This is a genomic window from Carboxylicivirga marina (genome assembly GCF_016612505.1).
In the GTDB taxonomy this organism is placed as follows: domain Bacteria; phylum Bacteroidota; class Bacteroidia; order Bacteroidales; family Marinilabiliaceae; genus Carboxylicivirga; species Carboxylicivirga marina.
This window is the reverse complement of sequence record NZ_JAENRR010000008.1, coordinates 1-55,763: the sequence shown is the minus strand read 5'-3', so window position 1 is coordinate 55,763 and position 55,763 is coordinate 1. Positions and strand designations below refer to the sequence as shown.

Sequence of the window (55,763 nt, the reverse complement as noted above, 5' to 3'; positions counted from 1 at the left end):
AATACAAAGTTGACGAGTTAGATACCGTCATTGGAATTGCAGCATCAGGTACAACACCGTATGTTATAGGAGGTATTGAACATGCTCGTAAAAATGGCTTATTGACAGGTTGCATCACATGCAACCCCGATAGTAAAGTAGCTGCCGTATCCGAATTTCCGATTGAAGCCATAGTTGGACCTGAATTTGTGACAGGAAGTACGAGGCTTAAGGCTGGTACTGCGCAAAAGATGATTCTGAATATGCTAACCACTACCATAATGATTAAACTTGGCAGAGTAAAAGGTAATCGAATGGTGAACATGCAGCTGACGAACAAAAAGCTGGTCGACAGGGGCGCGAGAATGATAATGGATGAACTTAAAATACCCTATGAGCAGTCAAGGGACCTGCTTCTTAAGTACGGTTCGGTCAAAAAAGCGATTGATGCTTATAATGGCTAGTCAGATAATAAAAAGGGGGTTGTTGTTTGTTCAGCAACTTTCTTTTAGTGTCATTAATAATCTTACTCTTCTTTGAAGTATTTATCGTAAACCTCCATGTTTCGCTCAAGTAATTCTACTGTATATCGGTAAGATGAATCGCTATTTTTTACTGATACCGCTTTGTAAATTTCCTTTTGTAGTCGTAATGTATATTCTTTTTCTCCTTCGATATTAGCGTATATCATATTGCGCATACGTGGCAGGAGTGAATAGACTGGCTCCATTGATATAATAACGATAGGGTTGCCGGTTGCCTTAGCTAAGTTCATGTGGAAACGATTAGTTAAATCCACTTCCAGTTGTGTGTTGTCGGGGTTGCATTGTTCCAGTTCGTTTAAATTGGTTTGTAGCAACTTTAAGTCCTCATTTGTTCGGTTTAATGCCGCTAAACGACCTATTTCAGGCTCAAATATCCGACGAACTTCAATAATCTGACGAATTAAACTTGAGTCAAATTTCAAGTCGTAATAAAGATTCAAAGATTTAATTGCGTCTTCAATCTTTATCTCTGAAACAAACATTCCACTGCCTTTTTTTATCTCAACCAAACCTCTAGCACTCAACCTTCGTAGGGCTTCACGCAAAGCAGTACGGCTAACAGCAAAGCTCTCGCACAATTCTTTTTCTGAAGGAAGTTTTGTTCCAGGTATCAAACGTTTTGTTCGTATCGCCTCTTCAATTTTTCGTTCAATTTTTTGACTCAGCGTTTGACTTGTGCCTATTTTTCCAAAAAGTTCGTCCATCAACAAAGTTTCTTAATACATCATACAAATCTATTACAATTTCCTTAAAACGCACTATCTAAAAAGTATCACTGCTATGTTTAAAGTGTCATATCTTTCAAAACTTAATGCTTTTATTCATAAAAAAAGGGACGGCCCAGGCCATCCCTTCTTATATCAATTAGGATATCAATTACTCTTGCTCAGCCAAGAAACGTTCGGCATCAATCGCTGCCATACAACCAGATCCAGCTGCTGTTACAGCTTGGCGATACTGGTCATCTTGTACGTCGCCACAAGCAAACACACCTGGTACATTTGTTTTTGAAGTACCCGGAACAGTTTGGATGTAACCTACATCATTAGTGTCAATGTAATCTGCAAAAATGTCAGAGTTCGGTTTATGACCAATTCCTAAGAAGAAACCATCGATAGCGATTTTTACTTCTTCCTCTTCAGGCGTACCCATGTTTTTAACTAAAGTGGCACCTTCAACAACACCGTCGCCAAATAGGCCTTTAGTTTGATGTTTCCAAAGAATCTCAATATTTGGTGTGTTAATTGCTCTTTCCTGCATTACTTTTGAAGCACGGAATACGTCGCGACGCACAATTAAGTATACTTTTTTACACAAACCAGCTAAATACATAGCCTCCTCTAAGGCCGTGTCGCCACCACCAACAACAGCTACATCTTTACCTCGGTAAAAGAAACCATCACATGTTGCACATGCCGAAACGCCTGAACCGGCATACTTAGTTTCATCAGGTAAACCTAAGTATTTGGCAGTTGCACCAGTGGCAATAATTAAGGTTTCTGTTTCAATTACCTTATTGCCATCTACTGTTACTTTAAATGGACGCTGACTTAAATCGGCAGAAGTAGCCATGCCAAAACGAACATCGGTACCAAAACGAACAGCTTGCGCCTTTAATTCTTCCATCATTTCAGGACCAGTTGTTCCTTTTGGGTAACCAGGGAAATTTTCAACCTCAGTAGTGGTTGTTAATTGTCCACCCGGCTGTAATCCTTCATACATTACCGGACTAAGGTTTGCACGAGATGCATAAATAGCTGCTGTGTATCCAGCAGGTCCAGAACCGATGATCAGTACTTTTACTTTTTCTACTTCACCCATATCTTTATTTTCATTTTGTGGAGTCTCCAGATTCTCCATTTTTTCAAAAAGAGCCATATTATCTAAGTATTAACATTTCTAAATAAGTTGTAAAACTACAAATTTTCATGCTTCTCTTCAAAAGATGTGCCGCACTTAATATCATGACATTTTACACACCCTCTACTCTGATTATGACAATATTGTCAGAAATGCATGACAATTGATTATTTGACGAATACCAGGGAGTCGCTATCGAAATTCATGCCAGAAAGAACCCCCAGTCCATTTTTAATGTTTGTATGAATTTTTACGGGTTCAAATACAGGTAATTCTTCATAAAACCCTTCGTAGCCAGCAGCTAGAATAATCGATCTGAAATAAGAATAGTAATCATCGGTGTGGTGATAGAGGTATACCGTAATCTTAATTTTATCTTCGTAATAATCGAAGAATAAATTGTCTTTTGGGATGTTAAAGCCTAATTCGTACTCTAGGCCATTAATAATTTCATCGGTAAATAAACCTTGAAAATTGATGCCCGGTAATAAACTACCACTTTGCTCGCCTTGTGTGAATACAAGATCATCTTTCTCGTAGGTAATAGTATTGCGTGTGTAGTATTCGGTACTATTAATATCACCCCAACCTTCACGTACGACTAATAATTGGTAATAATTGGTTTCGTGTGCCGGATCCAGAAAGGTGATTTTTGTTCGTAGCATGTCGACATTTCCTAGCTCAGAAATATTCTGATTAATTGACAGCGTATCCATGTTCAGAATGTTGATCTTATGCGGTATCTTCGATTCAGCTGTTGCAGTGTCGCCTTCAAACTCGTATGCGGTAATTTTAATTTTGTCTCTTTCATTAAATGAAAACTCTTTCCAATTGCTCCAAACGGTATCGGAGGGTAGGATATAGGTACCTTGGAAACTATCATTAATAAATATTTGAAAGCGCCCTTTTTCTATTTGTTTGTAATCATCGACCGATAATATGCTTTGACTTTTACTAAAATGGAGGTTTAAGGCACTGTCGGGATAAATAAAGGCATACATTACCAATTTATCGCTTTGCTTATTTAATTCTATTTCAATGTCTTTCTCGCAAGCTACAAGCGCTAAAAACAATAGGAACAGGTATGTAAATCTACTTTTCAATGCCTTAAAATTTAACGGTATACCTCACATAAGGTATTGGTATTGGAAATAAACTAAATTGCTTTAAAGAGCGTTCAATATCACCGGTTTGTTCATTTTCTACATCGCTAAAATACAAAAAGAAAGGGTTTTGACGGCCATAAGTATTCATAAGGCCAACACTCCACAAGCGACTTCCCCATGGTTTATCCTTACTAAAGTTGAATCCTATATCTAAGCGATGAAAGTTAGGCATCCGGTAGCTGTTGCGTTGATTGATAAATTGATTGTACGATGATTTGTTGGGTACCTCGGTAGTTGGTAATTGAGGTGCGTAATATTTCGTTTCAGATAAAGTGATAGGGTTCCCCGTTCCAAATGCCCAGGTCACGCCCATATCCATTTTTTTTGAGAATTTATAAGATGCATAAATTGACACATCGTGGGTGCGATCGAAGTTAGCAGGAAATTCTAAGCCATTGTTTAGTTCGTCAAACTGATTGGTTGACTTAGAGTAGGTATAGCCAAACCACCCTGAAAGATTCCCCATTTTTCGATGTAATAGCAGTTCAAAACCATATGATTGCCCACTACCTGCCGTCAATTTGCTTTGCCAGTCTGAAGCAAAATCAAAATATCCTGCCGTTTCTTTATAGGCTAATATGTCGGATAATTCTTTGTAATAAAACTCAAGGGATAAATTAAACCCTTTGCTAATTTCATATTCTAATCCGAGAGCTGATTGGGAGGCTCGCATAGGTGCAATACCGTCAGATACCGGCAGCCACAAATCGGTTGGCATGGCTACTACCGATGTGCGTAACAAATGCATATATTGTGTCATCTGACTATAGGCTAGCTTTACCGATAGGTTATCTTTTATTAAGTATCGTGCCGATAGGCGAGGTTCTGCTGACCAGTAAAATTTATTGCTCTCGGTTTGAAATAGCGAAAAATGTCCACCTATATTCATTTTTAATCGTGGAAACAGATGGAAATCATCCTCTACATAAAAACGATATTCCTGTCGATACATTTGAGTGCCTCCGAAAGTTGTGTCAATTGGTGTGCTACTTGTTATTTCTCTCAATTGCACATCAATGCCCGGATAAAAGGTGTGATTAATCATGCTTCCTCCAAAGCGAATATAATGCTTAGGAGAAGGGAGGTAATCGACATCGATTTTAGCGCTCAAATCTCTAATGCCACTATAATAATTCTGGCTACCCTTGCTCCACGAGCCATCAGATACATAATTTGATGATTGATCGATAAAGAAGCGATAGTCGCTATAGGTCAATGTAGTATTGGCAAACATTTTTTCACCAAAAATATGATTCCACCTGACTGAGCCAACATAGTTTCGCCATCCCACATCGCTTTCATCATATTCTTTCCGACTAACTTTAGAGCCATCAGGCTGTTCAATTTCTATGGTTTGCTCGTTGTAGGAGATACCATACCTATCTTTACCCAGGTAGGTACTAAAATGAAGGCGATCGCGCTTAGATAGTTTATAATTAAGCTTAGTATTAAAATCATAAAAATAGTAGCGACTTTTATCGGCTTCTTTTAGTTGCCAAACGCTTGTCAGGATATCGAAATAAGTTCGACGAAATGATACTGAGAAGGACGATTTATCTTTAATCAATGGGCCCTCTACTGCCAAGCGGCTGGATAGTAGTCCTATACTTGCAGTTCCTTTGAATTCTTCACTATTGCCATCGTACATCCGTATATCAACAACCGATGATAATCGGCCACCATATCTGGCGGGGAATCCTCCTTTAATTACTCTGACGCTATTTACAGCATCGGCGTTGAATATGGAGAAGAAACCAAGTAAATGGCTGGAGTTATAGATGGGTACATCATCCATTAATACCAAATTCTGGTCGGGTCCGCCACCGCGAACATAAAGCTCGCTAAAGCCTTCGCCACCACTTTGAATTCCTGGTAGTAATTGAATACTTTTAACAATGTCAACTTCACCCAGAAAAACAGGAACTTTCTTAATCTGCTCTATTGGTACATCGATAATTCCCGCTCTTGAGCTTTTTACTTTGCCCGGAACGCGTTCTCCGAGCACCGCTATTTCATCAAGTTCCTCCTTGGGCTCCATCCAAAAATAAATGGTGGTATCTTTAGTTAAGTTTAAATAATGATGTTGATTTTGATACCCAACATATGAGCTGGCTAAATGTGCGAATCCTTCGGGAAGAGTTATGCTAAAAAACCCAAAGTTGTTACTAACGGTACCTAAAAGAATTTCAGGTTCATAAACATTAGCCTGGATAAGTATTTCTTTTGTATGCTTATCGATTACATAGCCTTTTACGACATACTTTTTTTTGTCTCCAGTAATTGGGTGGATGATTATTTTTTCTCCGCGCACAGTATAGTTAGATGGGCAAGATACAAATATTGCATCCAGCACCTCGCGCACCATGCCGCTTTGGATAGGTAAATTGAGCGAATCTTTAAAGCATAAATTATTACTGTAACTGAAAACGATGTCAGTTTGGCTTTCTATTTCAGACAAGAATGACTCTGTGGAACCATTTTTTGATGACAATTCAATATAGTCATATAAAACATTTTGCCCATTCAAGCTGGTGCTTACCAGAAGAATGAGCAAAACAAATAGTATGCTTTTATATGTATGGTTTAAGATTGTTGGCATAAAAATTAATCAACTCCGAAATTAGTCAGAGATGATCAATTTGTTATCATTAATCTCAAATTTTTTCGCGAAATGAATTCTTAATTCAACTAAAACATCTTCTAAACTCGGATTATTGAATCGAGTAGTGATTTGTAAATTTGATGCTTTTGCTGAATTCTCAACGCCAACAATCTCACTGAAGTGATCCACTATTGTTTCAATAACTTCATCTATCGATGCTTTTTCAAATACAATCTGGCCGGTTTTCCATGCAATGCAGTTAGATGATTCCAATGGCATTTTTGTAATTTGTCCTGCTTTACTTACTGCTCTTTCACCAGCAGTCACTTCCATGCTATTCGTTCCTGAAGAAAACAAAACACGACCTTCGGTAACTGCTAGGCTAACCTTCCCATTTAGTTCTTCTAAATTAAACTCAGTACCTAATACTTTTACTTCGGCATTGCCTACTTGAACAATGAACGGTTTATTGGGGTTTTTGGCAACTTTGAAATAGCCTTCACCTTCTAATCTTAATTGGCGAGTATCACCGGTTAAGCCTTTTTTGTATACTAACTTACTGTTTTTGTTTAACGACACTTCGGAAGCATCAGCTAAAATAACTTCATTAATACTATTCTCGGTAGAAAAAGCTTCCCACTTACCAAAGCCTGGGACTGTTTCGTATAGGCTGTATGCAGTAACCAGCATGATGGCAGGAATCATTATCGCGGCAATTCTCAAAAACGATCGACGCATTGACATTCGAACAACCTTTGGCTTTATGCCAACTTTTGATTTGAATTGCTCAAAATCATTCATGACATCCACAGATCGAAATGCTTCTAAAGCCTTTGAACGGCTCCAGACTTTTTGCATTTGTTCTATGTAATTTGCATTGTCAGGTGATTGTTGAATCCATGTATCAAGCCCTGCTTTCTCTTCTAACGAAATATCATTCGTTAAAGATTTAACAATCAACTCATCCATATGCTTATTTAGTTCATTCATCTTTTCAATCTTTCAGTTCAACCAATAAAACAGAAATATTCTGGTTTATTAATGAAAATCCATGATGCCAAAGATATTTGGTTCTTCACCTTTTGTTTCAACCGCTTTCTCTTTTGCGATTTCCACTTTCTCTATCTCAGCATTCTTCTTGTCTTCTGCTTTCACTTGTTTCTCATCAACAGGCGATAACAGGTCGGCTAATATTTGAAATACGAATTCCATTTTTAATATCCGTTTAAGGTTAATAGTTCTTCGTGTCGTTAGTTAAGACAAACAACTTTGTATGTACACGTATTTATCATGTCACTTTTTTAATAATTAAATAATAGCCACATGATCATCATCCATGCATCAAGGTATCCGGCTAGGTTTTTTCGTAAAACTTTTAAAGCTTTACTAATCTGAGTTTCTACAGTTCGTTTTGATAAATTCAATTTGTCGGCTATTTCTTGGTTACTCACCCCTTCAAAGCGACTCATTTCAAAAATTTTTTTGCATTGATTAGGAAGTGTTTGTATGATTGAGAATATTTTTTGTTCCAATTCGGTCTCCTCAAGCTTATCATCAACGTATGCTTCCGTATTTTTTTGTGTCAAATAAATATTTGCATGATGATCGCGCCTTATTTGACTGTGTTTAATTTGATTTAAACATCTGTTGCGAACCGATTGATACAAGTGAGCTCTCAGGGAAGTATGAATTTTAAGCTCTTTTCTTTTCTCATAGAAGTTGACGATAACATCTTGCACTAATTCTCTAGCCAAATCATCATCAACAACAACTTTACGTGCAAAAACAACTAGTTGAGTATAGTATCTGATGAATACTTCTTGAAAAGCATTCTCGTCTCCTCTTTCAATTCCTTTTATTATATCAATTTCGTTTACTTCTTCTTGTATCAAGGTATGGTAGATATGTGTGTTTCAACAAAAATATAAATTCATTGGTAAGGTGCTATATAATAAGGCGAAGAAATAATTCAAAAACTTCTTTTTAACTTTTTTTATTGCTTCAATTGTACAAGAGTCGTTTTTGACTAAATTTGTTGCACAATTATTCGGGATGTGGCGCAGCTCGGTTAGCGCACTGGTCTGGGGGACCAGGGGTCGCAGGTTCAAATCCTGTCATCCCGACGAAGTTAAAACCCTTATTACAAAGCGATTACATAAAGTAGTCGCTTTTTTTATTTCTCAAATCCAATGGGTTTTTGTACCTTTTTACCCCATGAAAACGGATTGAATTTAGTTTTTTTTTAGTTTTTTTTCTGATATGGCTACAGCTCGATTAATTTTAAAACGAAAACCAAACAAGGATAATCTTTATCAAATCATGATTTTGATATCCCATAAAGGCACAAATACCGAACTTGCCACCAAAATTGCCATCGATAAAAAGTACTGGGGCAATGAACAGATAAAACGAAATTGCCCCCAGGTTGATAATGTTCGTTCAACTAATCGAAGCTTATCTGTTAAGGTCAATGAAGCATGGGATTACATTGAAGAGCTGGAGGAGCGGAGAAAGATTGACCACATGACCGCCAAACAAATCGGCGAATACATTAAAAAAGGCGGCAGTGCATTTAATAATAATGCCGATTTCCTTGAGTATTTCAAAAATTACTTGCCTAAGATAGAGAACCAGGGAACACGCGAACGTTACAACGCCACCTTAACCATTTTGGAAGATTACAGCAAAGGCTCCTTGTTATTCTCCGATATTAATAAGCCCTGGTTAAACCGGTTCAAAGAGCATCGCATTGAGCAAACATCGCCAGGAACCGCCAACATCGACTTACGAAACATCCGTGCGCTTTTTAATCGGGCCATCGATGTGGATGAACTCATTGATCAGAACCTTTATCCCTTCCGGAAGTTTGAATTTGCCAAAGCAACGCCTCGTAACTTACGATTGCCAGTTGAAGCCATCCGGCTTATTCGCGATTTCGAAACAAAGGATCAATACACATCTCTTGCTCGTGACTTCTTTATGCTCTCATTCTACCTTATTGGCATGAACAACATCGATATCTATGAGATAGCAGGCATTAACGATGGGCGCATTGAATACCAAAGGCGCAAAACATCAAAAGCCTATAACATCAAAGTTGAGCTCGAAGCTCAAGCGATTATTGACAAACGAAAAGGAGTAAATACCTTTCTCATCTACCAGGAGCGATACGCCAATCATAAGAACCTAACCAAGCAGATGAATAAGCACCTGAAGACCTTGGCAAAAAACATCAATGAGCAGCTGGAGAAAGATGGGATAAAAAACATCACCATTCCTGAAGAACTAGTGATGTACCATGCTCGACACACCTGGGCCGGCATTGCAGCCAAAAAACCCATTGGCGCCAGCAAGCCACTCATTGCCCAATCGCTTGGCCATGGTAAAACAACAGTAACCGATACATATTTTGACTATGATTGGGAACTTGTTGACGACTTAAACCGTAAAGTACTCGATATATTAAAACAATAATCCCCACACACATGAATAGATTGATAATTATTGGCAATGGTTTTGACTTAGCTCATGGAATGAAAACAAGCTTTAAGGATTTTATTGCTGATTATCTAAACAATGCAATTGATATCTTCTATAATAAACAGCATTACAAAGATAAAATCCTAGAGATAAGTTGTCGTTATCACAGAAGCTACATTCCTGAACATCACATAAGCAATGGGGATATCTTTGAAACATTCGAAAGCATAAGAAAAGATCCAGATATTAGAGTAAGCACTCAACAAATTCTTTACAATTCTATTGAGAAAATTAAAAGTTTTAATTGGGTTGATCTAGAAATGGAATTTTTCACCCTGTTGGCTGATAACAAAATGAAAAATAGCTCCTCTTTTTATGACGATGGTATTATAGATATAAACGAAGATTTCTCGTTTTTACGCCAAAAGCTGTTAGATTATTTATCTAAAGAACATGTTAATAATAGCGGAAAGCATTTTAGTGAAAATTTAGAAACATACTTTGCAAGTAATCTCAAAACAAGAGGTGGTGGGCATTACGATCCGCGTGTTAGTAAAAATACAAAATATGCACCAAATATTCTTTTTCTTAACTTCAACTATACTAATACTTTAGATGGCTATCTTCGTAGGTGTCAAACAATAACTCATACTGATATTAATTACATTCATGGATGCTTATGGAATTTTGATGAGCAACCAATTTTTGGGTTTGGTGACGAGTTTGATAAAAAGTTTTTAGAGTTTGAAGATGCAAATAATAATGACCTTTTCAAGCATATCAAATCCTTTCAATATCTTGAGACTGATAATTACAATAAACTAATTAGTTTCTTGGATTCTGAAGACTTCGAGGTACACATTTATGGTCATTCATGTGGATTAACTGATAGAACACTGCTTCATAGGATTTTTGAAAATGATAGATGTAAGGAAATACAAATCTTTTATCACAAACAGAATGATACATCAGATGATTTCACAGAAAAAACATATGAGATATCAAGACACTTTAAAGACAAAGGCAAATTTCGTGAACGAGTTGTGCCTAAAAGTCTATCTTTCCCCATGCCCCAGCCAATCCAAGAAGCCAAACAAAAAGAAGAGGCCACTAATCCAAACTAAAAAAGGGGTGACTTTTCACCCCATTAAGTTTGTTGAATTCCGACAAAAATTTTAATCTGTAACTAAAGTACTAAATAAAATTAAACAAAAAAAGGCTAACAGAATCCTGCTAGCCTTTAACTAATTTAATCCTAAATTTTATGAACGGTGAATCGGGTTTACACCGTCATCACATACAAGTATAACACTTTATTTACTATTTCCGCTTTTCATATGCTTAATTTTTGCAGCATAATACTCCATTTCCATTTTATGCTGTTGTCGCTTCATAATAAACGACATCACCCCAAGTGCCACACCAATTAGTGCAGCAGCTATTGAAATAATCGGAGCCCACTCAACCAACAAAGCAAAAATACCAACTCCACCGCCTGTTGTTGGTGCAATTATCTCCATACGTGTAGCCAATAAAAAACTTTTCATGCGTGTGAGTTTAAAACGTTAAAACAGTTTCCACCGTTTCTTTTCTTTCTTTTGCTCCTGGTCACTCTCCACTTCAATCTTCACCTCTGAGCCATCTTTAATTTTACCTTCAACATTAACATTGACCTGGTTACCGGCATTGCTGTTTGAATCCATCCAGCCATACACCAGCGCGCCACCTATGAACATCCCCAGGAACAGGAATGTCGTGCACATAAATATCTTTCCTTTTATCGTCATATCACACCTCCTTAATATATCTACTAATGGCAAAGACCTTACCCGGAGGCCGCTTTTTCATATACACGCCATCACCCTCACGGCTGCCGCCTCCATTGGTATTGCCCTCTATGGTTATAAAATAGCCGCTCTTACTTTCTTTGATAAAAAAGCCAACATGGCCAACTCGCTTGAGCCTGGCATAATAGAAGGTCACCACATCGCTACACTTTGGCTGTATGCCTCTTGTCTTGTTTCGCCATATCACATCCTTATCACGTGCAAAACTTGGCGACCAAGCACTATTCGGATTATCAACATCCAACTGGTTCAGGTTCCAACTAACGAAAGCAGCACACCAGGGCACCGGGTAATCAAAGCCAACACTTTGCAGGTAGGTATCAATCATTGGCGAACTATTGGCCGTCACCTCTCGCACATCCAATTGCTCGGTTAGGTTCTTTAGTAGCTCGTGCCTGGTATTGTCTTGCGCCTTTGCTGTAATAGCCGATGCCAATACAAACACAAGAAATATAGCTGTTGCCAGTTTGTATTTAAATTGAGTTTCAAGTTTTGGAAAGTTGGGGTAAAACTCGTTTTTCAAGAACTTGAATACATTCGGAAATATCACCCTAACGCCAACCCATGCCAATGCCAGCACCACAATAAAGCGAACCACACTGTAAGCAATGTTTTCCATCTCCGAAAAGAAATCGAAAAAAGCATTGTTTGGAAATAGGTAACTCAATCCCATATTCAAGGCAAAAAAGCCAATGATGAGCAACGGTATCACCGTCAGCTCTTCTTTAAAGGTTTTAAAAAAGTCTTTCATTTAATCAGTTATTATAAGGTTATTAATTTTCCTCAAGCATCATACAAGCCTGACCATACACAATAGGTGTATATACCTCAAGCTTCTTTTTGATAAGGGCAATATCTTCGGCAGTTACTTCAACCGGCTTATCGGTGCCAACTATTTTTACGGCCAATTGATAGGCTTGTAATTTCTCTGGTCCATCACCCTCTTGAGATGTTGCCAGTGCCGATGAACAAACCTCCTTCAGGTTAATTTCTTTAGTACCACCGTTGGCTGTTGGCTCTTTTAATGTTTCGCCAGTTAAGGCTTTTAAGGGTCTGTTAAATTGTACTTTCATGCTTATTGTTTTTCTACATTGTTTCTACTTTCGCCACCGCCACCGTGCGACGATGTTTTATAACTCTCTTTCTTTCGTCCGCGCATGGTTCTTACCACCACTATGCCTATAACTATTAGGCAGCCTATTACAAAGGCAATTGTTAATGCTGTTTTCATATCTCAGTTTTAAGAAGTTGTAAAATCATACACACCACCACCGGCACCACCGCCATTGTAGCGCACATTAATACTCACGGCTTCATTCATACCCGGAGTAACCGCCTTAACACCTGACGAATCACGATTTAATACATTCACATTGTATAGCACAATTGTTTTGCTGGCTCCTGGTGCGAGACTAAAACTAGCCAATGCATTGCCCGATGAATCATACATGCTTCCAGTACATTCTAAAGTGTATGAGTAGCCGAAATAGGTTGTGATAAAGTCAGCCTCAAACTTATAATCGCGAATTGTATAAGTTTCTGTTGAATCATTGGTGACGGTCATTTTTATACCCACCGAGCCAAGCGATGAAATAGGTAATGGTTGGTCTTTTCCTCCCGGGTCGAAATAGCCAGTTTTTGAATTACCAGCTCCTACTACTGAGAAGTCAATAGCTGACTGGTTAATTAAATTAATAGCCACCTCATTATAACTGCCATTACTGTTAGGTATGCAATAGCACTCATCCCAAAAGCCCACCGGAAAACTACCATTGATTGTTTTGGTATAGCGTGAAACAAAATATCTAGCTGTTATGGCGCCGAGCCAGCCGCTAATAAGTGCATTATTCCAGTCAACTTCAACCTCACCACTATTCCCAAGTTTAGCCGTGGCTGTTAGTACAACTTTGCTGCCTACGCTATTCTCCAGCTCTACACCCAAATAATAATCAGGCAATGCCAGGTTATTAATCATTATGCCATCATCGTAGCCTATCTGACTTTCACCACTACGTGTAAGTAGTAAGCCCAAGTATGAAATATTACCATACCACTTATTAATCTCACGTGTTTGCTGACTGTTAGCAATTGGGGGTATGGCATTGTGTTCATACAATCTGAAATGCCCCATTTTAAACGCACTCATTGGCTTTGTGTAACTCCAATCAGCCGAAGTACCACCCTCAACATACTGAGGCACACTCAGGCCAAAGTCATTATTCAAACCCTTCCACCACTCGGCAGCATTTGAATTCTCAGTTATCGGCTTGCGTTTTGAGTACATGTTTACATTAGCATGCTTGCACAACTCACTAAGCTTATTACTACTAGCCGCAAGTATATTTCTTATCAATGTGGTATTTATGCCTGTTTCGGGTAATGCCATTACGCTCTCAATTTTTCAAGTTCTCTTTTCAATTGCTTATTCTCTTGCTCCAACCTTTCAATGCGCTCTCTGTTATTCTTCGTCTTTCTATCCACCGCCTTAATACCCTCAACCATTAAGCCAGTCAAAGCACTATCAACAATCGATAGGTAGGTGTCTTTTGTTGCAGCTCCGCGCACCGCTTCAGGTAAAACTCGTTGCACATGCTGAGCTATTAACCCAGCCGAGCGGCGGTCATCTTTATCATAGGTACAACCCTTTAGCTGCCGAAGGCGAGCCAATGGATTACGTATAATTTTAAAGTTGCTTTTTAGGCGAATATCTGAGTAGGATTCAACTTCGCCGGAGGCGAGGATATCGCCAGTGACGGTGAGGGCTTGGGTAGGCGCAGCTGCTGAGCCACTTCCATTAATAGAGACTCCATTACTAGCTACACGCATTTTAATTACAGAAGCATGTCTAAAAGCCAAATAACCACTTGCATTTGCTTGGTCTATATAACTTGCGCTATTTCTATTAAAACTAAGACTATTAGAGGCTAAAGTAGAAGTATATGTTGAAACAACTTTCACAGCGGAAGATGCAAGAATATTACCATTAACATCAAGTGCTTCAGTTGGAGCTGTAGTCTTATTAACACCTAAATAAGATGTTAAATAACTTGTAGCACCTAAATAAAAAGCTTTATCAACTTCATCATTATAAAACTTAAATAATCCTGTATCACCGTGCCATTGAATATAAGCTTTACGAGAAGTACTTTCATAAAAAGCAAAATAAGGGTTAGTGTAAGTATTGTTATACCCTAACATTAAATTCTCCCCAGAGCTAGAAAGTATCAACTTACCGCTAAACTTACCATTACCATTAACATCGAGTGCTTCTGTGGCATTACCATTATCACCAATTCTTACACCTGTACCATTAACACGCATTTTCCATCCACCACCTGCAAGTACATCAAGGGTACTTGGGTACATATAAATACCTTGTCGCGTACTTCCCGCTGCGTTTTGACGACTAATAAAAAAAGCTGATGCACTATCTGTTTTAGCATAAATACCTGCACCTGCACTTATTTTCGTACTGCTATTAAACGTCCATCCGCTTGTAATTACAGCTGCTTCACTCTTCATCGGAAATGCACTACTATGATACCCATCCAACAAGTCAGCATTCAAATTAATCACCCGGCCATTCTTCGCCGCTGGCACCAAAAAAGGAACCGTGCCCACTTGCACATCAAACGACCATAAGCCGGAAATGTATTCGTGTGCATCTTTCAGCGCATACTCACTGGCAACAGAACCACCAAGCTTATCACTATCAACCGCTGTGGCTGAAGAACCAAGATAAGGGTGCGAGTGTGCCAGTGCATACCCAGCACTGCTATGGTTACCCCATCCATAAGCTGTCTGTCCGTTGTTAATCCGACTATCATTACCCTGCGCTACCGTGCTGCTGGTTGTGCCAAAATTCTTATTAAAAGCAGTGTTTTTGCCAAACACCGGTTCGTATGGGTGAGCGTGAGAACTTGGTGTAAACGTGCTTGGTTTACTTGTTATCTGACTCCAGGCATGACCATGCCCAGCCTCGAATAATGCTTTGGTTCCATAGTTGAGCCATGTGGGTTTGTCGCTTAAGTCGTTCCAACTACTAACACCGCCACCCAGTTCGCCATCAATTGATAGCAGGCCGTTAGCATCAATTTTTAAGCCTGTGCCCACTTTAACGCCGCCGAGTACGGTGGTGGTTGCTTTTGGTAGGCTATCCCATATACTGGCAGGCAGTTGTCCACTATCCGCAAAGGCCATTATTTCGCCATCGCTGGTAAAGTTGTATTTGGCACGTATGTAGGGGGCGCCTTCGTTGTCAACTAGTTCAAACATGCTTTCAAAAGTGGCTTTGGGTAATCCGTCTACAAAAGGCGTGCGCTCCGGACTTTCACTTCCTTCCTTATCTATTACCCAGAACTTCCCTGCTAACTCTGTCGCCAATGGTAAGCCAGATATATTAATACCACCACCAAATGCACCGCCACCTCCATTAGTGGCACCTGAGCCAACACCCGAAATAATCCGCTTATTACGGCCAAGTTCTCTGCTTACACTTAGTTTACTTTTCTTAACTGCCATCAGATTATTTCTTTAATGGTTATCTTACTCAGGCCACGCTCGAAATCCTTTTCCACCTTCTCCAGTTTAAAGGTTTTAGTGGGGTAACCATCCTCTTTAATAATATTATCAGGGTACACGTCCAGTGTATTAATCAGTATGTTCGATAAGCGGATGCGTGCTTCACTGTCCTGATTGTAATTACTCTCAAGCAGGTAATCTTCTATTGTATCATACAACTGGTTATCTGTGGTATATTTCACCTTACTCACAGGCATATATTTGGCCGGATAAAGTGGAGCATTAGCATCTGCTTCTTTTATTAAAAACTGCCCAAGCTCTAGGCCACCTTGATGAGTCCCACAATAAATCGTTGTACTTTTCTTGTCACGATATTTCAAGGCGTCATCAAACATCTTGTACTCGGTAACCTTGTTATCACCTTCCTCACTGGTCACCTCCAGAGCCAGGTTCTTTATCAGCACACCTTCTGCGGCGTTTCCTCCAGTTTCACCACCAAACAAGTCAATACTGTCAAGTATCTCAAAGGTCATTTTTCCATTACCATTGCGCGACAATGGGAAGTTATTACGCACACACACTGTAAACCAACCTTCGTTCTCCAGCTCATCATATTCAGGTGTGCCTTTTATCTCGGTATTGGTACCATCTTCTGTTTGACACAGCAAATCAATATGATTCTCATTAACACGCCAGGCAATATTGGCCGATGCTGAGTTACTCATATAGTACTCACTTTCGCCATTTTGCTCAAACTTAAGCCGTGCCCTCACAATACCTCGCCAATAACTAATAGTGCTGGCATGGTATGGACGTATTTGCATGGTAACTTTCACCACCGCTTTATCAGCGCAACAATAACATGGGTAGTCACTCACATACCTAAAGGCTGGCACATGGTTACCGGCGTCTTTAGCATTATTCTTCACATACAAAAAGCCATCACCATCAACACTCACATTGCTATCCTCATCCTTGCTTATAAAACGGCCAAAAAAATGACCACTGGCACTCTCTAAAGTCCAGCCCTTAGCTGTGGTATATTTAGCCATACCATCATTGGCACCGTTGTCTGTTTGGGTCGACTCATCAAAGCTGGCACCATCACTCAAAGTATCTTTCACCAGGTGACTCACACGGTAATTATCGTACTTCACTACTTGTTCATTTATAGCAGGCACTATACTCATCGATTGCCCTTTGCCTTTATTCTCCCAGTCAACACCCTGCACCAGTGGCGCATTATTCTTTATATCATTCTCATTGTAATACTTCAGACCATCACCCGCACGATACATTTTCAACTTAAGTGGCTTCATAAAACTCTCCAGTGCCTCGTCGCAAAACAAGTACTCACCATCCTCATCAATATAGCTGCTGGGGTTGATCAACACTGTTGTCAAAAACGATTCAAAAGTCAAGTTCAAAGGGTTCTCAACCTGCACCGAACTACTACCACTCACTGCTGTATTTAAGTTGGTATAAAAGGCAGTAATCTTTTGCAGCACTTCATTAGGATGCACCAGGTTCTCAAAATCTAATCCTATCTCATCTACTCGCACACGGTTGAGCAGGCCAAGGCCATCGTTGCACTGAAAAGTCACGAAGTAATTGAAGGTATCTCCATAGTCCTCTTCATAACTTTCTGTATCAATATAGCCCTCCCAAATTAAAGTCGCCGCTCTTTCTACTTTAATAACCCAGCGGAAACGGTCACGATCAATCATCCATTCAAATTGACGGTCCACTTCACTCAATATCGATAAGGTAGCATTTGAGGTAATAATATTCTTGTCACAATTGTAAGTGACAGAAAAAGGATTTACATCTCCTTTGATGGATGTTATTTCACCTTGCACCGTTTCATTTGCATCGTATATAGAAATGATGACCTCCTTTCCTTGGAAGTCATCATACTTCAACTCATAAACTTTAACCATTTCGTTTGCGGTTTTTGCTTGTGTATTCAATCGCGTAGATAATATCTCCTCCTCTTACTCTGGCTTCACCAATCTGGAATGAACCCTCCAGGCCGCTATTCATTTGATTGTATAATGAGGCTTGTTGCTGCCTATTAAGTATCAGCTCTTTTGAATTAACCCGGGCTAGTATTTTATCTCCATAGTAGGAGTTGCCACCAACAACACCACCATCCTCAAATTTTGGTAGACTGGCAAACACGCTTGTTACTGTTGCAAGCACGGCGGCTATTGCTGCTATATTAGCAGGAAATGGAAGCTTTGCGCCTGATGCAGCACCACCCGACATAGCCTTAGCCTGATTTTGTGCTACCTCTTGAATAGCTTGTTGCTTTTGTACTAGTCCCAGTTTCTGAAGGTTCTCAATCAGCTTTGGTGTTGAGCTAAGTGCTTTGCCAATAAATGAGCCTAAACTATCCGAAGCTCCACCAAAAACAGTACTAAACGAATTGCCAAGCGACTGAAGCTCTTCGTTCATATTGATGATTTTACTATCAACAATATCAAGCCCCTCATTCAACTCTTCAAACTCAAAGTCTTCACCAAAGCTTTCAATAGCTGGTTTCGCCTGACCCACATTACCATTTACCTCTTTACCTTTTGAGCCTGTTGTTGTAGTAAGGTTCAGTTTTACATGAGCAATCTCTTTACCGTCATAGGCATCTTTTATTTTTTTTACCGCCGTTTGAAATTGATTGTTCAGAATATCACTGGCTTTTTTTCCGGCTTCTTTAATCTCATTAAATGCCTCTTTAAATTCTGTAGTGATCCCATCAATAAAGGAGTAATCATCATCGGTAAATAATGATTTCACTTTGAGCCATATTCCTTCAAATATCCGATAGATAAACTCACCAGCTGTTTGGATATAGTCAATTGCTAAGCCAAAGTAAGTTTTAACACTCACCCAAAAGAATTTAATGTTCTCGCTCACTGCGATAAAAACAGTTCTCAAAGTGTCTGACTGATTAATGAAATCAATCACCGCATTAATTCCGTTCTCTATAGCCCTAATGATATCATTCCAGTAGGCAACAATACCAACAGCTCCAACAGCAATAGCGGTAGTTATTGCACTTAATCCGCCTGTCATTGCTGCATAAAGTGCTGTTATTGCAGTAGCTGCACCATAAATAACAGGAATGGCATTTTCAAAGCTTCCTGTCATATTACTTAGAACACCCACGAAATAAGTAATATTGGATACCAGTTGAGTTACAAATCCTAACAAACCACCTTCGCCCAATCGTATCATTAACCCCTCAATAGCGGAGTTGAGCTGATTCATGCCTTTTTGCCACACTCCAACACCATCTTTCGCCATACTTTCAGCAGCACCCTGACTGTTGCCTATCGCTTTTGTCAATCGGGTTAACTCACTTTCAGAGGTATTGATAATAGTACCAATACTTTTCCAGTGGTCACCAAATATCTGCGCCATCTGAGTGTTATTGATACCGGCATCTCTTAAACGCTCAAGCGTGCCAATAAAACCATCGTTTTTAATGGAGGTTTCGTTAATGGTAACACCTAACTCATCAAGTGCCTGGGCAACCATTTTTGGCTGTTTTAATAATCGGGATAATGATCCGGCCATTGCGGTTCCTGCATCGGCTCCTTTAATACCATTGTTGGCAAGTATGGCAGCCGAAAGTGCCAATTCCTCAACTTCTAAATTCAAACCACCAAACACCGGAGCCGCTTTCTTCGCTGCTTCGCCCATTTCAGTCACATTGGTATTCGCTGTTCGCGAGGTATGCGCCAATACATCAATCACTCGTTCTGTCTCTGAAATGTCATAACCCATTCCGGCCACAACATTGGAAGCAATATCAGCTGCCTGTCCTAATTCAATAGCTCCAGCAGCTGCCAGGTTTAAAGTAGAGGGCAAAGCTGCAATTGATTGCTCGGTATTATAACCGGCCATACCTAAATACTGTAAACCTTCAGCTGCCTGACTGGCACTAAATTGAGTTGTTGAACCCAGTTGTTTAGCAGTATTTGAAAGCTTTTTAAAATCTTCATCAGTTGCCTGAGTAATGGCCTTAACCCGGGCCATTGAGTTTTGAAAATCGCCCGACACATCTAGTATTTTCTTCAAGCCCATCCCAACACCCAAGCCTGCAAGTACCCCACCAAGCTGACCAACAACTCTATTCGTGTTTGAAAATGATTTATTAACCTTTTTGTTAACACCATACACTTTACGTTGGTATGTGCTCATTTTCTTCATTACATCACTGATATCACCACGCAGGGCAATTCTACTCTCAATAGTTCCGGCCATCGTATTCGTTTTAAAGTTTAGCAACCTTGTTGGTTGGCTTAGCTTTTTCCAGTCGTTTTAATATTGCTGTTTTATCCTCGCTCAATTCCGTCGGATCTTTTTTAACTTCCTTCCAGGGTAATGGGAAAACATCTTGTGGAGTTACTTCTTTTCGTGCCTCTTCAGTAAAATGAGGCTGCATCAAATGGAATGTTTGAAGTTGCACCAGTTCCCATTTATCACGCATCTTTTTGCCAATTGATTCTTGTATAGCATACAGTTCCTCAATGGTCATCTCGTACCAGAAATAAGAAGGCGATACAGATGTATTACAAACTATATCGCCAAAAATCTCTTTTATCGAAACCGGTTTACCTTCTATTTTTTTTTAACTGCTTGTTTTTCTTCCTGGTTGGTCAGTGAGGTAAACAGTTCCATGTCTTCATCAAGTGCATCCAAAAAAGCTTCATATCCGATTGTGAATTTGTCAAACTCATCGGTCTTTTTACGATTAGCATTCTTCAGCACATAAAACAGCATCTTTATTTGGTCGCTTAAGCTATCTACTGTTTGTTTTTTTTGGTTATTCTCGTAATCAAGAATAGCCCTTAAAGTTTCCTTTATACGGTAGGTTTTACCGTTAATCTTTATAGTCTTTTCCATTTTATTGAGTATTAAAAAGGGGCCGAAGCCCCAATCATGATTAAGCTACTACTTCTGCTTCTACCAAAGCATCAGTTCCTTCAACTGAACATGAGAGTGTTGAATCCTCACCAGTATTAGTAAGGTTGTGAGTTAAGTTGCTGATAATGGCCTGACCTGTATAAGTCAAAGTATCAGCTCCGGCACTTCCATCTTTATACTCAAGCACAACTTCAATCTCATAATCGGTTGCATGTGTCATTTTTGCAAACAAATCTCTAAAGCTCACAATGTCTACATCAGCTTTAACCGGCACCCAATAACCACTTTGAGAAATATTCCAGCTAATCATACCAGCTGTTTTCTGTGCCCAAATAGAAGCGCTCCTATCGGTTTTCTTGTACTTTACCTCTTTTGTCTCGCGTTCGATGTTTAATGATCCATCAGTTTGCAAGCCAAAGACTTTGCCATCAACTTTCAAAAGGATGTTGACGCCATCAATAACCTCTTTTTTAAATGCCATAATGTTTCAATTTTTGAATTATCTAACTTCGTATTGAGCAGCCCTTACATTGGAGCCGTCAACATCTTCTTCAGGTGGGAAAATGCGAACCAATTGAATGTTGTTAATAACAAAGCCTGTCTCTTCGTTTTTTCCTTGCAGCCCTTCCAGCTCCTTGTCAACCTCATTAAGCAAGGTCAAACAATCATTGTCTGAGTTGGCATAAGCCTTCACCACTAAATCGGCTTTATCTTCACGCCCTCCTTTAAATCTTGACTTTGGAGCAATGGACGAACCAAATTGCAAAACTGGATTCGGTGTATTTTCAGGTATAACACCTCTGAAAATTCTATCTGCAACGATAGTAGTTACTCCGCTCGCATTATTTAAGATTTCATTAATCTCATTATCTATGAATATCATACCTTACTAACTATCCGTTTTAAGTAATTTTCTTTGAGGTAGATGTTGAACTTTTGCTCAAGGTCACCACCTTTAGCTTTCATTGCCTCCAGGTAGAAGTTTAACCCAAGAACACGCCCACGGTTAGCACCATTCTTTTTAGTCGTTCGCTCATCAGTTCCCTGATCAAGTATATGGACCAGCTGCCCATTATATCGGCTTGTTATTCGCGCACCAGCCAAAACAATAGGTGTCTTTTTTCCCGATTTCACACCAAGGCTTCGGGCTGTTTCTCCTGTGGAGTGCTCCGAAAAAGATAGGTATCGTTTTAAGTCGCGCCTGGCTTCCTTAACAATGGTTTGAACGGTGGCCCGGCTTAGCGAGCGATTAAAAACCGAAAGCAACTCCCGAAAGCTTAGTATAGCGTATCGCTCCGCATCCATTACAAAATCCTGAGCATCTATACTCACACCAAATCCTTTTTTACTTTTGGATCCAGCACGTTCGGCCATCGTTCCCATTACGTATTAATCTTTTTAATTGTAATATCCAGCCATCGTCGGTCATATGATGGCCTCATGTGTTCAATTTGATATTCTTCACCATCGTATTTAAAGCGGTCTTTTTTCGATATCGTAAACTGATTTCGAATAGTAAATGTGAGATGATTAAAGCTGAAAACCTCATTATTATCCGTGCTTTTGCTTCCGATATTTTTATGAATAAAGCACCTGATTGTTTTAGGTGTGGTATTGGTTATTATTTCACCATGCACCTTTTCAGTTGTTACCGAAAGCAGTTCAATTCTGTGTCTCAATGCGCCTGCTCTCATACCCAATAGCTCCTTACAAATTGATTAATTAATCCTGGTATCAAATGCGTTTGACTAACAATGGTACCAATCACCACACTTGAGCGCTCCGGGTCAAACAAATCAGCCGCTTTAATAATAATGGCTTGCTTAAGTGCAGGTGGTAAGTTATTGTAACCGCTTACCCACTCAATTTTGTAATTACCCACTTCAGGAAAAGTGATAGTAAATGCTGAGTAAGTGGCATGAACCTTGCAATCGTTCGTTACATCCTCATTATCCGAATTAGTAACCTTTGTGAGCTGAAGAAATGGTGCATTGTTGATAATCTTCACCTCAGTATCTTCCACCTCAAGCACACAATTCGTTTTCGCCACATCAGCGCAGATGTAGCCGCTTATATAATTGGTGGCTGCCTCAATCAGAGTTTTGATATAACCATCATCCTCCACATGCTCAACCTCAATATTCAATTGCTTTTTTACTTCAGCTTCCGTCACACGGTAAGCCGTAACAGTTTTTTCAATCATAGCTTGTCAGTTTTGACTTGTGAGTATAGGCTCACCAAAGAGCCTACACCCGATAAAAAATGGAAAAGAAATATTATGCGTTCGGATCTAAATCCGCAGACTTAACCACAACAGTAGGATTCGCAAGAGCTGCATCCATAATCTTGTTGACAGTGATATTGATGATACCACTTTTAGCACCGGTAATTTTATCAACAATCACCTCGGTTTTGTTCCAGTCAGCAGTTGCTAAAGCAGCTGACAAGTCACCCATCACCACATGCTCTTCATTGGCCGCCTCGGCAAAGTTGGTAGAGAAGAAATAATCAATACCATCATGCGTTTCACCTTTGTTTGCACCTGATTTAGTAACAAGGAACTTACCAGAACCAGCATCCAGCTTAGCACCTTTCGATTTGAAGAATGCTTTCTTTGTTGATAGTGCGATAGTTTCACCATCTGAATCAACAGCTTCCTGAAGTGCATTAAATGATGCATCATCATACGCATTTGCCTCGGCTACTTCTGAAGCACCAGCTAATAGCTTTTCATAGATGTACTTATCAAATGCACGGTCAGCAGCTTTCATACCGTCAACAATCAACTTTTGGAAATAGGCATCTCCAGCAGCTGCCAAAGTTTCAACGGTAATTTGGAACGTATGACCGAAACGCTTTCCGGTAAGTAAGTTTCCTAATGGAGAAACTGTATCCTTAGTATATGCTGCCAATTCAGCTACTCTCTCACCAACCTTTGGCGAACGGTATGGCAAATTAATGGTGCCTACTGCATTCGGAAAGTGGTTAGTATTTAACTGCTCCCAAATTGGTTGCTTACCTTTAATTGATAATTCAGCAACGGCCTTTGGGATCATCTGAGCTTCGGTAGCGGTTGAACCATCACCAGCGGCTCTTTCCAAAAGAACAGAACCACCTTCATCAGCGGCCTTACGCACCAACTTCAGATAATCACCACTTACAGCTTCAGCGGCTTTGCGCTTTAACTCTTCAGCGGCTTTCTCTTCATCCTGCTTACGTTTTAACTCAGCATTGGCCTTGGCAGCTTCGGTTTCTGCCTTTTTCTTAGCTTCCTGCTCAGTTGCTAATTTGCGTTCAAGCTCCAGCTTGTCAGCTTTTGCCTTTTCAGCTGCTTCCTGGCTACGCTTTAATTCTTCAGCTTGTTCTTTAGCTTTTTTTTCTGCTTCTGTCATTGTTTCAGAATTTTCGTTATTACTTCTTTTTAATATGATAGCGCCCTTGTAGGCAGCATCGGTTACAATGGCTACATCCTTAAGTTTATCAATCACCATAATCTCACGCACTGGCGTTTCGCCCTGGTGTAAATCGCGGTAACTGGTGCAGGTTCCTAAAAATGAGCCCTCAAATAAATCACCTCTCGATACTTGCTCAAGAGTATCCTGGTGGAGCTGGGTTTTACCCATGTTCACAGTGGCCAATAAACCGTATTCATCAACAGCAAGTGTTAAGGTTCCTGCACTGGTGCGCCCCAGTATTTTGGTATTGTCATGGTGAACCACCGCTTTGGTGTTGCTCATGTCGCATGTTGCCAGGGCATTTTCATGAATGCGCTCATAGGCACTCACACCATCGGCGTAATTGATTGGATTATGCGATAACTGACCAAATACAATCGGGTACCAGCTCAGCAAGTTGTTGCCGTCCGAATCTTGCCGGACCAGCACTAATTTGTTATTCTTCATCGCTTTTAAGTTTGTTGTCCTTTTTAGCTTTGCTCACATTCGGAGAATCCTTCAGCAGCTGGTTGTATTTCTCATACTGCTCAAGCGGTATGTACTGAGCCTGCATAAAGTGCATTTCGCCCCAGGCTTCCTTAATTGGAGTGCCGCCAAATTTCTTAATGACTTGGTTAGGGCTCATCAGTCCGGTAGTTGTTGCTTTGGAGTATGCATTTACCTTCGATTCAAAATCAACCTCAAGCAAATTATCAAAGTCAAACTCCACTGTATAACCCTGCTCAATCTCAGAATCACTCAACATCTTAAAAGCAATCTCCTGAGCATAGATATTGGCAATAGGCGCCAGTGTGGTTTGTTTGAGCAACAGCATTACATCCTCAATCTTCTGCTTGCTGTCCATCTCATTCACCAAAAAGTTAGGAATGGAGAACATGGTGCAAATCTCATCGCGGCTAAACTTCATCGTGCCAATTAATTCAGCATCGGCAAAGTGAACAGCTAAAGGTGTAAGCTTTGAGTTAACCGGAAGTACAGCCGTTTTCCCACTTTTTAAAGCACCTTGGTACTTAGTGTCAAATTGCTTTCGCTCATCCTCTACAAGTGCATACTGCTTCGGGTCAGCAACTGTGCTTTCTAGCGCTAAAGGTATAATGGCACGGTTCCGATAAAATGAATTAACCGTATCGCTCGCATTTTGCAATAGCTTCAGGTCAGCAGCTGCGGCAGAAATAGGAGAGAGGCCCATTATAAAACCGGTATGCTTAAAGTGTAGCATCTTACTGCTTTTAATCCATCGGCTTTTAATAAAATGGTCCGATTTCAAACGAGGATCAGCAGCTGTCATAATTTCATACTTCAGCTCACCATTCTTATCAACCTCGTAATTGATAATTCGTCCGGCATCAATAGGCATCAGCTTACCATTGTCCAGTATTTCAATAAATGAGTTGCCAAAAGTATTGCGCTCCCATTCGGCCAGTGCCAATATTTGTTGGCGGTTCATAAAGCTGTTAGGCTTGCCGTTAAAAAGCTTACTAATCTTATGGCCCTTTTGTACTTCGCCATCTTTTTTAACCACAACCGGCAATCGACTGAAGTTATCCGATAGGATTTTGCAACAAGTGTACACCGTTGCTCCGTTTTCCGGCTCTTCTCTCACGCTGTGGATGGCGTCCGGGTTAAAAACCCCCTGCCTCACAATCGTCGGAATGCCAACAAAACCGTTTACTATGTCTAAAAAATTCATTCTTTATCGCCTAATAAGTGGTTAATTTCATCGTATTCAGTCTCCATGTAAGCACCCAAAGCCATTACTAGGGCAATCATGCTGTCAATTGGGTTCAGCTGCTCGTCTTTGGTAATCCTAATCAGATTCGATGATATGGAGAACTGCACTCGAGCATTAGAGTTACAGTAACGCAAAACAGGATTTTGCCCCAGGTTAATTTCACCGCCAAGCACTAATCGTTCAAGATATTTAGCCGGAGCTGACATCATAAGCCAGCTTTGAGCATAGGCCACAATATCAAATTTCTTAATGAGCTCCAGGTCACCTTTTAAATGAGCAACTATGTTGTGAGCCGAGTGAGGATCATAAACAATCAGCTGAACTTTAAAGAAGTTTATCTGTCTGTACAGCTCTGATATTATCCTATCCTCATCAATCCTATCCTCGTGCGGTTCAATAAAGCCCTCTTCAATCCATGGTCGTAAGTCAACACCATTCGCTCGCACTGCTTTTTTCTCCAAAAATCGCATCGGGAAAAAGTGAAACGGTATGGTGTGCAGTTTTTTAGTTTCCGGATGTTCGGCAATCACCACAAAGGCCGTTAAATCCACCGCCTGAGATAAGTCAATGCCTATCCATGCTCTTGCACCTTCCAGCTCATCAAGCAATACAGGATCTGCACATTGCAAGTAATCCTCATCGCTGATAAAAGGATCTTCCGCAGTCGTTTGGAAGATGTTCGCATTCTTAACCAGAAAGTGTTTCCAGCTACTTGGTAGCAGCTTGGCTTTTTTGCGCATCTCTTCCAAACGCTCCGGATTTATCGAGTAACCCAATCCCGGGTTAGCTTTTTCCAATTGCTCAACTTCACAGCTGGCTGCTTCCTCCTCGCTCTCCATCTCATAAATGAGGTAAAGCGTTGAATCATCCTCAACCTCACCATCCAGTACCTTACGCCCCAAAGCCACATTCTCAAAGTAGGGGTAACCAACGGTTAAGAATCCGGCGGTCGATATCTCCATAAAAAGAGGATTGGCCCTGGCACCCATTCCTGTAATGATAACCTCTTTCAAATCATCATCCGGGAAAGCATGGCTCTCATCGTACACGCATGCACTCGGGTTTTTTCCATCCAACAGCTCCGGTGTGTTGGCAATTGGTTTCAGTATATGACTGGAACCACCATCGTCATACGTCAGCGAATCCCTAAAAGTCTTAATGGCTTTCTTCAGGCTCTTATGACTATTCCGAACAATCGTTTTACAATAGTTCAAAAGTTGCTTAGCCTGGTCAAAGGTGGTTCCACATCCGTAAACCTCGGAGCTCATGCCACCCAGCTTTGTGAAAAAGATGATAGCAAGTGCGGCAGCAAACATCGTTTTACCACTCTTCCGGCTCACATGAATAAGCGCAAACATAAACACGCGCTTGTCACCTTTCCACAAACCAAACAAGCCCTCAAGTACAAAACATTGCCAAGGTGCCGGCATAAATTGAGTTGGCCGGTCATTAATGGGAATAGCCATAAAGCAAAATATCTTCGCTATTCGCCTCACCTCATCCTCACGGTACTCGTACTTTTCCTTAAATGCCTGGTGGCGTTTTACTGCTTTCTCAATTGTCTCGGGTGCAACTTGCTCACCGCTCAAAACTCGCTCCTGGTACTCCGCTGACCTTCTTAAAACCTCATCGGCAAATGCTTCTCTATCTTTTTCATTTGATGGATCATATTTGCCGTACATTAGATTTTCTTAAAAGTATCGTCCTCATCATCATGCTTCCTCGTTTTATCCAATGCACTGGGAGTAAGCAAGAGGTCATTCATTAGCTTTTGTTTTACCGCTTGCAGCTTTGTTATTTCCGTCAAAAGAGGGTGGGCAGTTATCCTTGTGTGTCCTTCTCGCGATGTATGTTCCAGGCTCACGCCATCTTTTTTGATAGCTTTTTGCATCAAGTCTAAAGTGGAATCTACATCAACCAGCTGGCTAACCGAGAGTGTCATTGCAGGCTTCCAAACGCCCAACTCCTCTAGCTTTGCTTTAATCGTCGCTGTCTGTAATGCCATAGTTTTCTTGTTAAATCATCACCCCCCACCCGCACGAAAACGGATATTTTATGAGAAAGGTAGGGCCGTATGGTTTCAATTTTCTTAAGAACCAAACTTTATTTAGCCCCCCTGGGCTTATTGTTTTACTCTTTGATTGGAGTAACACGCATGCTCTCCTTACTCACTCCGTTCTCTCTTAGCTTTCTCTCTGCATCCTTCTTTCTCTTGGATGAACCAGCTAAGACTTGAGGCTGTCCACCTTTACCGATGTAAGCAGCTGCATAGCCTATTGTCTTGCTTGACTTCTTCTTTGGCTTTTCCTGTTCTGCTGGCTTATCGGCTCCTGGTTGTTCAGGTGCCTCTTCTGTTTGCTCCTTTGTTTCTTCCACTGTGGTATCGGTGGTTGTTTCCTGAGTCGTTTCTTCAGTTACCTGGTCAGTGTTCTGCTCTACTTGTTCAGTAGCTTTCTTTTCTTCTTGTTCTGCCATGACTATTTATTGAAATCGTTAAACTTATTCATTAGTGCTCGGCCTTTCTTCATATTCTCTGGTGAGTATTTGCCTTTGGACCGGTTTGTCTTTCTCCTGTGGCATGTATTGCATAAGCTTTGGAGGTTATCCCATTGTAAGCCCAGTGTCCACATGTTATCAAGTGTAAGCGGTTCGATGTGGTCAACTACAGTAGCGGCTATATAGAGGCCTTTGAGTTTGCAGTGTTCGCATAATGAGTTTTGCCGGATAAATGAAGCTCTTAAATGTTGCCATTCTTTCTTATTGTAGAATCCGGCTCTTGATACCTCAGTTTGTCCTTTCTCTATTCGCTTATCCTGATTGACGAACTTAAATCGCTTTCTTTCGTTCGCGCTCATGGTCTTTTGCTCGTTCTAAGCCTCGTTTGTACCATTGACGAAAGTTGTACGCCCACCTTTTAACTTGGCCCGATGCCAACCAGTGGAGATAAATGAACATGATAAGCTGGGCTAATAGCAACCATTTATATTGCTGGAATAGCGCCGGCTTAATGTATGGCAATGCAATTGGAGCAATGGCAGTAATTGACAAAAAGAAAAAGAACCATTTGGCAACAGTACGCCTCTTCATGGTCTTTTCTATCACTTTTACCTTTGGTGCCCTTGCCTCATATATCTCAATCTTTAACTCAAGCTCCTTTTCTCTGAGTTTTAAGTTCTCTTCTCGCAGTTCAAGCTCTTTCTTTTCCATAAGCTTTTACTATTAAAGACAGAAAAAGGGAAAACGTACGTACGTTTTTGAGAAAAAATTTACCTTTGAGATAACCTAGACAAAATGATGCATATGATAGACGAAGCACTTAAATCTATTAGAGCAATTCTTTATGAACGCACAGTAAGTCCACTATTTGGAACCTTTTTCTTCAGTTGGTCTTTATGGAACTGGAAGATCTACTTTGTTATCTTTCTCACGGAGACTAAGGAACTAAATGGCTTAACAAAGTTTGATTATATAGATACGCATTTACTTAATTGGTGTTGTGGATTGTTTTGGCCAGCAGTATCATCATTGATAATCCTAACTGGTTATGCTTGGCTCTCAGAACAAGCATATAAACTATGGTTGACGTTTGATGTCAGAAAGAATAAGATTAAGAATGAAAAAGAAGAAAAAAAGCTTCTTACGAAGGAACAATCTATAAACTTACGCCTTGAAATTGATACTCTTGAACAAAAGTATAATGATATGCTTGAAAAAAAGAATGATATCATTAATGCCTTGAGGAAAGAAAATAGTTTATTAAAGAAAGAATCAGATAACGAAAATAATCAAAACAATACGACTAGTCTTCAATCTAACGAAGATTACCAGCTTCCTTTGTCTAAACTAAACGAATTTAGAAAATTAATTGAACTGAAACCTATCAAGATTTTCGCAGATAGGGCACATCGATATATTTCTGAAAGTTCATTTTTGATTAATGATATCCCTAGTTTTGAGAAACTGATTGCTTATGATTTAGTTATAAAATCCGGTTCGTACTTTAAGCTTTCTTCAAAAGGGCAAGAATTCCTTAAGTGGGTAGTTAGAAGTAAAAACTAGATAACTAATGCAACACCTCCTCCAAAAAACAATTGACCAAGAATTTGCAGCCAATTCAATGGAGGTGACTTGCAGAGTTGATCCATACATACACCATTACAATACCGTTACTGATTATCGAATAAAGTTATTATTTCGAGGCGGCCAGGTGTTTATGGAAATAATGTGTAAAGCACAACGGCCTTTTACTCCAAAAATAAAGCCGGTTAGTCCTATTGAACCGCACAAACTAATTAAGCTGTGTGAGGTTATACAAGAGGCGTTTAAAGAGTTGGAAAGAAAAACTGAAGAAGGAGAAGGGCAGTTTAGGTAAATCTTTTTAACTAAGAGGCATCATATCGTGGCACGATTTTAGATATAATCCGCGCAAAATCGATAATAGTTTTAATAACATGAAACAAAGGTACTTAGTGTTTTTATCTGCTCTTAAGTTTTGTAATAATTTAAGAGCACAAGAGAAAAACATAAGTTAAAAAGGTATTTAAAAATGAGAAGAACAATTGCATTAAAAACGGCTTCAATAATTTTAGCAGGGACAGTTTTACTTTCTAGTTGTGCTAGTACAACAATGATACAATCATCCACAGATGGAGCGAAAGTTTATTTAAATGGAGAGCATGTTGGTGAAACACCATATTCTCATACAGACACTAAAATTGTGGGAAGTACAACGACAGTTAGATTAGAAAAGGAAGGATATGAAACTTTTCATACTTCATTATCAAGAAATGAACAGGCTGATGTTGGGGCAATTATTGGTGGTGTTTTTGTTTTAGTGCCTTTCTTGTGGACAATGAAGTATAAACCAACTCACACTTATGAACTATCCCCACTACTTGACAATCAACCAAACATTTCGTCAGAAAAAAAGAAAAATACTAAATCAAAAGCAGATAAACTTCGTGAATTAAAGCAACTTCTTGACGAAAAAGTTATTACTCAGGAAGAATATGAGAAGGAAAAGAATAAAGTTTTAGAGGAATAAAAGAGCATAGCAAAAGCTATAAAAATTAGTCGATTTATTAGTATCACAAATAAAGGGTATCACACGATACCCTTTATTGTATCACTTTCCCACCAGCTTCACCCATATAACAGCTCCTTTCGGGTGCTCGTATGGAATTGGTTCTTTATATTTTTTCGCATTTTCCAAGTACCAGGCGTATTTCCATTTATCCAACAAATCCAAGTTCTCGACCTTATGGTACTTGATTAAATCTTTATCTTTTGGCACTGGTTCCAGTGAGCATCCGCTTAAGGTGGCTTCACCAACTATTAAGCCGGAGCCTGATTCTATCAAACCAATCCGACCGGTTATATTGGTTTTGGAGGTTCGCATTTCCCATACTTTGCCTTCGTCAAAGATTTTATCAAGCCATTCCTTTTTGATTATGAGTGCTCTGTCCATGGATATAGTTTTTTCCGATTTCTGTTGAAGTACTCAACTGATAATGCGCCATTTATAAATGAACCCATTAACCGTCCATCTTTATCATAGGCATCAAACTGTATGTGGATGCCATTTTCATATTCAAGACTTGCATCTTTAATTTCGGTAACACCACCATAGCCAACCGTAAAGCTTTTAGTTCCTTGTTGATTTATACTTATTACACTCTTTATTTTACACATCTCAATTCGTTTTAACTTTAAAAATCATACTCAATTCATCTTCGTGCTTTTGGATGTATGAAAGCACGCTAAAGTCAGATTGCTCTTCGCTGGTATCAAGTCCATACAAATACTCCTCATGCTTTTCGCTTTCGCGTATGGCCTGTGTTTTCATGGTTCTTTCGGTGGCCCAGGCTTGCTTCTTTTCGGTCAGCACTATTTCGTGCAAGATATCCATTGGGCAAAAGCCTCTTGCATCAATCACCTCGGCTTTGCTTTTATAGAAAGGTAAGAGCTCTTCGTATCGAGCCAACATGTTTTCGCGCTCCTGGTCGGTGAGCTCCTTGTATGGAATGTATTTCTCATCATTAATATAGTTTGGATCAATTTTTCTCATTAGCTACTGATTTTACAAGGTCGTAGGCGTTGTTGATTAGCCCTCGTATTACTTTTGATTTATCGGTTTTGGCTCTTTTAACCAGGTAATCAATTTTCTTTCGGTCAGCTTTACTTAGCTTGATATTTAATCGTTCGGTTTTCATTCGGATGTGTAGTTTTAAATTCTTCTTCGGTCGCCTCCTTTTAACTCCAGGTAATTGCACATTTCAAACATGCGGCTTACAACCCGGTCGGTGTATCTATCACGGAAGTGAGGACTATCAAACTTTACATTTGACGAAAACAGTGTGATCAAATCCTGACGGTCGCCACGGCTCTCAATGATGGATTGCATTATCTTCAGCCGGTTCCCCATGTACATGCTTTCTTCAGGTTCGCTCAGTGAGCACAAATCCTGAAAGCAGACAATTGGCATTTGGTTGTACTTCTCAATGGATTGACCTTGGGCAAACTCATTGCACACCTGGTTCGTTCTTACAGATGGAAATTCAAGCTTTGTCATTTTGCCGGCACAGAACAAGCGCACATCATCAATCTGAGATAGCAAACTCATTATTTCAAGCGCCCAGCTTTTGCCGGTTCCTGTTGGTCCTGCTAAATATATTCCTGCTGATAAGTTACCTGGCTTTCTTTGTCGTGTTTCAATATCGATGCACTCAAAGCTTCTATCACCTTGCACCCATTTGATAAGTTGAGTATATACCCAGCGATTATCATCATCGATTACAAACTTTTTGTTTTTAGCTTTTCCAATCTGCTCTACCACATCCAACGCCTTGTTGATATTATCAACCACATATTCATTTCGAAGAATTTTACCTGATTGCTCCGAATCTTTAATTTTCTTGATGATATCCTTTAGTCTTTCCATTGGTCATTTACGTTTTTAGGGTTAAAATCTTTCTTTGGCTCATCTTTAATCCAACTGGCATTGAATCCGCTCCAACTGTTTTCAACTGCAATCTTCACGCACTCATTTGGTGGTTTACCCGATTTGTTGAACTGTTTCTTTAGAGCCTCGAAAGCTGTTTGAGTGTTGCTGGCTCGTTTCAGTTTCCTAACTTTTATCCACTCATCTGCCAGTTTTGGATCAATCCCCAATTTGACCAGCTCTTTTTTGAAGAAGAAAATGGGAGCTTTAGCGACTGTATCTTTAGATACTTTAGAATTACCTTTAGGTAATACACTTTCATTTACACTAACACTTACACTATCATTATCACTATCGGCTTTTTTGGGTTCGCTTGGGTTTTCTTGGGTTTCCAAATTACCCACTGGGTTTTTTGGGTTCTCATTTAACCCAGTGGGTTTATTTGGGTTTTCTTGGGTTTCTTTTTTCGGTCGACCGCCTCTCTTCCCATTCGCCTTGTTTCGCTCAATGATTTTTAGATATTTTTCAAGGTCACGCTTTAAGCCCTGCTTAATAGGCTCAAAAGCAATCTTTACAATAATATCATTGGTTTCAGGCTCCTTGTCATTCACATATTCAAGAATGTGTTTGAACAAAGCTCCGGCTTTATCATCGGGCAACTGGCTCACCGTGTGGATAAGGTCAGTGTATAAGAGAAATGATTTTTTGTCTTTTGCCATAATTCAATAATTACACCGCCATCACATTGGCAATTTGTTCCATATTATTTCGCACCAGGCTTAAAATTCTATCATGATGCTCACTCGCTCGATTGTGCTTGCCGCGGCTTTGTACAACCTTAAATTCCTTCAGGCTCACTTCAATGGTTTCAACTGGTTCACCTTTTATCTGTGCTGACATAATGAGTGATTCTTTTTTAGTAAAATACTCGTTGGTAAAAACACAATGGTGCAGTACATCGGCTTCTCTTTTAAATTCATCAATGCTTTTGAGGGGCATGATTGAAAGCTCGTTGTCCTTGAATTTGATTGAGAAAAAAGGTGCTTTCTCTTTCTTGTATTCCTCCTGGTGCTTCAAGTTTTTGAGATACTCTCTGTACTTCTGCTTTTCATCTTCAACCCTTCGCCTTTCCTCTAAAATCCTATTCTTTTTATTCATCAGGATATCATGCTCCCTTCTCAAGTTCGGAGGGCAAATGAATTTAGGATTTCGCACATCTTTACCGAAGTATGTGAGTAAATCGAGGTAATCAAACCACATGCTTGCATCTTTGACGATGTAGTTATTTCGATTGCAAATGTTGATGCTCTTCCAATAGTAACCAACATCGCGCCCTCGGCTATTGATGTGGGCCAGTATGCTTATCTGATTGGTTTTTAATAACGTCTCGGCTCTGTTGCTGGTTAGTAATTCTGTAAACAACCACTGCGGAGAAAAGCCATAAAAGTGCCCGCGAAAACCATTGCGCCTTAATATGGGCAGCACTCTGCGACCAGGACACACTTTCCATGCTCCAATTTCTTGGCGTAATCGATGAGTATAAGTATCTGTTCTTGGTTCCAAATCTCCACCAGTCCATTGGTCAATAGCAACGCCGCTCATACTATTCGCACGCTGCATCAGGCTTTCAATATTTCCCTTATCATCCATCCAGTGTTGCATGACTTCAGAAATAGAGAAGTCGCTTGCTTTCTTCATTTTAAAAAACTGCGAAAACAAAAACATGCGAATGACTTGAAAGTCGCCTTTAGTGGTGACGATAGCAAAATAGGTTTGCTCCCTCCAGTTGACACGCTCTTTAAATTTCAGCTTTTGACCACAAGCTGGGCAAGTAACACCACAAAGCTTAACACTCAGTATTGGCTTTTCTTCCCATTTATGGCCACAATCAAGACAAAAACATCTATTGCGCGATATCACTACATAATCTTCGTAGAATGATTTAAAGGCCCAATACTTTTGTTTTTCAGATATTGGCGGCAGCTGCTTGCTTAGCTCGCATATTTTGCGTTGAAATTTATTTTTTGGTTTCATCCGAAAATGCTTGTTTGGGTTGGACCATCAGGTTTCTTTTCTGTTTTGGCTGCCTTCTTAGTCGCTTTCTTAGTCAGCTTTTCTTTTTGCATGGCAACTTCATCAGCATAGGCTTGTTTTCTTGCATCTTCCTTCGCCTGGGCTTTCTCTTCTTCGGTAAGCTCAACCGAGTGATTAACCACAACCTGACACTTAACTTTGGCACCTACTTCGATATTGTCCTCGTCGTAGTAGTGAGCAGCCATAGCATAAACTTCATCAGGAGCAAAACCACTGCAACCACTTGCTTTAACGGTGTTTACGATATAGGTAATGCAATCATTGATGTTCTTGTTTTCTTTCTTCAGCGATTGAGCAAAAAGCTCATCCTTTTGAGCCATCGCCTGAAGTTGATTTTGAATGACAGTTTTAAAGTCTGGAGTTGCTTTCATAGTATTCAATTTTTAATATTTGGATGGGAGCGGAGAGGGACTTGAACCCTCTTTAAATCCAATCCGCTCAAAAGCCGCCGGTCTGTTTTTCTGATTCTTTGATATAAAATGGTTTATTGGTGGCGGCTCCCTGGTACCGTTGTATCAGGATTTTTGTTCGTTTAATTCTTTCTCAATGGCATCCATGTTGTCGCGGATATACCAATACACATCATTCCATCTTTTAATTGAAACTATGCCTTCATCGTAGATGTACTTTAGGTATTGAGCCGGAACATTAGCCATTTTTGTGCCTCGGTGTTTTCCAAAAGGCATTTCGTCATTGTCGTATCTGCCTTTACTCATCTTCTCCGGTTTTAATGTTATCCATGTAGACTTGAGAAAAAGCCCTGTCGATAATTGCTGAGAAGGAGATGATAACAGCCGATTCAACAGTTGTTGAGAAGTCAGCATCATTATTATTCTCTTTGAGCTCATTGCTCATCCAGTAGTTAATTGCGGTTTTTGATGATTCAACATCGGTAGCAAATACTAAGAAGTTGTTGGAGTACTCATATTCATCCTCTTGAATGTTGACCGCCATTTTATAAAGCTTCTTTTCTTTGTCGCTATCGGCCTCCTCTTTGGATAAAGCTTCCTCAATTACGATGTATTCGCCATACTCTTTCAGTTGAGCCAATTTGCATGAACCTGAATAATGGAGCTCCACATAATCTTTCACTATCGCGGTTGCAGTATCGAATGAGTTAGCATACAAAAGCAGCTTTACTTTCTTTTTACCAACCACCACAACAGCACTCCATATTTTTGAGTTACCATCCATCACAAAGGTTCCTTCTCTTCGCTGGTTGCTCACGGTTACTTCTTTGATTTCGCCTGATTGAATATGAAACATGATTTTCGATATCATGTCGTTTTCCAAAAGTGTACCTTTGCTCATGATTACTTCTGATCGTTCAATGGGAACAACCTCGCTGGTGTCTTCATCAACAAACTCCTCTTTCCACGAACGACACAAACGTTCTGCCAGAAACTTGCCTTGCATCTCTTCCGGCCTTTGGGTTTTGATTACTATTTCGTTTTTCCTTGTGTCCATTATCGTATTTCGTATTTATGCTCTTTGAGCTTTGCTTTATAGCTTTCAATAAGCTGTATGTAGTCGAAGCGTGACCAGTGAAAAGTTTGCTTCGATAAGACTTCGAGGTGTTGGGCGGTACCAGGTCCAAAAGCATGGTCGATAAACCTTGCCATCTTTTCAGGTTCTCCTCCACCTTCAGGGCCATTGCACTTTTTGCATTGCGGATGAACATTCAACTCGTGAAACTTGGTTGACATATGTCGCCTACTCATGTAATGTCCTGCATCCATATGGCGCCAGTGCCTGAACTCTCCGCATGTCACGCATCGGCCAACGCCTCGATGGTCAGTTTGCCGTTGCCGAACCCACAGCGACATAAGCCGCCATAGTTCAGCATCGAGCCCTTTGGTTGACCTCCGGGAATACTTTTTTATCAACTCGTCTGTTATGTGCATGTTAGGCGGCTAGAACATTAATTTTATTCATGTAGTCTCGGGCCAGCTTCACCATTTCACGGCCTTGTCGTAACATCTTTTCATTGCGATGAGTGTGAAAAACCTTAATGCGTTGCTCAATGGGCAACTCAACAAAGCCGCCGGAGAACCATTCAATTTCAAGCGTTCCGCTCATCTCACATAGTTCAACCAATCCCTCTTCGGTGTACATCATGTTGCACACTTTCTCCACCACAAAAGGAATGTGCTCATGCCTTAAAGTGCCATCCATGGTTAGCAGGTTATATTTCCAATCCATGCGCCTCAGTTCATCTTCAACCAGTCGGATGGGCGTATCAACAAGTGTGTAAATCAGTTCTGCTTCTTCCATCATCCACAAATCCATATAAAGCTGAAGTTGCCACTCGTAAAGACTGTTTTTTAATTCGGGTACCGCTCTTGGAAAAGTAGAGTGCTCCCAACTGGTTTTAAAATCACGCACTTTGCCCTGGGCATTGTCACACTCACCAATCCAATATTCATTGAGTTTCCGCTCAGTATTCTTGTGTAGCTCTTCACCAATGAATTGAGAATACAGCTTAATGGATGCATCTTCCATCTCAATGCCCTTATCCATGTACTTGGTTTCAACTATTTTTCGGCGCCTGAAAACATCCTCTCTCACCAGCTCCTCACAGAAGCTTTTGGCTCCTGTCTCAAGTTTTATTTTAGCACGTAGCTTTCCGCCCAAATCATAATAAGTACGCTCTTGATTCTCGGTCAATTCCCTTCCAATGCCCATGAAACGTTCATGATAAGCTGCATAAGTTTTTGCTTGATCATCAGTCAATGGTTTTGGTATGCCACCCATCAATCGACCAAAGCTGTGGCAGCGAAACAAATAATTATCGTAATTCTCGCGCCCTGCGAGTGTGGTATTAAAGCCACCTGCTTGCACTTGTTTAGGAAAACGGTTACGAGGTTTCTTTGCTGCCTTTTCTTCAGCCTGAAGTTTATCCAGGTAGTTGGAGTAATCAGCTCCTTGTTTTAGGAATTCACTCATGACTACCAGTTGTAAATTTCAAATGGATACTCGCCTTTCCAAATCGCATTAAGATCCAAAAGCTTCTTTTCCTCCAACTCTCCAACAACTGCTCTGATTTCGTTAGAAAGCTCCTCTTTTGGCTCAGGCATTACACTAAACTCAGTATCGAGCTTGCCGGTTCCTACTCGGGTGATGTCAATATCATAGTCGCGTAAATCGCCCCACTTTTCCTTTTGCGATAATTCGTGCAATGGTTTTAGTACTGAAATCTGTGTGATTTCAAGAATCTTTGGAGCTTCAGCTTCGTAACTCCACACCAACATGATCCAAAAGTGCTTTGAGCCTTCGTACTCGCCATTATCGTTTTTCTTGGCCTTTAAACTCTCAAGCTCTTCAATGGTAAAATCACCTTCCTCAATTGGTTTTCTTACCGGCTTTTTATCTTCGGTGAAAATTACGAAGCCTAACAATGGAGCTGATAATATGCGAATGTTGTTATCCCCAGGAGTAAGCTTCATAAACTGGCGGTTTTTATCAGGTACCTGGTAAGTTTCCGGCAGGAACTCACCGCGCTTTGCAATGTCTGTCATGGTTACAATTCTTTAATCAGTTCAACATGGGATTCAAGAAGGGCATTAAGCTCATCTTCCATTTTGCTTAAAAGCTTGCAGGCTTCATTAGTTGCCATTTGAGGCTTAGCAATCGAATGGATATTATTCACTAGCTCCATCAATTTGTCACGGTCAGGCTTGATGGCTTCGAGGCGTTCAACCTCTTTTTTGTAACTCATCCGAAATTCTGGTAATGCTATATCTGAGAACTGTTCAGTAGTGCCAAGTTCCACTTCCTTCTTTTTAATCGCAACCGCTCCAAAGTAGAAGCATTTTCGTTCTTCGTTGTATTCGAACCCTTCACCCAGCATAATTAAAGCACGTCGAGCAGATTCTTTTTTCTTGGCCTCTTCAGCTGCTTTTTTCTCTTTCTCCTCACGCTCTCTTTTCTCCTTCAGCTCACGCTCTTTCCGCTCTTTCTCTTTACGCTCTAGTTCAGCTTTTTGCTTGGCAAGTTCTTCACGTTGAGCCTTTAATTTAGCCTCCTCTTCCTCGCGTTTCTTCTTCAACTTTTTCTCTTCTTCCTCACGCTTGCGTTTCAGTTCTGCTTCTTCAGCTTCACGTTGTTTTCGTTGCTTCTCCAATTCTTCACGCTGTAATCTCAAGCGCTCAGCCTCATCCAGGTTTGCTTTTTTCTGCTCAGCCATAACAAGAACCTCACCTTTAGCTGATATGAAATCATTCTCAAACTCCTCCACATCGATGTTTGATTGAGCAATATCTTCCATAATGGCGCCAATGGTTTTAACCGTTGCGGTATTGATGGCTTTAGCTTTTTCATCCTTAAAAGCTTTGATGGTGTTTTGATGACTCAAGATGCGCTCTCGCTCTTTCCTGGCTTTCTCTTCTCGCTCTTTTTTGCGTTTCTCATCATAGCGGTTGATTTCAGCCTGTTGCTTTTCCTCATGAGGCAAAGTGATAGCAACCAAAATGGCTGTTTCTTCCTTTACTTCTTTTCGAAAATCGCTAACCTTTGAGGCTATAAGCTTTTCACCTTTTTGGAGTTCGGTTCGGCCACTCTTCAGGGCTGTCCTTCTCTTCTTTGCTTCCTCAAGCGATTTGCTATCGGTGATTTCAATAAATGGGTTAGCCTCAACCAGTTGTTTTTGCTTGGTTCGGGCATTAGTGTACTCGGGTAGCTTCCGAAAATCGGAAATTACCAATGTCTTGGCTTCTGACATATTAGTTTAATTTTATTGGGTTACTGGAAATATCTTTTTACAATCTGCGCACTTCTGCCAGGCTCTACCACTGGCTAGTGAGAGGTGTCCACATTCAGGGCATTTGTGATAAAACGTCCTTTCTTTCTTAGGCTTTGGCTTATCCTTATTGGATGGCAAACCTTTTCTATTGCTCATCCTTTCGCGCTTCTAAAAAGAACATCAATGCTCCAATAGCGCATAAAGGAAATAGTATTGCATTGTGATGAGCACCGAAAAATAAGGTTATAGCACAGCCTAACGCCAGTAGTGCAAATGCACTGGCAATAACGTAATTTACCGTTTTCATTGGGTTGATTTAGTTGGCCACTTTAAAGGCTTGTTCAATAAATGAATCAATCTCAGTTCGCTTGTAACGAATCATGCTTGTTCCTTTTCCTGCCTTGTAGTAGGGGAGTTGCAAGATTTTATCTTTCAATCGCCCTGCTACATTTTGCTTAATCATTACACCTTCAGTTCGCCAGTTCTCCAAAGTATTGGCGCTTACATCTAAGTAGGCCATTGCCTCTTTCGTGCTTAGATACCGCTTGGTATTGATGTCGCAAATAACTTGTAGTGTTTGCTTTGGTCGTGGCATTATGCATAATCACTTAAGCGTTGCACGACAATACAATCTTCTTTAATTTCCTTCGAGAATTTAAGGTTTTGCTCAATCTTGAGGCGTGAGAAAATGGTGCATAGAGAACTGTATTGGCTCTTTGGAAAAATCTCAATTGCATCAACCTGCATGTTTTTTAATGTAGGCGAGATTGGTTTGTTTGCTAAATTTTGCATACTTTTGTTGTTTGTTGTTGAAACATATTGCAAAAATCAACGTTTAAAAAGTACTATACTGCACTTTTAAAATGATTTTGCAATTGTTATTTGTTGTTGTTTGACACTGCAATGATAGACAAAGATGTAATATCTTGCAAGTTAAAATGTAAGAAATTACAAGTTGATTTTTACTTAATCGGGAAACATGTTGAAAATCAAAGAGATTAGAAAGCAAAAAAAATTAACTCAGGATGATGTTGCAAAACTCTCTGGCATCCCTAAACGTAGTTATGTGGGTTATGAGAATGGCACAATTCAACCGCCAGCACATAGGCTGCAAGATATTGCACATGCCTTGGATGTTGGTGTAAACGAGCTAATTGGAGCTTCACTTAAAGGAAGCTCAAAGGCAATTGGGAAAATTCCAGAGCCAACTGTTTATTATGGTCCTACTGGCAATGAATACAAAGAAATGGAAAATGGGAGATACAAGGTGTCTGTTCCTTTGGTTCAAGCTCACGCCTACGCCAGATACCTAACTGATTACCAAGCCTCTGATTTGCACGAGCGGTTTGAGTATGTAGATTTTGTAGTTGATATGATTGGAAAAGGAAAGTATTACGCCTTTGAAATTAAAGGTGATAGTATGGATGATGATTCTAAAAGGAGTATTCCGCATGGTTCAACAGTACTGGCTCGCGATGTAAAGTCGGAATATTGGAAAGATAAGCTGAACTTTAAGAAGTTTCCATATTGGATCATTGTACATGAGAACTCGATCCTATGCAAAGAGGTAATTGCTCATGATGTTGAGAAAGGCATTATCAAGTGCCACTCCTTAAATGACTCGCCAGAGTATAGTGATTTTGAAGTGAATTTACGCGAAGTTAAGCAGTTGCTTAATATTGTAAAGGTGCAGCAGGATGTTAACTTTTACTGAGTTTCCTATGTGAAAAATCAGGAAATATACTTTTAGACCCCGGTTTATGAAGAAGCTTTATACTAGACAAAAATTTAAACTAAGACAGCAACGACATTTCCGACGAACAAAAAAACAACGATGGAGAAGAAAACTAAGCGGATATAACCATTCCAATATTCCATACTTGATTTCAAATGGTGAGAAAAAGTATAATGCAATTCAATATCACCAAGATGCCCATCAAGTAAAACCTAAAGTAGTTGCACCGACTGACTTTAGGTTGCTTAGCAACACAGAAGAGTGTGTTTCTTTTTTTCATGACTTGCGAAGCGAACACTGTAGGTATCTCCAACGTGGAAGACCAACAGTAACAATTGACTTAAGCTTTGTTGAACAAATGGACTACAGTACCATTAGTATTATGACATCCATAAATGAGGATTTTAAAGCGAAGGGCATATTATTAAGGGGGAACTATCCGATCAATGAAGAGTGCAAACAGTTTTTTATTGACTCTGGATTCCTAAATAACATGTATGATGAAAGAGGTAGAAAATTCCCTACCTCTGAAATGTCAGAAAGCCTATTTTTTCAAAAAGGAGCCAAAAGGCTTGAAAGAAAAGATAATATTAGACTAAGCAATGTTGTTAAGAATATCGTCAAGCACCTAACAAACGAATCAAATCATTGGCCAAAATTAAGAGAAATGCTCCTCGAAATTTGTGGCAACTCCTTAGAATGGAGCAAAGCAGAAAACAAACAATGGCTCTTTGGTGTTATGTATGAAAAGGATAGAGTTATTGTCACGGTAACGGATGTTGGATTAGGAATCCTGAAGACATTACACAGGAATCATACAAATAAATTCTTGGAAGAAATTAGATTAAAAAAGAGACATAAAGTTTTAATGGGTGCTTTCGAAGGAAAATATACGTCTAAGTCTAAGAAGTCAAATCGCAACTTAGGACTACCCTCCATCAAAGCAAATTTCGAATCTAAACGCATTAAAGAACTGAAAGTTCTAACTAATAATGTAATTTTACACTTTGACAATACTAGCGAATCTGGCACGATTAATGGAGGAGGCTGTTGGTTCAAGGGAACTTTTTACCGATGGATAATCACAAAAGAATGTTTAAATACATAATATTAAAATCATGGAACCAATCGTAGTTACTGTTTTAAATGACTTCACGGAGTATCCAGGCTTAAGACATTGTAAAATCAGTGATGATTCTGGCGAGGAATTTTACCACAAGGTCCTCAACTATGCATTTAAAGATGCGTTAGAAAAAAGAACCAAACTTATTGTTGAATTAGACAATACTGCAGGTTTTGCTCCATCTTTTATAGATGAGGCATTTGGGAACCTTGTTTATGACTTTACCTTAGATGAGGTTAAAAAAACACTTGAAATAAGATCCAATCAAGAACCATCGTGGGTAGATACAATCAAAGGCCCCACATACACTAAATGGGAACAAAGAAGAATTAGTGAAGATGTACCAAAGATTACAGAAACGCATGAACCATGGTATAGATTAGTTAAAGGACAACTAGAACTTAAATTATGGCTCAAGAAATCTGTTTAACTCAAGAAATCTGTTTATCTGCATCCGAAATGATAGAAGCTTCGGGAATAATAATTAATGCCATTTTGGCATATTGGATCGTAAGAACAATTCAGGACAAACTTACCAACAAAAGAGTACTAAAAGATCACTTTATAGAAGAAATAAAAGAAATTAGAGAAACTTATAGGGAGAAACTAAAAGTACTTTATACAGGTAATGCGCGCCCCAAGGGACTTCTGCCTTGGTTTAAATTGATGAATATTAAAATAGAAGATCTCTTAAAGTTAGCGCACGATAAATATCAGATTGATACTAGCACGCTTCGACCATTTCAAGTGGAACTACTTGAAATTGTAACCGAGAATGAAGATTACGAAAAAAACTTTAGGGACAATAATAAAATCGAATATTCAGAAGTTGTAAAAACAGAAATAATGCAATTTCAACAAAATAATAACCACATATTTAATGAGTTAATTATTAAGATTAACGATTCAAACTAAAAAATATAGTTTATTTTTAGTTTTTACACCAAGTTATAAGGATGTAAGTAGTTGTATGACAGATATATGTGTATGATAATCCTTTGTACTGGGGGACCAGGGGTCGCAAGTTCAAATCTTGTCATCCCGACGAACTTACTTTTTATTGTTCATCAAAAACCTGTAAATCTTCTGATTTACAGGTTTTTGTGTTTTTGTGCAATTCATAAGAAATCATCTTTTAGTGCTTTAATCGGGAATCATTCGGGAATCAAATTCTTTTTTCATATATTCGTTCCCGATTGATTTTACAAAAACCTATGGCAGTGAAAGTTACAGCGATTTAAAGTGTAGTTTTTCACCCTTTCTGATGATTGATTTTGATTGTTGAAATTAGCTAATGAGCTAATTGAAAATGATTTACAATGAACATTTATCAACAACAAAATCAAAACAATGAAATCACAAGAACACACCTTTAGGCTTCTTTTTGTTGCCCGACCCCACCCAAGTAACAAGGAAGATGTTAGAATTTATGCACGCATAACCGTTAACGGCGTTAGATGCGAATTTACTCTGAACACCATTGTAAAAGCCAAACACTGGAGCAAAGCCAAAGAAAGAGTCACTTCAACAACCATTGAAGCACGAAAAACCAATTTCTACCTCGAAGGAGTCAGAAGCGAACTAATGAACATCTATCGTGATCAGTTGCTGAAAAAGCAACTACCATCACCACACACCATCAAACAGCTCTTCTTTGGCATTAGCGAGGAAGATATTACGCTCCAGTATCTCATCGATTACCATGCAGAATCTCAAAAAGACATCTTAGCCTGGGGTACGCTTAAGAATTATTTGACCACTGCTAAATACCTCAAATCATTCTTGAAAAAGAGAAAAAAACGAGAAGACATCTTCCTCAAAGAACTCAACTACCGCTTCATAACAGAGTTTGAAGCCTTCTTGCGTGCCCACCAACCGGTTGATCATCAGCGACCATTAACCAACAATGGCATCATGAAACACATGGAGCGATTCCGTAAGATGATTAACATGGCTGTTAAACTGGAGTGGCTGGAGAAAAACCCCTTCGATAAGTATCGCTTAAACTTTAAAAAGACTGAACGCTCTTTCTTAACACCTCAAGAGTTACAACGCATGGAAGAGAAACACTTCAGTATCGACCGGCTCCAGTTCACCAAAGACCTCTTTGTATTTTCTTGTTATACAGGTCTGGCCTATATTGATGTACATAACCTGACCCCGGATAACCTGGTCATTGGTATTGACGGTGGTCAGTGGATTTATACCAAACGTCAAAAAACAGAAATGCCTGTGCATATTCCTTTATTACCAGCAGCCCAAGTAATAGTAGAGAAATATAAAGACAGCCCTAAGGCCATCAACCAAAACAAATTGTTTCCAAGCATATCCAACCAACGCTTAAACAGCTACCTGAAAGAAATCGCAGATGTATGCAATATTAAGAAGAATCTTTCTTTTCATATTGCCAGACATACCTTTGCTACTACCATTGCTTTATCCAATGGTGTTCCCATTGAAACAGTCAGTAAAATCCTGGGGCATACCAAACTATCCACCACGCAGGTTTATGCCAAGGTGTTAGAGAACAAAATAAGTGAAGATATGCTGGCTCTTAAGGATAAACTACTGCCCAAGATGAAGAAAAAACGACAGATTGGTTCTTAGCACATCAACTTTTACTAATACGCATCAAAATTTATCAACATAAGGTTTCTTTTTTCATCAAATTTACTAAATTAGTAGAATCAGTTTCGGTGCCCATCCGAAGCTGATTTTTATTGAGATAAACTTTAACCTTAAAAACAATGAACTATATCTTGAAAGAGATAGAGCGTCTTGTCACCAACATTGGCAACCCTGAAATATGTCTTATTAAGAATGGCATTTCAAATGAAGAATACCTCAAGTCGGATATCGACAATATTCATATCATCATCAAAGAACAATTGCTGTCAGAATCATCAGGGTTGCGTTCCGACAAAAAACTATCCTCCTCAGTTCGCTTTTACCAGTCATGCTTAATACGTTTGATTGACCAACTACAAAGTAAAAAATGTACATGCCGTGAGGCTTTAAATTGCCATAATGCAAAACACAACCCACTCATTAAAGAGCTCACTGAGGCACTTGTTTTTATCAATGAGCAATATGCCAACTTCTTTGATATACATTCCAATCTACCAGAGGTGTGTTACCATAAACACAAAGAAGCATTTATTGAGCACAGGTGTCAAATCAGCACCTCACTAAAGAACCAGAAAATCAACCCACAGATTTTGGAAGTGCTTTTAAATCCGCTCAATGAATTCATTGAACGCCAGAAGGAAAATTACACTTTCCATGACAAACACTATATCTATAAATGGATTAAACGCTTGTATGCTATTAATCTTCCATTGTTTAACGATGATAAACTACAGGATTTTTACTGCAAAGAGATAATCGCTTACAACCTCAACTCTGAAGAGACGATTCAATTTATCACCAACCACATTATAGAAAACTATAGGTATGAAGAAAACCGAGCTGACCAGCTCTATACACTTAAACACTTTCATAAATGCATCAAGCAAACCAGGACAATTAATAAAGCAGGTTACTGCCCTGATAAACCATCCATAAAAAAGACATTACTGGTATGGTTGGAAGCGGAAATCAATTTCCTTGAACCTAACCAATTGACAATTGATCCTATGCCAAAAATCGGAACACTTAAAAACAAAAAATCCAAGCACAACATTAACACATCAGTTGCCAATCTGGGTTGTTTTCTCAGAGTACTTGTCGATACCACTTATATCGAACCGACAAGCAAACAAGCGCTGTTTCGTTTATTCCATGAGAACTTCAAGTCCAAAGAAAGTGACGAAATTTCCATTCAAAACATTAGCAACAACTTCTATTCTCCACTGCCTTCTTCCTGGGAAGCAGTTAAAGATGACGTTTTGAACATCCTCAATTACATTCATAAAAATAAAAATTAGGGCATCTTTATCGATTTAAACAACTGATAATCATATACCCTGATAAGTGGCTTATATAAGCCCTGTAACTATTTTCATATGAGCTGATTGTTTTCCTTTGTTGTCAATCAAAATCAATCATCAGAATCATGTCAATAGAAGTATTAACAACTGAAGATCTAAAAGCATTCAAAACAGAACTGCTTTCAGAAATCAAAAAGCTCCTCTTATCACAAGATGCAGCACAAACCAAACAATGGTTAAAAACCAAGGAAGTTCTTAGGATCCTGCGCATATCACCCAACACCCTGACCAATATGCGCATCAGCGGCGACCTCCCCGCCACCAAAATCGGCGGCATCTATTACTACAACTACCAGGACATCCAACAAATGCTCCTTCAAAACAAACAGTCATTCTAGCATCTAAAGGCGAAGCCGTTCTATAAGAAGCGCAGCTTCGTTCTAATATCTAAAGCGTAGCGCCTCCATGAACTACATCAAGCACCAAACCAACATCTTCGCCTTGATGGACCAGGTACCAAGTCTTAAACCATACCATATAAGCCTTTACCTGGTCTTGTTCAGAATGTGGAACACCAATAGATTTAAAAATCCTATCAGCATCTCAAGAACCGAAACCATGAAACTAGCCAAGATAGGTTCTTCCGGAACATACTTAAAAGCCCTGAAAGATTTACATCAACATGGCTTTATCCGTTACGACCCATCCTTTGACCCAACCAAAGGAAGCCTCATTCACCTGTTCACTTTTGACACAGCTACCTGTTCACTACCTGTATCAAAAATGACACCTTCTATAAACAATATAAACAGTAAACAAACTAACACTCTCTATAAAGAGGGAAATTTTTCAAGTTCTAATTCTAAAAAAGCGAATATGAAAAACACATCATCCATCGAACATCATAAATCGCCACTCCAGCATCCACCTCTCCAACACATTCAAATCTATTTCCACGAGAAAGGCCATCCAGAAGCCGAAGCACAACGCTTCTTTAACTACTATGAATCCAATGGTTGGTTAATAGGAGGGAAGACCCCCATGAAAGACTGGAAAGCCGCCGCACGCAACTGGATGCTCAATATTAAAAAGTTTGAACAGAAGGCCAACGACACCCGCAAAAAACAATTCCAGGAAAAACATCGCATACCCAATCATCATAAATCTGCTGGCCTTAGCGTTCCACTGCGTCCCATTTCTCCACCACCCTCATCCTCCAACTACGATGAACCTCTTTAGCGCTTCGAGCCATTCGAGCTAATTCGCAAAATTCGTGAACATTAGTACCAAGCAGTAAATCATCTCAAATCTCATTACTCACATCTCATCTCTATTTACAAGCTGCAATTCACTTCTACCTTCTGCCTAAAAACTTATAAACTATGAATCACTATCTAATCAAAAACAACATCACCTACTACAATTTCCAAAAATCACTCGACCTCATCACTAAAAATGGCAAAGCCTTATATGGCCCCCACTTCAAACTTTACGAGGAAGACATACCCATCATCAACAAACTCTTCGCTTACTTCATTTACGACCCCGAAGAATGTAAACGCCAGAGTATGGATCTACGCAAAGGCATTCTAATGCTAGGTCCGGTCGGTTGTGGCAAAACAGCATTGATGAAGTTAATGCCAAGCATTTTGCCTAAAAGCCGGCATTACCCTCTCAAAGCCTGTCGGGACATCAGCTTTGAATTCCAGAAAGATGGTTACGATACCATTCATCGTTATTCAAAACGCAGCTTCACCACCTCACCGGGGCAACGCATCCCTAAAACCCTCTGCCTCGATGACCTCGGAGCCGAATCCAATATCAAACACTTTGGTTCAGAATGTAATGTTCTAGCCGAAATTATCCTCAGTCGCTACGACTTATTTATTTCCGACAGACTAATAACCCATGCTACAACCAATCTTAATGCTCAGGATATTGAAAAACTCTATGGCAAACGTGTAAGAAGTCGTTTAAGAGAGATGATGAATGTGATCATATTTCCAGAGCAAAGTCCGGACAAAAGACGCTAATTCGAATTAATAAGTTAATTATTAGGCATATTTTATATAAAGGACTTAACTTAATAAACAAAGCCATAAAAAAAAGACCTATGACCAAGAAAAAAAAGAAGAAACCGACATTTGAAGAAACCGACGAATACGACCAAATGATAATAGACTTCACCAACGGTACGCGTAAACCGAAAAATAAAGAAGAACAACGCTTATACGATCAAATTCAAGAAATTAAACGCAAAGGTGGTACTGTGTGGATACCCCATGAAATATAAGCTATTTCGATAGTCTATACCTCAAAATACCGATTCTTTAAACGATATACCATCCGTTTTCCACTATCATTAATAACAGCGATTCGACCGTACCAAGGCGAACAAGTCAATCGATACTGCTTTCCAACAGTAAGATTCTTCCCTTTGCTGCCTCCAACATAAGTAACATAATCATTTTTGTTAAGCCCTTCAAAAGAACGCAGGTATTCACTAAGCTCTGTTCGCTCGTATTGCTCAATAATTTGTTCCGCTTCTTTTTTCTGCGCCCTAGCTTCTAAATATTGTTGCCTCGTAATCATACCATAAATCTCTGCAATTACAACTAAAAGAGCAATAGAATTTGTTGTGAGTTGCTCTCAAATTGTAACTTTAATACAGTCTTTGACATGAAGTCCATGATATAGATTTTAGGCTAGTTGCTTGTGAAAGCATTTGGTAAGCCTCTCAGCCATTAATCGGGAGGCATTTTTTTTGCACTAAAAGCTCAAGAAAGTTTTCTGATACAATTCTTACACCCCATACTGCATTTCCACCTTTTTATACTATCCACTCTTGAAACCCCAATTGCTTTGCCACCAAAAAGATAGGTTTAATATTGTCACGATAGACTTCCTCAAACTGGCGCTCGTTCATATGTACTAACTCACCCACAGATACACCAAAAGTAGCAAAATCTTCAAATAATTGATGATTCATATTCGTGCCAAAAACCGTTTGCAAACCATTTTTTTGAGTCCGAATAAAACTCTTAAAGTATACTTCAGGGGGCAATTTATTTCCTTTGCTACTATTAATACACCCATCCGCTGGCACCAGATTCCAGATGAGGTTGTGCGTCACAAACGACCAGGGTAAATAGTGTTCAACATCGTATGCACCAACATCGAGCATTTCATGAGTATAGATACACTCTATCGGCCCCTGCCTGTCAATTACCAAATCCCAATAAGCGCGTTGTTTAACCAACGACTCTCGCTTGGCTGGCTTTATCAGTTTATGAATTATCCCCGGAACACCTTGGTTCTTTCCTTGCAGATAGGTTGCCAGTTGCATAATGCCATAATCTTTAAGTATTGCATAGTTCTCCGTAAAATATCCATACCATTCTGATTTTATCCGAATAACACCTTCGTTTCGATGGATACTATAAGGCCCTTCAAAATCATCAAACTGACTATCTCGCTCAACCTGTGCATCCGATTGATATTTAATCCAAGGAGAAAGAAATCGAAAGGTCACATTCTTATTAAAGTGGCTAACTAACTTTTTAATTTCAATATTATCCGTATTCTCCAGCAAATTAATCAACCGCTCTTTTGAAATATCAGCATCCAAATTCAACAACTCCTTTATCCGATGATTATTAATACTTATCTGGTCATAAAAGCCAAAGTTGATCCGAAAGAAATTAACGGGGTACCATGCATCAGCAAGCATCCTGCAACACAAGCGATAAATAGATATCTCTGAACACTGCTTTTCAAATGACAACGCCAATATCGCCAAAAACCAATACGCCTTGTAACTCGCAGTCATATTCACAAATACACTCGGTAGTTGTTTAAATCTATCCATTAACAAATCTTTCTATTCATAGTCTTTGGCTGTTTCACGATACTATCACAAGAACTGACAAGCCTATAATTAAACTACTAAACACATCAACCTTTCGACCTTTAGATTTACTAAAAGTAGTAAAGTTCTTTGTTTATGATGAAACAAGATGATATTTTCAACAATCATATCGCATCCAATGATAATCCTAATATAACAATCTCTATATAGGTTAACCTCCGTTAGGCGTAGCGTTCCGCTACGTCTTCAAATAACTAATCAATTCCTCAATTCGACTTATCATTAACCAAGCTGTAATTCATCTTGTATCTTGATGCTTGCGTCTTATGCCTTTCAATAATCATTTCGCCAATTCCACATTTTTTTACTTCTTTGTCACCAATGGAAAACTTCACTGCTATCATTCAACGCGTCACCTATCACAGTCCTGAAACTGGCTGGTCAGTTATTAAGGTCAGTCCTTTGGACAAACCGCATGAACTCAAGACCGTTACCTTACACCAGGCTTCGGTTTTTGCAGGGGCCACCATGGAGTTCACAGGCGAATGGATGAGTCATCCGAAATATGGTGAACAGTTTAAAGCCACCAGCTTCGTTGAACGAAAGCCAGCAACCACATCAGCCTTGGAGAAATATTTGGGCTCTGGATTGATTAGCGGTGTAGGACCCAAGATTGCCAAACGCATCGTGAAGCATTTTGGCAAGGACACCTTAGATGTATTTGAGAGTCATATTGAACGACTGACAGAGGTAGATGGCATTGCCAAGGCCAAGTTAGAAACCATTACCTCCTCATGGAGGGAGCACCGCGAAATACGCAATGTGATGTTGTTTCTCCAGGAATATGGCGTCAGCACTTTGTTTGCCGTCAAGATATACAAGGTCTATGGCAACGAGGCCATTAAGATTGTAGAGGCCAATCCTTACCAGCTATCAAAAGACATTTATGGCATCGGATTCTTCTCAGCCGATAAGATTGCCCTCAGCATCGGACTCGAAAAAGACAGCCCACAGCGCATACGGGCAGCCATCAGTCATGTCTTGGAGGCCAGTCGAGACCAGGGACATTGCTACCTGGAGCTGGAGCCAATCATCATGCAGATCAAAGAGCTGTTAAAAGCCGATTATACATCCTTAATCATAGAACAGATCGAGCTGATGGAACAAGAGGTGGAACTTAAGGTGCGCATGAAAACAGATGAGGAGAAACAGGTAAAATGTTACTACTCCAAATCACTTTACTACGATGAGCTGCAGACTGCCGATAAGGTAAAAGCCTTCTTAAAGAAATCGGTATCGGTCGATAGTACGAGGATGCATAATTGGCTCATGCGCTTTAATGAGCAACAGGAATACCCCCTCAGCGATGAGCAATACAACTCAGTGATTGGAGCCTGCAGCCATTCTTTCTCCATCTTAACGGGTGGCCCTGGATGCGGTAAGACAACCACCACCAAAGCCTTGGTCCGCCTACTACTGGCCATGCAAAAGAAAGTAACCCTGGCAGCACCAACGGGACGGGCTGCTCAGCGCATGGCTGAGGTCATCGGACAGGAAGCCCTCACCATACACCGCCTCCTCGTTTGGCAACCGCATACAGGTCAGTTTAAAAAGAATGAAGAAGAACCTCTGGAAACGGATTTTGTCATTATTGATGAATGCTCCATGCTCGATATATCCATCTCAGCATCCTTGTTAAAAGCCATTCCACCAACAGCGCAGGTGCTATTTATTGGTGATCCTAATCAGCTGCCTTCCGTGGGTGCCGGTAATGTGTTAAAAGACCTCATCGATAGTGGACAGGTGCCTTGCTTCCACCTGAAAAAGGTATTCCGCCAAGCACAGCAAAGCCAAATCATCCATTACGCCCACCAGATCATACAACAACAGATACCAAAAATAGAATCACCCATTCACCAGCCCAAGATATGGGACGAACAGGTTGATTGTCTCTTCTTCGACTCCGAAGAAGCCACCAAAGACCAGATGCGTTTTATTAAGAAGATACGTGAGACCATGAAATATGTCGTGGAGCAGGAAGGTATCGCTTTTGTACGTGAGAAGACAGCCGTTGACATGGCCGATAACTATAAGTCGGTGGCGATGGAAGATGACATTTACATCAATAGCACCACCGAGAGTGAGATAGAAGCCATTAAGCAAAAAGGCATACGCTCCTACATCTTTAATGTACCACAAGAATACATGCATGCCGATCTCCAGGCCTTGATGAAATCAGATAACCATGCCACGGCTCTCAAACGCATTGCGAAAAACATTCACCCCTGGTCCAGCTTAAACTATGGTTTTGTGGCCTCCGAATTAGTCGTACGCCTATACGCCAAAACCATCAGAGAGAAGCTAGGGCAAAACACCGAGATTCAAATACTATCGCCAATGACTGTGGGCAGCATGGGAACCAAAAACCTCAACCAACTCGTTCAGGAAGTTGATAACCCCGCCAGTGGATCCAAACCCTTCCTTCAAATTGGAGACCGGATTTTAAGAGTCGGTGATCGCGTCATACAACGACGTAATAATTACGATTTGGATGTCTTCAATGGAGATATTGGCCGTATCACAATGATCGACAATCAAAACATGAGCATGGAAGTCACTTTTCCCTCTGATAGTGGTCCACGACCAGTGCACTACGAGAAACAAGACACCCTGGATATCGACCTCGCCTACGCCATCACCATCCATAAGTCACAAGGTAGCGAATTCGATGTGGTCATCATACCAGTCGTCCTGCAGCATTTTAACATGCTCTACCAAAACCTCATCTACACCGCCCTAACACGGGCCAAAAAAATGGCCATCTTCGTTGGCACCCGCAAAGCCCTCGGCATAGCCGTCCGAAACATCGATAACCGTTCACGCAAGACAATGCTGAGAACCATTATTCTCGAATAACCTCACATCATTAACCAAGAGGCAAATCATCTCACTTCTCATATCTCTCCTCTCATTCGCTGGCGCCACAACAACTCCACTCTTCCCTTTGCTTTTGAAAGCAAGGGGAAGTACGCTGCCAAAGGCGGTGGGATGGGGATCACTACCAACGACGCATATTCCAAACTGCAAATCATTTCACTACTAATATCTCAATACTCACCTCTTATACCAATTCTATTTTGAAATGAGACTTATATTGTTTTGAATATTTTGGATACATGTGAGGCGAAAAAATGAGACATAGTCATAATTAAGGCGATATTTTACAACAAAATATATGTTCAAAAAAACGAACAAATAAAGCGCGTTTCAGGGTAGTATTAGTATTAAATAACGCCACAGGTGCGCGAGTCCTCTTGCATTCTCATTCGCTGGAAATGACTTGCAATCAGCTCCATTTCCTTGGTTTGAAGAGCTTCCCCTACGTTCTTTTTATGCAACAACTACATCATAAAAAACTCCCCTTTGAAATACATTGCTGATTTCACAGGGGAGTAAAGTAGTGTTTCCGGCACTAACTATTTAAATACATTAATGCTACTATTTTATGCATGCGTTTTATCCTCCTTTTTTCTAACTAACAAACTCATCTTACTCAACTGGACCATATATAATCCCATTGGCTTTCCAACGTTCTAAAAAGAAAGGTAATGCCTCTTTAAAACGATGATAATTCTTACGTTCAGACAGCGTCCATCCTACTTCGGCATAAGCTGCAATACGAGGAAAAGTCTGGCGTTCTATATCTTTATTGCTTGGAGTCCATTCACTCCACATCTGGCAACCTAAGCCATAAATATTCTTATGGTACTTCTCATCCAACTCATTGGGTATTGGATTGAAGTCATACGCTTTTTTTAAATCAATATTTTTGTAGCTATAGTCTAGATATGTTTTAGTATGTAGTGAATTGACGATACTATAACCTTTTTGTGCTGCATCGGTAATTAGTTTAATGTCGCCTTTCCAAAAATGAACAACTACATTTTTAGCCAATTCGGTTTCTGCCTCCTTATCATCCTTCTTTTCTTCGAACCCTTTATGGATATTGATCCCCATAATTTCATTCCAGCCCATCATGCGCCTTCCCTTACTTTCGATGAATTTTGATATTTTATTAGTAAAGGCAATCTGTAAATCGGCAGGGGTATTTATGCCATTTTCTTTCATGTATTGTTGTACATGCTTCGATTCTTTCCACACTTTGTAACCAACTTCATCTCCCCCAATATGAATAACTTTTGAGGGAAACAGCTCAAACAATTCGTTTAGTACATCCTTCACAAACTGCTCCACTTCAGGTTTTGTAATATCATAATTATCGTAATGGCGACCAAATTTAACAGGAACATCAATATCTATACCTGCTGTCCCCAACCAGGTATATGCAGCAATTGCAGCACTTGAATGCCCAGGCATCTCAAATTCAGGAACAATGGTAATATTCCTTTCAGAAGCATATTTTACGATGTCTTTTATTTGCTCTTGAGTATAAAACCCTTCATGAGGTTCTCCCGAAGTTTTTCCACTCTTCCATGTCTCAATTTCCGAGTCGGCTCTTTTGGATCCTACCTCAGTAAGTAATGGATACTTTTTAATCTCAATTCGCCAACCTGCATCATCAGTCAGGTGCCAATGAAAGACATTCATTTTAAGCATTGCCATTTGCTCAAGCACTTGTTTAACAAATGTTTCTCCATGAAAATAACGAGACTCATCAAGCATATAGGCACGCCAGCCAAATGCAGGCACATCTTCAATTTCAACAGCAGCAACTGTTGCTTCATTTACCAATTGAAGTAAAGTCTGAATGCCATAAAAATAGCCCTTATCTCCATTGGCAGTTATAGTTATTGTTTTTTTCTTTGCTACGAAACGATATCCTTCTTCGCCTAATTTATTTGGCTCTTTTGCAGATTCAAAAACAATTTTCGCTTCCTGACCTACCGAAATTCCTTTCTTACTTAATTCTGAAGTGAGATATGCTGTGTGCATCGTTTCACCAATAACTTTAAATCCATGAGATAGATCAACATAACCTTCACCAACTACCAGCTCATTTGGGTAAGGAATTATTTCAATTGACTGCGCCGGGCACTCGCGTGTTGTGCATGATACGATAAAGCCAGTAACTACAACAAGAATTAGTAATCTTAGTTTGTTGTCCATAATTTAATCATTTAGGTGGGTTCTAAAAATTAGTTTTTTCAATTTTTGACTTGATAAAATCGCAGAACCCTTTAACGAAATTTTCAAATC

Annotated in this window: 67 protein-coding genes and 1 tRNA gene (1 of these 68 running past the window's edge); 18 read left to right on the top strand and 50 right to left on the bottom strand. The window is 39.7% G+C overall.

Going from position 1 to position 55,763, the window contains the following annotated elements; translation table 11 throughout:
* A protein-coding gene (murQ, locus tag JIV24_RS05195) for an N-acetylmuramic acid 6-phosphate etherase (protein ID WP_200463960.1) crosses the window boundary here: on the top strand, positions 1-443 show its 3' portion. It extends 385 nt beyond the left edge of the window; the window shows 443 of its 828 coding nt (coding positions 386-828); the start codon falls outside the window, past its left edge; it ends in the stop codon at positions 441-443.
* Positions 444-505: 62 nt separating this feature from the next.
* Here the strand turns inward: murQ and JIV24_RS05190 are convergent, their stop codons facing one another.
* The 7 genes from JIV24_RS05190 to JIV24_RS05160 form a co-directional block, all read right to left on the bottom strand.
* Positions 506-1,228: a FadR/GntR family transcriptional regulator gene (locus tag JIV24_RS05190; RefSeq protein ID WP_200463959.1), complete on the bottom strand. Its 723-nt coding sequence runs from the start codon at positions 1,226-1,228 to the stop codon at positions 506-508.
* Positions 1,229-1,400: 172 nt separating this feature from the next.
* Entirely contained in the window at positions 1,401-2,402 is a 1,002-nt protein-coding gene (trxB, locus tag JIV24_RS05185; protein ID WP_200463958.1) for a thioredoxin-disulfide reductase, read from the bottom strand.
* Positions 2,403-2,551: 149 nt separating this feature from the next.
* Complete coding sequence (locus JIV24_RS05180) at positions 2,552-3,487, bottom strand: DUF4249 domain-containing protein (protein ID WP_200463957.1); 936 nt, start codon at positions 3,485-3,487, stop codon at positions 2,552-2,554.
* Between the two features lie 4 nt (positions 3,488-3,491).
* Entirely contained in the window at positions 3,492-6,149 is a 2,658-nt protein-coding gene (locus JIV24_RS05175) for a TonB-dependent receptor (RefSeq protein WP_200463956.1), read from the bottom strand.
* A 21-nt stretch (positions 6,150-6,170) separates the two neighbouring features.
* The gene (locus tag JIV24_RS05170) at positions 6,171-7,142 is read right to left on the bottom strand and encodes a FecR family protein (protein WP_200463955.1); all 972 of its coding nucleotides are present in this window, start codon (positions 7,140-7,142) and stop codon (positions 6,171-6,173) included.
* 48 nt (positions 7,143-7,190) lie between these two features.
* Positions 7,191-7,364, bottom strand: a complete 174-nt coding sequence (locus tag JIV24_RS05165) for a hypothetical protein (RefSeq protein WP_200463954.1) — start codon at positions 7,362-7,364, stop codon at positions 7,191-7,193.
* A gap of 89 nt (positions 7,365-7,453) precedes the next feature.
* On the bottom strand, positions 7,454-8,044 hold the full coding sequence (locus JIV24_RS05160; RefSeq protein WP_200463953.1) for an RNA polymerase sigma-70 factor: 591 nt from the start codon (positions 8,042-8,044) through the stop codon (positions 7,454-7,456).
* Between the two features lie 156 nt (positions 8,045-8,200).
* Between JIV24_RS05160 and JIV24_RS05155 the strand changes: the two genes are divergently transcribed.
* From JIV24_RS05155 to JIV24_RS05145, 3 genes are all read left to right on the top strand, one after another.
* Positions 8,201-8,275, top strand: a tRNA-Pro gene (locus tag JIV24_RS05155).
* A 136-nt stretch (positions 8,276-8,411) separates the two neighbouring features.
* Complete coding sequence (locus JIV24_RS05150; RefSeq protein ID WP_353890330.1) at positions 8,412-9,626, top strand: tyrosine-type recombinase/integrase; 1,215 nt, start codon at positions 8,412-8,414, stop codon at positions 9,624-9,626.
* Between the two features lie 11 nt (positions 9,627-9,637).
* The gene (locus JIV24_RS05145; protein WP_200463951.1) at positions 9,638-10,756 is read left to right on the top strand and encodes an AbiH family protein; all 1,119 of its coding nucleotides are present in this window, start codon (positions 9,638-9,640) and stop codon (positions 10,754-10,756) included.
* Positions 10,757-10,945: 189 nt separating this feature from the next.
* Here JIV24_RS05145 and JIV24_RS05140 read toward each other — a convergent pair whose 3' ends face one another.
* From JIV24_RS05140 to JIV24_RS05030, 23 genes are all read right to left on the bottom strand, one after another.
* Complete coding sequence (locus tag JIV24_RS05140; protein WP_200463950.1) at positions 10,946-11,179, bottom strand: hypothetical protein; 234 nt, start codon at positions 11,177-11,179, stop codon at positions 10,946-10,948.
* Between the two features lie 18 nt (positions 11,180-11,197).
* Complete coding sequence (locus JIV24_RS05135; RefSeq protein ID WP_200463949.1) at positions 11,198-11,419, bottom strand: hypothetical protein; 222 nt, start codon at positions 11,417-11,419, stop codon at positions 11,198-11,200.
* A 1-nt stretch (position 11,420) separates the two neighbouring features.
* A complete protein-coding gene (locus JIV24_RS05130; protein WP_200463948.1) occupies positions 11,421-12,230 on the bottom strand; it encodes a CHAP domain-containing protein in 810 nt (269 codons plus the stop codon).
* A 22-nt stretch (positions 12,231-12,252) separates the two neighbouring features.
* Positions 12,253-12,552 carry a hypothetical protein gene (locus tag JIV24_RS05125; RefSeq protein WP_200463947.1) on the bottom strand — a complete coding sequence of 100 codons (300 nt, stop codon included), beginning with the start codon at positions 12,550-12,552 and terminating at the stop codon, positions 12,253-12,255.
* A 2-nt stretch (positions 12,553-12,554) separates the two neighbouring features.
* A complete protein-coding gene (locus JIV24_RS05120; RefSeq protein WP_200463946.1) occupies positions 12,555-12,710 on the bottom strand; it encodes a hypothetical protein in 156 nt (51 codons plus the stop codon).
* Positions 12,711-12,719: 9 nt separating this feature from the next.
* Positions 12,720-13,865: a hypothetical protein gene (locus JIV24_RS05115; protein ID WP_200463945.1), complete on the bottom strand. Its 1,146-nt coding sequence runs from the start codon at positions 13,863-13,865 to the stop codon at positions 12,720-12,722.
* Complete coding sequence (locus tag JIV24_RS05110) at positions 13,865-16,000, bottom strand: tail fiber domain-containing protein (RefSeq protein ID WP_200463944.1); 2,136 nt, start codon at positions 15,998-16,000, stop codon at positions 13,865-13,867. Before JIV24_RS05110 ends, JIV24_RS05115 begins: the two co-directional genes overlap by 1 nt.
* A complete protein-coding gene (locus JIV24_RS05105) occupies positions 16,000-17,940 on the bottom strand; it encodes a hypothetical protein (RefSeq protein WP_200463943.1) in 1,941 nt (646 codons plus the stop codon). Before JIV24_RS05105 ends, JIV24_RS05110 begins: the two co-directional genes overlap by 1 nt.
* Positions 17,933-20,266 carry a phage tail tape measure protein gene (locus JIV24_RS05100; protein ID WP_200463942.1) on the bottom strand — a complete coding sequence of 778 codons (2,334 nt, stop codon included), beginning with the start codon at positions 20,264-20,266 and terminating at the stop codon, positions 17,933-17,935. Before JIV24_RS05100 ends, JIV24_RS05105 begins: the two co-directional genes overlap by 8 nt.
* A gap of 10 nt (positions 20,267-20,276) precedes the next feature.
* Positions 20,277-20,540 carry a hypothetical protein gene (locus JIV24_RS05095; RefSeq protein ID WP_200463941.1) on the bottom strand — a complete coding sequence of 88 codons (264 nt, stop codon included), beginning with the start codon at positions 20,538-20,540 and terminating at the stop codon, positions 20,277-20,279.
* Between the two features lie 83 nt (positions 20,541-20,623).
* Positions 20,624-20,908 (bottom strand): hypothetical protein, encoded by a 285-nt coding sequence (locus JIV24_RS05090; RefSeq protein WP_200463940.1) that lies wholly within the window; start codon positions 20,906-20,908, stop codon positions 20,624-20,626.
* Positions 20,909-20,948: 40 nt separating this feature from the next.
* Complete coding sequence (locus tag JIV24_RS05085) at positions 20,949-21,410, bottom strand: phage tail tube protein (RefSeq protein ID WP_200463939.1); 462 nt, start codon at positions 21,408-21,410, stop codon at positions 20,949-20,951.
* 18 nt (positions 21,411-21,428) lie between these two features.
* On the bottom strand, positions 21,429-21,812 hold the full coding sequence (locus JIV24_RS05080) for a hypothetical protein (RefSeq protein ID WP_200463938.1): 384 nt from the start codon (positions 21,810-21,812) through the stop codon (positions 21,429-21,431).
* Complete coding sequence (locus tag JIV24_RS05075) at positions 21,809-22,312, bottom strand: hypothetical protein (RefSeq protein ID WP_200463937.1); 504 nt, start codon at positions 22,310-22,312, stop codon at positions 21,809-21,811. The genes JIV24_RS05080 and JIV24_RS05075 overlap by 4 nt, the downstream gene beginning before the upstream one ends.
* On the bottom strand, positions 22,312-22,623 hold the full coding sequence (locus JIV24_RS05070; RefSeq protein ID WP_234445714.1) for a phage head closure protein: 312 nt from the start codon (positions 22,621-22,623) through the stop codon (positions 22,312-22,314). Before JIV24_RS05070 ends, JIV24_RS05075 begins: the two co-directional genes overlap by 1 nt.
* Complete coding sequence (locus tag JIV24_RS05065) at positions 22,620-23,132, bottom strand: head-tail connector protein (RefSeq protein WP_200463935.1); 513 nt, start codon at positions 23,130-23,132, stop codon at positions 22,620-22,622. The genes JIV24_RS05070 and JIV24_RS05065 overlap by 4 nt, the downstream gene beginning before the upstream one ends.
* Positions 23,133-23,205: 73 nt before the next feature.
* Positions 23,206-24,831, bottom strand: coding sequence for an HK97 family phage prohead protease (locus JIV24_RS05060; RefSeq protein WP_200463934.1), 1,626 nt, complete (start codon positions 24,829-24,831; stop codon positions 23,206-23,208).
* On the bottom strand, positions 24,821-26,074 hold the full coding sequence (locus tag JIV24_RS05055) for a phage portal protein (protein ID WP_200463933.1): 1,254 nt from the start codon (positions 26,072-26,074) through the stop codon (positions 24,821-24,823). Before JIV24_RS05055 ends, JIV24_RS05060 begins: the two co-directional genes overlap by 11 nt.
* Entirely contained in the window at positions 26,071-27,798 is a 1,728-nt protein-coding gene (locus tag JIV24_RS05050; RefSeq protein WP_200463932.1) for a terminase large subunit, read from the bottom strand. The genes JIV24_RS05055 and JIV24_RS05050 overlap by 4 nt, the downstream gene beginning before the upstream one ends.
* Complete coding sequence (locus JIV24_RS05045; protein WP_200463931.1) at positions 27,798-28,121, bottom strand: P27 family phage terminase small subunit; 324 nt, start codon at positions 28,119-28,121, stop codon at positions 27,798-27,800. The genes JIV24_RS05050 and JIV24_RS05045 overlap by 1 nt, the downstream gene beginning before the upstream one ends.
* 125 nt (positions 28,122-28,246) lie before the next feature.
* Positions 28,247-28,591 (bottom strand): hypothetical protein, encoded by a 345-nt coding sequence (locus JIV24_RS05040; RefSeq protein WP_200463930.1) that lies wholly within the window; start codon positions 28,589-28,591, stop codon positions 28,247-28,249.
* A 2-nt stretch (positions 28,592-28,593) separates the two neighbouring features.
* Positions 28,594-28,971 carry an HNH endonuclease gene (locus tag JIV24_RS05035; RefSeq protein WP_200463929.1) on the bottom strand — a complete coding sequence of 126 codons (378 nt, stop codon included), beginning with the start codon at positions 28,969-28,971 and terminating at the stop codon, positions 28,594-28,596.
* Positions 28,943-29,323, bottom strand: coding sequence for a hypothetical protein (locus JIV24_RS05030; protein WP_200463928.1), 381 nt, complete (start codon positions 29,321-29,323; stop codon positions 28,943-28,945). The genes JIV24_RS05035 and JIV24_RS05030 overlap by 29 nt, the downstream gene beginning before the upstream one ends.
* Before the next feature lie 93 nt (positions 29,324-29,416).
* Here JIV24_RS05030 and JIV24_RS05025 point away from each other — a divergent pair, with 93 nt between their 5' ends.
* The 3 genes from JIV24_RS05025 to JIV24_RS05015 all read left to right on the top strand — a co-directional run bounded on the left by JIV24_RS05025 (position 29,417) and on the right by JIV24_RS05015 (position 31,160).
* Positions 29,417-30,175 (top strand): hypothetical protein, encoded by a 759-nt coding sequence (locus JIV24_RS05025; protein WP_200463927.1) that lies wholly within the window; start codon positions 29,417-29,419, stop codon positions 30,173-30,175.
* Positions 30,176-30,182: 7 nt separating this feature from the next.
* Complete coding sequence (locus JIV24_RS05020; protein ID WP_200463926.1) at positions 30,183-30,488, top strand: hypothetical protein; 306 nt, start codon at positions 30,183-30,185, stop codon at positions 30,486-30,488.
* A gap of 174 nt (positions 30,489-30,662) precedes the next feature.
* A complete protein-coding gene (locus tag JIV24_RS05015; protein ID WP_200463925.1) occupies positions 30,663-31,160 on the top strand; it encodes a PEGA domain-containing protein in 498 nt (165 codons plus the stop codon).
* Between the two features lie 81 nt (positions 31,161-31,241).
* Here JIV24_RS05015 and JIV24_RS05010 read toward each other — a convergent pair whose 3' ends face one another.
* From JIV24_RS05010 to JIV24_RS04930, 17 genes are all read right to left on the bottom strand, one after another.
* A complete protein-coding gene (locus JIV24_RS05010) occupies positions 31,242-31,583 on the bottom strand; it encodes a hypothetical protein (RefSeq protein ID WP_200463924.1) in 342 nt (113 codons plus the stop codon).
* On the bottom strand, positions 31,565-31,807 hold the full coding sequence (locus JIV24_RS05005) for a hypothetical protein (protein WP_200463923.1): 243 nt from the start codon (positions 31,805-31,807) through the stop codon (positions 31,565-31,567). Before JIV24_RS05005 ends, JIV24_RS05010 begins: the two co-directional genes overlap by 19 nt.
* Before the next feature lies 1 nt (position 31,808).
* A complete protein-coding gene (locus tag JIV24_RS05000) occupies positions 31,809-32,183 on the bottom strand; it encodes a hypothetical protein (protein ID WP_200463922.1) in 375 nt (124 codons plus the stop codon).
* Positions 32,170-32,328 (bottom strand): hypothetical protein, encoded by a 159-nt coding sequence (locus tag JIV24_RS04995; protein ID WP_200463921.1) that lies wholly within the window; start codon positions 32,326-32,328, stop codon positions 32,170-32,172. Before JIV24_RS04995 ends, JIV24_RS05000 begins: the two co-directional genes overlap by 14 nt.
* 14 nt (positions 32,329-32,342) lie before the next feature.
* Positions 32,343-33,056 carry a P-loop NTPase family protein gene (locus JIV24_RS04990; RefSeq protein WP_200463920.1) on the bottom strand — a complete coding sequence of 238 codons (714 nt, stop codon included), beginning with the start codon at positions 33,054-33,056 and terminating at the stop codon, positions 32,343-32,345.
* Positions 33,044-33,775 (bottom strand): DUF6291 domain-containing protein, encoded by a 732-nt coding sequence (locus JIV24_RS04985; RefSeq protein ID WP_200463919.1) that lies wholly within the window; start codon positions 33,773-33,775, stop codon positions 33,044-33,046. Before JIV24_RS04985 ends, JIV24_RS04990 begins: the two co-directional genes overlap by 13 nt.
* Before the next feature lie 10 nt (positions 33,776-33,785).
* Positions 33,786-35,090 carry a PcfJ domain-containing protein gene (locus tag JIV24_RS04980; RefSeq protein ID WP_200463918.1) on the bottom strand — a complete coding sequence of 435 codons (1,305 nt, stop codon included), beginning with the start codon at positions 35,088-35,090 and terminating at the stop codon, positions 33,786-33,788.
* On the bottom strand, positions 35,087-35,521 hold the full coding sequence (locus JIV24_RS04975) for a PcfK-like family protein (RefSeq protein ID WP_200463917.1): 435 nt from the start codon (positions 35,519-35,521) through the stop codon (positions 35,087-35,089). Before JIV24_RS04975 ends, JIV24_RS04980 begins: the two co-directional genes overlap by 4 nt.
* 144 nt (positions 35,522-35,665) lie before the next feature.
* Positions 35,666-35,866, bottom strand: a complete 201-nt coding sequence (locus JIV24_RS04970) for a putative quorum-sensing-regulated virulence factor (protein WP_200463916.1) — start codon at positions 35,864-35,866, stop codon at positions 35,666-35,668.
* On the bottom strand, positions 35,859-36,617 hold the full coding sequence (locus JIV24_RS04965; RefSeq protein ID WP_200463915.1) for a hypothetical protein: 759 nt from the start codon (positions 36,615-36,617) through the stop codon (positions 35,859-35,861). The genes JIV24_RS04970 and JIV24_RS04965 overlap by 8 nt, the downstream gene beginning before the upstream one ends.
* Positions 36,617-37,054, bottom strand: a complete 438-nt coding sequence (locus tag JIV24_RS04960; protein ID WP_200463914.1) for a recombination protein NinG — start codon at positions 37,052-37,054, stop codon at positions 36,617-36,619. Before JIV24_RS04960 ends, JIV24_RS04965 begins: the two co-directional genes overlap by 1 nt.
* Before the next feature lies 1 nt (position 37,055).
* The gene (locus tag JIV24_RS04955) at positions 37,056-38,096 is read right to left on the bottom strand and encodes a hypothetical protein (protein WP_200463913.1); all 1,041 of its coding nucleotides are present in this window, start codon (positions 38,094-38,096) and stop codon (positions 37,056-37,058) included.
* 2 nt (positions 38,097-38,098) lie between these two features.
* A complete protein-coding gene (locus JIV24_RS04950; RefSeq protein ID WP_200463912.1) occupies positions 38,099-38,668 on the bottom strand; it encodes a hypothetical protein in 570 nt (189 codons plus the stop codon).
* A 2-nt stretch (positions 38,669-38,670) separates the two neighbouring features.
* Positions 38,671-39,870, bottom strand: coding sequence for a hypothetical protein (locus JIV24_RS04945; protein WP_200463911.1), 1,200 nt, complete (start codon positions 39,868-39,870; stop codon positions 38,671-38,673).
* A 166-nt stretch (positions 39,871-40,036) separates the two neighbouring features.
* Positions 40,037-40,198 (bottom strand): hypothetical protein, encoded by a 162-nt coding sequence (locus JIV24_RS04940; RefSeq protein WP_200463910.1) that lies wholly within the window; start codon positions 40,196-40,198, stop codon positions 40,037-40,039.
* A gap of 9 nt (positions 40,199-40,207) precedes the next feature.
* The gene (locus JIV24_RS04935; protein ID WP_200463909.1) at positions 40,208-40,486 is read right to left on the bottom strand and encodes a helix-turn-helix domain-containing protein; all 279 of its coding nucleotides are present in this window, start codon (positions 40,484-40,486) and stop codon (positions 40,208-40,210) included.
* On the bottom strand, positions 40,486-40,683 hold the full coding sequence (locus JIV24_RS04930) for a hypothetical protein (protein WP_200463908.1): 198 nt from the start codon (positions 40,681-40,683) through the stop codon (positions 40,486-40,488). Before JIV24_RS04930 ends, JIV24_RS04935 begins: the two co-directional genes overlap by 1 nt.
* A 187-nt stretch (positions 40,684-40,870) precedes the next feature.
* On the opposite strand from JIV24_RS04930, the gene JIV24_RS04925 reads away from it, so the two are divergent.
* The 10 genes from JIV24_RS04925 to JIV24_RS04880 all read left to right on the top strand — a co-directional run bounded on the left by JIV24_RS04925 (position 40,871) and on the right by JIV24_RS04880 (position 48,971).
* Positions 40,871-41,605 (top strand): XRE family transcriptional regulator, encoded by a 735-nt coding sequence (locus tag JIV24_RS04925; RefSeq protein ID WP_200463907.1) that lies wholly within the window; start codon positions 40,871-40,873, stop codon positions 41,603-41,605.
* Positions 41,606-41,651: 46 nt separating this feature from the next.
* Complete coding sequence (locus JIV24_RS04920; protein WP_200463906.1) at positions 41,652-42,734, top strand: hypothetical protein; 1,083 nt, start codon at positions 41,652-41,654, stop codon at positions 42,732-42,734.
* Between the two features lie 10 nt (positions 42,735-42,744).
* The gene (locus JIV24_RS04915) at positions 42,745-43,179 is read left to right on the top strand and encodes an STAS-like domain-containing protein (RefSeq protein ID WP_200463905.1); all 435 of its coding nucleotides are present in this window, start codon (positions 42,745-42,747) and stop codon (positions 43,177-43,179) included.
* Positions 43,158-43,664 (top strand): hypothetical protein, encoded by a 507-nt coding sequence (locus JIV24_RS04910; RefSeq protein ID WP_200463904.1) that lies wholly within the window; start codon positions 43,158-43,160, stop codon positions 43,662-43,664. The genes JIV24_RS04915 and JIV24_RS04910 overlap by 22 nt, the downstream gene beginning before the upstream one ends.
* 435 nt (positions 43,665-44,099) lie before the next feature.
* Positions 44,100-45,356 (top strand): site-specific integrase, encoded by a 1,257-nt coding sequence (locus tag JIV24_RS04905; protein WP_200463903.1) that lies wholly within the window; start codon positions 44,100-44,102, stop codon positions 45,354-45,356.
* Between the two features lie 140 nt (positions 45,357-45,496).
* Positions 45,497-46,675, top strand: a complete 1,179-nt coding sequence (locus JIV24_RS04900) for a hypothetical protein (protein WP_200463902.1) — start codon at positions 45,497-45,499, stop codon at positions 46,673-46,675.
* Positions 46,676-46,803: 128 nt separating this feature from the next.
* Positions 46,804-47,076, top strand: coding sequence for a helix-turn-helix domain-containing protein (locus JIV24_RS04895; RefSeq protein ID WP_200463901.1), 273 nt, complete (start codon positions 46,804-46,806; stop codon positions 47,074-47,076).
* 67 nt (positions 47,077-47,143) lie between these two features.
* Positions 47,144-47,917, top strand: a complete 774-nt coding sequence (locus JIV24_RS04890) for a hypothetical protein (RefSeq protein ID WP_200463900.1) — start codon at positions 47,144-47,146, stop codon at positions 47,915-47,917.
* Positions 47,918-48,060: 143 nt separating this feature from the next.
* Positions 48,061-48,711 (top strand): P-loop NTPase family protein, encoded by a 651-nt coding sequence (locus JIV24_RS04885; RefSeq protein WP_200463899.1) that lies wholly within the window; start codon positions 48,061-48,063, stop codon positions 48,709-48,711.
* An 80-nt stretch (positions 48,712-48,791) separates the two neighbouring features.
* Positions 48,792-48,971, top strand: a complete 180-nt coding sequence (locus JIV24_RS04880; RefSeq protein ID WP_200463898.1) for a hypothetical protein — start codon at positions 48,792-48,794, stop codon at positions 48,969-48,971.
* A gap of 14 nt (positions 48,972-48,985) precedes the next feature.
* Here JIV24_RS04880 and JIV24_RS04875 read toward each other — a convergent pair whose 3' ends face one another.
* Both JIV24_RS04875 and JIV24_RS04870 read right to left on the bottom strand, forming a co-directional pair.
* On the bottom strand, positions 48,986-49,270 hold the full coding sequence (locus tag JIV24_RS04875; protein WP_200463897.1) for a hypothetical protein: 285 nt from the start codon (positions 49,268-49,270) through the stop codon (positions 48,986-48,988).
* A 238-nt stretch (positions 49,271-49,508) separates the two neighbouring features.
* The gene (locus JIV24_RS04870) at positions 49,509-50,546 is read right to left on the bottom strand and encodes an HNH endonuclease domain-containing protein (RefSeq protein ID WP_200463896.1); all 1,038 of its coding nucleotides are present in this window, start codon (positions 50,544-50,546) and stop codon (positions 49,509-49,511) included.
* Positions 50,547-50,927: 381 nt separating this feature from the next.
* On the opposite strand from JIV24_RS04870, the gene recD2 reads away from it, so the two are divergent.
* Complete coding sequence (recD2, locus tag JIV24_RS04865) at positions 50,928-53,462, top strand: SF1B family DNA helicase RecD2 (protein WP_200463895.1); 2,535 nt, start codon at positions 50,928-50,930, stop codon at positions 53,460-53,462.
* 633 nt (positions 53,463-54,095) lie between these two features.
* On the opposite strand, the gene JIV24_RS04860 is transcribed toward recD2, so the two are convergent.
* On the bottom strand, positions 54,096-55,673 hold the full coding sequence (locus tag JIV24_RS04860; RefSeq protein ID WP_200463894.1) for a beta-N-acetylhexosaminidase: 1,578 nt from the start codon (positions 55,671-55,673) through the stop codon (positions 54,096-54,098).
* Positions 55,674-55,763: the final 90 nt, after the last annotated feature.

Excerpts from the sequence above, each read along its gene's own strand:
- JIV24_RS05075 (WP_200463937.1), bottom strand. The coding sequence starts at position 22,312 with ATGGGAACGATGGCCGAACGTGCTGGATCCAAAAGTAAAAAAGGATTT.
- JIV24_RS04970 (WP_200463916.1), bottom strand. The coding sequence starts at position 35,866 with ATGAGTAAAGGCAGATACGACAATGACGAAATGCCTTTTGGAAAACAC.
- JIV24_RS04975 (WP_200463917.1), bottom strand. The coding sequence starts at position 35,521 with ATGAAAGCAACTCCAGACTTTAAAACTGTCATTCAAAATCAACTTCAG.
- trxB (WP_200463958.1), bottom strand. The coding sequence starts at position 2,402 with ATGGCTCTTTTTGAAAAAATGGAGAATCTGGAGACTCCACAAAATGAA.
- JIV24_RS05055 (WP_200463933.1), bottom strand. The coding sequence starts at position 26,074 with ATGAATTTTTTAGACATAGTAAACGGTTTTGTTGGCATTCCGACGATT.
- JIV24_RS05050 (WP_200463932.1), bottom strand. The coding sequence starts at position 27,798 with ATGTACGGCAAATATGATCCATCAAATGAAAAAGATAGAGAAGCATTT.
- JIV24_RS04905 (WP_200463903.1), top strand. The coding sequence starts at position 44,100 with ATGAAATCACAAGAACACACCTTTAGGCTTCTTTTTGTTGCCCGACCC.
- JIV24_RS05040 (WP_200463930.1), bottom strand. The coding sequence starts at position 28,591 with ATGGCAGAACAAGAAGAAAAGAAAGCTACTGAACAAGTAGAGCAGAAC.
- JIV24_RS05110 (WP_200463944.1), bottom strand. The coding sequence starts at position 16,000 with ATGGCAGTTAAGAAAAGTAAACTAAGTGTAAGCAGAGAACTTGGCCGT.
- JIV24_RS05140 (WP_200463950.1), bottom strand. The coding sequence starts at position 11,179 with ATGAAAAGTTTTTTATTGGCTACACGTATGGAGATAATTGCACCAACA.
- JIV24_RS04925 (WP_200463907.1), top strand. The coding sequence starts at position 40,871 with ATGTTGAAAATCAAAGAGATTAGAAAGCAAAAAAAATTAACTCAGGAT.
- JIV24_RS05125 (WP_200463947.1), bottom strand. The coding sequence starts at position 12,552 with ATGAAAGTACAATTTAACAGACCCTTAAAAGCCTTAACTGGCGAAACA.
- JIV24_RS04990 (WP_200463920.1), bottom strand. The coding sequence starts at position 33,056 with ATGGAAAGACTAAAGGATATCATCAAGAAAATTAAAGATTCGGAGCAA.
- JIV24_RS05100 (WP_200463942.1), bottom strand. The coding sequence starts at position 20,266 with ATGGCCGGAACTATTGAGAGTAGAATTGCCCTGCGTGGTGATATCAGT.
- JIV24_RS05025 (WP_200463927.1), top strand. The coding sequence starts at position 29,417 with ATGATAGACGAAGCACTTAAATCTATTAGAGCAATTCTTTATGAACGC.
- JIV24_RS05135 (WP_200463949.1), bottom strand. The coding sequence starts at position 11,419 with ATGACGATAAAAGGAAAGATATTTATGTGCACGACATTCCTGTTCCTG.
- JIV24_RS05095 (WP_200463941.1), bottom strand. The coding sequence starts at position 20,540 with ATGACCATTGAGGAACTGTATGCTATACAAGAATCAATTGGCAAAAAG.
- JIV24_RS04945 (WP_200463911.1), bottom strand. The coding sequence starts at position 39,870 with ATGTCAGAAGCCAAGACATTGGTAATTTCCGATTTTCGGAAGCTACCC.
- JIV24_RS04880 (WP_200463898.1), top strand. The coding sequence starts at position 48,792 with ATGACCAAGAAAAAAAAGAAGAAACCGACATTTGAAGAAACCGACGAA.
- JIV24_RS05065 (WP_200463935.1), bottom strand. The coding sequence starts at position 23,132 with ATGATTGAAAAAACTGTTACGGCTTACCGTGTGACGGAAGCTGAAGTA.
- JIV24_RS05060 (WP_200463934.1), bottom strand. The coding sequence starts at position 24,831 with ATGAAGAATAACAAATTAGTGCTGGTCCGGCAAGATTCGGACGGCAAC.
- JIV24_RS05130 (WP_200463948.1), bottom strand. The coding sequence starts at position 12,230 with ATGAAAGACTTTTTTAAAACCTTTAAAGAAGAGCTGACGGTGATACCG.
- JIV24_RS05190 (WP_200463959.1), bottom strand. The coding sequence starts at position 1,228 with ATGGACGAACTTTTTGGAAAAATAGGCACAAGTCAAACGCTGAGTCAA.
- JIV24_RS04895 (WP_200463901.1), top strand. The coding sequence starts at position 46,804 with ATGTCAATAGAAGTATTAACAACTGAAGATCTAAAAGCATTCAAAACA.
- JIV24_RS05010 (WP_200463924.1), bottom strand. The coding sequence starts at position 31,583 with ATGGACAGAGCACTCATAATCAAAAAGGAATGGCTTGATAAAATCTTT.
- JIV24_RS04885 (WP_200463899.1), top strand. The coding sequence starts at position 48,061 with ATGAATCACTATCTAATCAAAAACAACATCACCTACTACAATTTCCAA.
- JIV24_RS05105 (WP_200463943.1), bottom strand. The coding sequence starts at position 17,940 with ATGGTTAAAGTTTATGAGTTGAAGTATGATGACTTCCAAGGAAAGGAG.
- JIV24_RS05170 (WP_200463955.1), bottom strand. The coding sequence starts at position 7,142 with ATGAATGAACTAAATAAGCATATGGATGAGTTGATTGTTAAATCTTTA.
- JIV24_RS04930 (WP_200463908.1), bottom strand. The coding sequence starts at position 40,683 with ATGCAAAATTTAGCAAACAAACCAATCTCGCCTACATTAAAAAACATG.
- JIV24_RS04910 (WP_200463904.1), top strand. The coding sequence starts at position 43,158 with ATGGCTCAAGAAATCTGTTTAACTCAAGAAATCTGTTTATCTGCATCC.
- JIV24_RS05115 (WP_200463945.1), bottom strand. The coding sequence starts at position 13,865 with ATGGCATTACCCGAAACAGGCATAAATACCACATTGATAAGAAATATA.
- JIV24_RS05175 (WP_200463956.1), bottom strand. The coding sequence starts at position 6,149 with ATGCCAACAATCTTAAACCATACATATAAAAGCATACTATTTGTTTTG.
- JIV24_RS04870 (WP_200463896.1), bottom strand. The coding sequence starts at position 50,546 with ATGGATAGATTTAAACAACTACCGAGTGTATTTGTGAATATGACTGCG.
- JIV24_RS05150 (WP_353890330.1), top strand. The coding sequence starts at position 8,412 with ATGGCTACAGCTCGATTAATTTTAAAACGAAAACCAAACAAGGATAAT.
- JIV24_RS05090 (WP_200463940.1), bottom strand. The coding sequence starts at position 20,908 with ATGGAAAAGACTATAAAGATTAACGGTAAAACCTACCGTATAAAGGAA.
- JIV24_RS04915 (WP_200463905.1), top strand. The coding sequence starts at position 42,745 with ATGGAACCAATCGTAGTTACTGTTTTAAATGACTTCACGGAGTATCCA.
- JIV24_RS05165 (WP_200463954.1), bottom strand. The coding sequence starts at position 7,364 with ATGGAATTCGTATTTCAAATATTAGCCGACCTGTTATCGCCTGTTGAT.
- JIV24_RS04920 (WP_200463906.1), top strand. The coding sequence starts at position 41,652 with ATGAAGAAGCTTTATACTAGACAAAAATTTAAACTAAGACAGCAACGA.
- JIV24_RS05030 (WP_200463928.1), bottom strand. The coding sequence starts at position 29,323 with ATGGAAAAGAAAGAGCTTGAACTGCGAGAAGAGAACTTAAAACTCAGA.
- recD2 (WP_200463895.1), top strand. The coding sequence starts at position 50,928 with ATGGAAAACTTCACTGCTATCATTCAACGCGTCACCTATCACAGTCCT.
- JIV24_RS04940 (WP_200463910.1), bottom strand. The coding sequence starts at position 40,198 with ATGAAAACGGTAAATTACGTTATTGCCAGTGCATTTGCACTACTGGCG.
- JIV24_RS04965 (WP_200463915.1), bottom strand. The coding sequence starts at position 36,617 with ATGGACACAAGGAAAAACGAAATAGTAATCAAAACCCAAAGGCCGGAA.
- JIV24_RS04900 (WP_200463902.1), top strand. The coding sequence starts at position 45,497 with ATGAACTATATCTTGAAAGAGATAGAGCGTCTTGTCACCAACATTGGC.
- JIV24_RS04960 (WP_200463914.1), bottom strand. The coding sequence starts at position 37,054 with ATGCACATAACAGACGAGTTGATAAAAAAGTATTCCCGGAGGTCAACC.
- JIV24_RS04860 (WP_200463894.1), bottom strand. The coding sequence starts at position 55,673 with ATGGACAACAAACTAAGATTACTAATTCTTGTTGTAGTTACTGGCTTT.
- JIV24_RS05045 (WP_200463931.1), bottom strand. The coding sequence starts at position 28,121 with ATGGCATTACAGACAGCGACGATTAAAGCAAAGCTAGAGGAGTTGGGC.
- JIV24_RS05085 (WP_200463939.1), bottom strand. The coding sequence starts at position 21,410 with ATGGCATTTAAAAAAGAGGTTATTGATGGCGTCAACATCCTTTTGAAA.
- JIV24_RS05070 (WP_234445714.1), bottom strand. The coding sequence starts at position 22,623 with ATGAGAGCAGGCGCATTGAGACACAGAATTGAACTGCTTTCGGTAACA.
- JIV24_RS04950 (WP_200463912.1), bottom strand. The coding sequence starts at position 38,668 with ATGACAGACATTGCAAAGCGCGGTGAGTTCCTGCCGGAAACTTACCAG.
- JIV24_RS04875 (WP_200463897.1), bottom strand. The coding sequence starts at position 49,270 with ATGATTACGAGGCAACAATATTTAGAAGCTAGGGCGCAGAAAAAAGAA.
- JIV24_RS05020 (WP_200463926.1), top strand. The coding sequence starts at position 30,183 with ATGCAACACCTCCTCCAAAAAACAATTGACCAAGAATTTGCAGCCAAT.
- JIV24_RS04985 (WP_200463919.1), bottom strand. The coding sequence starts at position 33,775 with ATGGCAAAAGACAAAAAATCATTTCTCTTATACACTGACCTTATCCAC.
- JIV24_RS05005 (WP_200463923.1), bottom strand. The coding sequence starts at position 31,807 with ATGTGTAAAATAAAGAGTGTAATAAGTATAAATCAACAAGGAACTAAA.
- JIV24_RS04980 (WP_200463918.1), bottom strand. The coding sequence starts at position 35,090 with ATGAAACCAAAAAATAAATTTCAACGCAAAATATGCGAGCTAAGCAAG.
- JIV24_RS05120 (WP_200463946.1), bottom strand. The coding sequence starts at position 12,710 with ATGAAAACAGCATTAACAATTGCCTTTGTAATAGGCTGCCTAATAGTT.
- JIV24_RS05145 (WP_200463951.1), top strand. The coding sequence starts at position 9,638 with ATGAATAGATTGATAATTATTGGCAATGGTTTTGACTTAGCTCATGGA.
- JIV24_RS05080 (WP_200463938.1), bottom strand. The coding sequence starts at position 21,812 with ATGATATTCATAGATAATGAGATTAATGAAATCTTAAATAATGCGAGC.
- JIV24_RS04995 (WP_200463921.1), bottom strand. The coding sequence starts at position 32,328 with ATGAAAACCGAACGATTAAATATCAAGCTAAGTAAAGCTGACCGAAAG.
- JIV24_RS05015 (WP_200463925.1), top strand. The coding sequence starts at position 30,663 with ATGAGAAGAACAATTGCATTAAAAACGGCTTCAATAATTTTAGCAGGG.
- JIV24_RS05035 (WP_200463929.1), bottom strand. The coding sequence starts at position 28,971 with ATGAGCGCGAACGAAAGAAAGCGATTTAAGTTCGTCAATCAGGATAAG.
- JIV24_RS04935 (WP_200463909.1), bottom strand. The coding sequence starts at position 40,486 with ATGCCACGACCAAAGCAAACACTACAAGTTATTTGCGACATCAATACC.
- JIV24_RS04890 (WP_200463900.1), top strand. The coding sequence starts at position 47,144 with ATGAACTACATCAAGCACCAAACCAACATCTTCGCCTTGATGGACCAG.
- JIV24_RS04955 (WP_200463913.1), bottom strand. The coding sequence starts at position 38,096 with ATGAGTGAATTCCTAAAACAAGGAGCTGATTACTCCAACTACCTGGAT.
- JIV24_RS05000 (WP_200463922.1), bottom strand. The coding sequence starts at position 32,183 with ATGAGAAAAATTGATCCAAACTATATTAATGATGAGAAATACATTCCA.